Genomic DNA, 57,671 nt, shown 5'->3' on the forward strand with positions numbered 1-57,671 from the left:
CGCCTCGGCGGCACCTACACCGGCAAGATCATGAATCTGTCGCAGTTCTACCACATGCTTGATCTGGTCAGTGGTTGGAACAATGCTTACGGCCCCAAAGGATTTGCCCAACACCAGTTCCTGGTACCGCCGGATGCCCTCGACGAGTTCAAGGACATCATCCGGTGGATCCAGACCAGCGGGCACTACTCGGCACTGAACGTGTTCAAGCTGTTCGGCCCCGGCAACAAGGCCCCGCTGAGCTTCCCGATGGCCGGCTGGAACGTGGCGATGGACTTCCCGATGAAGCCCGGCGTCAACGAGTTCCTCAACGAGCTGGACGACCGCGCGATGGAGTTCGGCGGGCGGGTCTACACCGCCAAGGACTCGCGGGTGAGCGCCGAGAAGTTCCACCGGATGTACCCCCGCGTCGACGAGTGGATCGCGGTGCGCCGCAAGGCCGATCCGGACGGCGTGTTCGCCTCCGACATGGCCCGCCGACTCGAACTGCTGTAGAAAGGCACACCCCGCAACCATGATCGACGCCACCGGCAACCCCCAGACCATCCTGCTACTCGGCGGAACCTCCGAGATCGGCCTGGCCATCTGCAAGCGGTATCTGCGCAATGCGAACGCCCGGATCATCCTGGCCGACCTGCCCAACGCCCCCAAGCGTGAATCGGCAATCGCCGAACTGCAGGCCGCCGGCGCCAAGTCCGTCGAGTACCTGGACTTCGACGCCCTGGACACCGACAGCCACCCGGCTGTGATCGAAAAGGCTTGGGCACAAGACGATGTCGACGTCGCGATAGTCGCGTTCGGCATTCTCGGTGACGCCGAGGAGCTGTGGCAGAACCAGGCCAAGGCGGTGTTGAGCGCACGGATCAACTACACCGCCGCGGTGTCGGTGGGCGTGCTGATCGGCGAGAAGATGCGGGCGCAAGGTTTCGGCCAGATCATCGCCATGTCGTCGGTGGCCGGCGAGCGGGTGCGTCGGTCCAACTTCGTCTACGGCTCTACCAAAGCCGGCCTCGACGGCTTCTATCTCGGCCTCGGTGAGGCGTTGCGGGAGTTCGGTGTCCACGTCCTGGTGATCCGGCCCGGACAGGTCCGCACCACCACCACGCTGGAACACTGGAAGGCCACCGGGGCCAAGGAGGCACCGTTCACGGTCAATGCCGAGGACGTCGCCGAACTGGCCGTGACATCGGCCGCCAAGGGTAAGGACCTGGTCTGGGCCCCCGGACAGTACCGGGTGCTGATGTCGGTGCTGCGGCACATCCCGCGGCCCGTCTTCCGCAAGCTGCCGATCTAGTAGCCCGCGTGCGCAACGCGTTGGCCACCATCGGCCAGATGATCGCGGCCGCCGTTGTGGCCGTGGTGGTTTCGGTGGTAGCGCTGATCGCAATATCGCGCGTCCAGTGGCCGGCCTTCCCGTCGTCGAACCAGCTGCACGCCCTGACCACTGTCGGCCAGGTCGGCTGTTTGGTCCTGCTGCTGGCCACCGCGGTCCTGTGGCGCCGGGGACATCGGTGGATCGCCCGGCTGACCGCCGCGGCGTGTCTGTCGGCGTTCACCGTCGTCACGCTCGGTATGCCGCTCGGTGCGACTCGCCTCTACCTGTTCGGCATCTCGGTCGATCAGCAGTTCCGCACCGAGTACCTCACCCGGCTCACCGCGAGCCCGGCGCTGCACGACATGACGTACACCGGTCTGCCGCCGTTCTACCCGGCCGGCTGGTTCTGGCTCGGCGGCCGGGCAGCCGCCCTCACCGGCACACCGGGCTGGGAGATGTACAAGCCGTGGGCCATCACCTCCATCGGCATCGCGGTCGTCCTGGCGATGGCGCTGTGGTCGGCGCTGGTGCGCTTCGAATACGCGCTCGTCGTCACCACTGCCACCGCGGCCGTCACGCTGGCCTACGGTTCGCCGGAACCGTATGCGGCGATCATCACCGTGCTGATCCCGCCGGTGCTGGTGCTGGCGTGGTCGGGGCTTCTCGGTAAAGCGCGCGGCGGCGGGTGGGCCGCCATCGTCGGCGTCGGCATCTTCCTCGGCGTGGCCGCCACGTTCTACTCCCTGCTTCTGGGCTACACCGCATTCACCGTGGCCGTGATGGCCGTCCTGGTGGCCGCTGCGCGACGCAGCATCGACCCGCTGCTGCGGCTGCTCGTCATCGGTGTGATCGCGGTGACGATCGCGTTGATCACCTGGCTGCCGTTCCTGGCGCGCGCCGCACGCGAACCGATGGCGGGCACCGGCAGCGCCCAGCACTACCTGCCAGCCGACGGCGCGGTGCTGACATTCCCGATGCTGCAGTTCTCGCTGCTCGGCGCGCTGTGCATGCTGGGCACGCTGTGGCTGGTGTGGCGGGCACGCTCGTCCACCAGAGCCGCGGCGCTCAGCGTCGGGGTGCTCACGATCTACGCCTGGTCCCTGCTGTCGATGCTCACCACGCTGGCCGGCACCACACTGCTTTCGTTCCGCTTGCAGCCGACGCTGACCGTGCTGCTGTCGGCGGCGGGAGCCTTCGGTTTCATCGAGGTCACCCTGGCGCTCGCGGCGCGCTGGAGCCCGCGCATGGTGCCGGTCGGGGCGGTCATCGGTCTCATCGGCGCCATCGGTTTCAGCCAGGACATCCCTGACGTGCTGCGCCCCGACCTGACCGTGGCCTACACCGACACCGACGGCTACGGTCAGCGCGCCGACCGCCGCCCGCCCGGCGCCGAGAAGTACTACCCCGAACTCGACACCGCGATCCGCCAGGTCACCGGGAAGCCGCCGGAAGACACCGTCGTACTGACCGCCGACTACAGCTTCCTGTCGTACTACCCGTACTACGGCTTCCAGGGCCTGACCTCGCACTACGCCAACCCGTTGGCCCAGTTCGACAAGCGGGCAGCGGCCATCGAGTCCTGGGCCGACCTGAAGAACGCCGACCAACTCGTCAAGGCGCTCGACGCGCTGCCCTGGCCGCCGCCGACCGTGTTCGTGATGCGCCGGGGCGGCCCGGCTGGTTCGTCGGACACCTACACCCTGCGATTGGCCGAGGACGTCTACCCCAACCAGCCCAACGTGCGCCGCTACACCGTCGAACTGGACGGCAACCTGTTCACCGCGCCGCACTTCACCGTCAAGACCATCGGCCCGTTCGTACTGGCCGTCCGGAATCCATGACGACGCAGTCCTCGACCCGCCAATTACCATCTAGCTCCGTGGACGAGATGCGGGCGAATTACCGGACCGCCCGCATCGTCGCCATCGTCGCGGGTCTGCTCGGCGCCGCACTGGCCATCATCACGCCCTTGCTGCCGGTCACCCAGACCACCGCGACGCTGACGTGGCCCCAGAACGGCGTGCTCGACAGCGTCACCGCACCGCTGATCAGCTATGTGGCAACCGACCTGACCATCGACGTGCCGTGCTCCGCCGCGGCCGGGCTCAACGCGCCGGGCAAGACGGTGCTGCTGTCCACCGTGCCCAAGCAGGCGCCCAAGGCGGTGGACCGGGGCCTGTTGATCCAGCGCGCCAACGACGACCTGGTGGTCGTGGTGCGCAACACCCCCGTCGTCGTCGCGCCACTGGCCCAGGTGCTCAGCCCCGCCTGCCAGAAGCTCACCTTCACCGCCCACGCCGACAAGGTCACGGCCGAGTTCGTCGGCCTCACCCAGGGCCCCGACAGCGACGACCCCGGCGCCCGGCTGAAGGGTGAACGCGGCGGCTACGACTTCCGCCCGCAGATCGTCGGGGTCTTCACCGACCTGACCGGTCCCGCGCCGCCCGGCATGAGCCTGTCGGCAACCATCGACACCCGCTACAGCAGCACTCCCACCGCGGTGAAGATGGTCACGATGGCGCTCGGCGTGCTGCTGACCATCGCGGCCCTGGTCGCGCTGCACATCCTCGACACCGCCGACGGCGTTCGGCACCGGCGCTTCCTGCCGCCGCGCTGGTGGTCGCTGAGCGCGCTGGACGGTGTGGTGCTGGCTGTGTTGGTGTGGTGGCACTTCGTCGGGGCCAACACCTCCGACGACGGCTACATCCTGACCATGGCCCGGGTGTCCGAGCACGCCGGCTACATGGCCAACTACTACCGCTGGTTCGGCACCCCGGAGTCGCCGTTCGGCTGGTACTACGACCTGCTGGCGTTGTGGGCGCACGTCACCACCGCCAGTGTCTGGATGCGCCTCCCCACGCTGATGATGGCCCTGGCGTGCTGGTGGATCATCAGCCGCGAGGTGATTCCCCGCCTCGGGCACGCGGTCAAGACCAGCCGCGCGGCCGCCTGGACCGCCGCCGGCATGTTCCTGGTGTTCTGGCTGCCACTCAACAACGGGCTGCGCCCGGAGCCGATCATCGCGATCGGCATCCTGCTGACCTGGATCTCGGTCGAGCGCGGGGTCGCCACCAGCCGGCTGTTACCGGTTGCGGTCGCCTGCATCGTCGGCGCGCTGACCCTGTTCTCGGGCCCCACCGGCATCGCCTCGATCGGCGCCCTGCTGGTGGCGATCGGACCGCTGCGCACCATCCTGCACCGCCGTTCCCGCCAGTTCGGCCTACTGCCGCTGCTGGCGCCGATCCTGGCGGCGGCGACGGTGACGATCATCCTGATCTTCCGGGACCAGACACTTGTCGGCGAGGTCCAGGCCAACATGCTCAAGTCGGCCGTCGGCCCGAGCCTGAGCTGGTTCGACGAACACATCCGCTACGAGCGGTTGTTCATGGCCAGCCCGGACGGATCGATCGCCCGCCGCTTCGCGGTGCTGGCCCTGCTGGTGGCGCTGGCCATGTCGGTGGCGATGATGTTGCGCCGCGGGCACATTCCGGGCACCGCAGGCGGGCCCAGTCGCCGGATCATCGGCATCACGATCATCTCGTTCCTGGCGATGATGTTCACCCCCACCAAGTGGACGCACCACTTCGGCGTGTTCGCCGGGCTGGCCGGCTCACTCGGGGCGCTAGCCGCGGTCGCCGTCACCGCGCACGTGCTGCGCTCCCGGCGTAACCGAGCGGTCTTCGGCGCGCTCGTCCTGTTCGTCACCGCGCTGTCGTTCGCCAGCGTCAATGGCTGGTGGTATGTCTCCAACTTCGGGGTGCCCTGGTCGAACCAATTCCCCGAGTGGCACTTCGGCTTCACCACGATGTTGCTCGGGTTGACCGTGCTGGCCTTGTTGCTGGCGGCGTGGTTCCACTTCTCCGGTCGCGACGAGGGGCCGCGCGATCAGCGTCGGCTCTGGTCGAGTGTGATCGGCTCGCCACTGGCCGTGGTCGCCTGGTCATTGGTGATCTTCGAGGTGTTGTCGCTGACACTGGGGATGACCGAGCAGTGGCCGGCTTGGTCGGTCGGCCGCTCGAACCTGCAGGCGCTGACCGGAAAGACCTGCGGGCTGGCCGACGACGTGCTGGTCGAGGAGGACCCGAACCAGGGGTTGCTCAGCCCGATCGGCGTGCCGGTCGGGACTGCACTGGCCGCAGTGACCGCGCAGGGCTTCACCCCCGGCGGGGTGCCGGCCGACATCTCGGCCGACCCGGTGATGGAACCGCCCGGGGGCGGCAGCCTGGCCGGCAACGACGACGGCGTGGTCACCAGCAGCGAGGCCGGCACCGAAGGCGGCACGACCGCCGCCGCCGGTGTGAACGGCTCGCGAGCCCGGTTGCCCTACGGCCTCGACCCGGCCCGGACCCCGGTGATGGGCAGCTGGCGGGCCGGCGTCCAGCAGCCCGCACTGCTGCGCTCGGCGTGGTATCGGCTGCCGGCCGACTGGACGTCGTCACCGCTGCTGGTGCTCTCGGCTGCGGGCCGCTTCGACCCCGACGAGATCCAGGTGCAATGGGCCACCGACCAGCAGGCGGCCGCCGGCAAACCCGGCGGGGCGCTGGGCTTCGCCGACATCGGCGCCGCGCCGGCGTGGCGCAACGTCCGGGCGCCGCTGGCCGCCATCCCGCGCAACGCCACCCAGATCCGCATCGTCGCCACCGACGACGATCTGGCCCCACAGCATTGGATCGCCGTCACGCCGCCGCGCATCCCGAAGCTGCGCACCCTGCAGGACGTCGTCGGCTCGCAGGATCCGGTGCTGCTGGACTGGCTGGTCGGCCTGGCGTTCCCGTGCCAGCGGCCGTTCAGCCATCAGTACGGCGTGATCGAGCCGCCGAAGTGGCGGATCCTGCCGGACCGGTTCGGCGCCGAGGCCAACTCGCCGGTGATGGACAACATCGGCGGCGGCCCGCTGGGCATCAGCGAACTGCTCTACCGCGCGGTCACGGTGCCGACCTACCTCAAGGACGACTGGTTCCGCGACTGGGGTGCGCTGCAACGGCTCAACCCGTTCTATCCCGCTGCCCAGCCCGCTCGGCTGGATCTCGGCACGGCCACGCGCAGCGGGCTATGGAGCCCGGCGCCGCTGCGCCCCACGTGACAATCCCCGGAATCCCGTCGAGATTCGCGCAACCGCCCGCAGGCCTTCCGAGCCGACTCAACTTCGTCGCCTAACATCGAGCCTCGTGCCCAGCGACAGACCCGAGGAATTCCGGATCGCGCGGATCGTCGCCGCCGTCGCAGGCATCCTCGGTGTGCTGCTCTGCGGAGTGGTGCCGCTACTGCCGGTCAAGCAGACGACCGCCACGATCCTGTGGCCGCAAGCACCGGGCGCCGACGGCATGGTCAGCGACATCACCGCACCGCTGGTCTCCGGCGCGCCGCAGAGCCTCGACGTCTCCATCCCCTGCCGGGCCATCGCGACACTGCCCGCCGACGGCGGCCTGGTGTTCTCCACGATCCCGCCGAACGGTATCGACGCCAGCCGCAACGGGCTGTTCGTCCGCGCCAACGCCGCCACCGTCGTCGTCGCCTTCCGCGACACCGTGGCCGCCTTCGCACCGCGGCCGGCGGTCACCGCCGGTGCGTGCAGCGACCTGCACATCTGGGCCGGTCCGGGTGGTGTGGGCGCCGACTTCACCGGAATCCCCGGCGCGACGGGCACCCTGGCACCCGAGAAGAAACCCCAAGTGGCCGGCATCTTCACCGACCTGCGGGTACCCGCACAACCCGGTCTGTCGGCACGGGTGGACATCGACACCCGGTTCATCACCACACCGACCGCGCTGAAGACCGCCGTGATGGCGCTGGGCATCGTCTGTGTGCTGGCGTCGCTGGCCGCCCTGGCGGTGCTTGACCGGCGCTCCGGCCGGCGGGTGCCGGACCGCTGGCGGCGCCTGCTGCGGGTCGACGTGTCGCACTGGCTGGCCGACCTCGGTGTGGTCGTCGGCCTGCTGGTCTGGCATGTGGTCGGCGCCATCTCCTCCGACGACGGCTACAACCTGACCATCGCACGGGTGGCCGGGGACGCCGGCTACACCGCCAACTACTTCCGGTTCTTCGGCACGACCGAGGCGCCGTTCGACTGGTATCAGTCGGTGCTCACCCACCTCGCCGCGATCAGCACGGCCGGGGTGTGGATGCGGCTGCCCGCCACCCTCGCCGGGATCGGGACCTGGCTGATCCTGAGCCGCTGTGTCCTGCCCCGCCTCGGCCGGCGCCTGTCCCTGAACCGGGTGACCGTATGGACCGCCGGGGCGGTGTTCCTGGCGGCCTGGCTTCCGTTCAACAACGGCCTGCGTCCCGAGCCGCTGATCGCCTTCGGCGCGCTGGCCGCGTGGATCCTGGTGGAGAACGCGATCGCCACCCGCCGGCTGCTGCCGGCCGCCATCGCCATCATCGTCGCCGTGTTCAGCGTGACCCTGGCCCCGCAGGGCCTGATCGCCATCGCACCGCTACTGGTGGGGGCGCGCGCCGTTGCGCAGATGATCCGGTCCCGCCGCACCGCCGACGGGCTGCTGGCACCGCTGGCCGCGCTGGCCGCGGCGCTGTCGGTGATCTTCGTCGTCGTGTTCCGCGACCAGACGCTGGCGACCGTGGCCGAGTCAGCCCGCATCAAGTACGTCGTCGGACCGACGATCGCCTGGTATCAGGACTTCCTGCGCTACTACTTCCTGACCGTCGAGGACAACGTCGAAAGCTCGCTGACCCGCCGGTTCGCCGTCCTGGTCATGCTGCTGTGCCTGTTCGGGATGCTCGCGGTGCTGCTGCGGCGCGGGCGGGTCCCCGGTGCTGCCAACGGTCCGGTGTGGCGGCTGATCGGCAGCACCGCGATCGGGCTGCTGCTGCTGATGTTCACCCCCACCAAGTGGGCGGTCCAGTTCGGTGCCTTCGCCGGGCTGGCCGGAGCACTCGGTGCCGTCACCGCCTTCGCCTTCGCCCGGGTGGGCCTGCACAGCAGGCGAAACCTCGCGCTCTATGTCACCGCGCTGCTGTTCGTCCTGGCGTGGGCGACATCGGGGATCAACGGCTGGTTCTACGTCGGCAACTACGGGGTGCCGTGGTTCGACCGTCAGCCGGTGATCGCCCACCAGCCGGTGACGACGATGTTCCTGGCGCTGGCCATCGCGACCGGTCTGCTGGCCGGCTGGCTGCACTTCCGAATGGACTACACCGGGCACACCGAGGTCAAGAACACCGCCCGCAACCGGGTGCTGGCCTCCACCCCGCTGCTGGTGTTCGCCGTCGTCATGGTGCTGCTCGAAGTGGGCTCGATGACCAAGGCCTTCGTCCAGCGCTACCCGGTGTACACCACCGCCGAGGCGAACGTGTCAGCCCTGAAGTCCGGCTTGTCGGCGAACAGCTGCGCCATGGCCGACTCCGTACTGGTCGAGCCGGACCCGAATGCCGGGATGCTGCAACCGGTTCCGGGCCAGAAGTGGGGCCAGTACGGACCACTGGGCGGGGAGAACCCGATCGGGTTCACCCCCAACGGGATCAGCGACACCCTCGAGCCCGCCGAACCGTTCGTCGCCAACCCGGGCACCGTCAACTCCGACGGCTCGCCCAACAAGCCCAACGCCGGCATCGCCTTCGCGGCCGGCACCGGCGGTGGTTACGGCCCGGTCGGGGTCAACGGGTCCCGGGTGTTCCTGCCGTTCGGGCTCAACCCAGCGACCACCCCGGTGATGGGCAGCTTCAACGAGAACACCGTCGCCGCCAAGGCCACCTCGGCCTGGTACCAGCTGCCCCCACGTACCCCGGACCGGCCGCTGGTCACCGTGGCCGCCGCCGGCGCGATCTGGTTCTACGACGAGGAAGGCCAGTTCAACTACGGCCAGTCGCTGAAGCTGCAGTGGGGTGTGCGACGCCCCGACGGCAGCTTCCAGGCCCTGAACTCGGTGCAGCCGATCGACGTCATAGCCCAGAAGGCTTGGCGCAACCTGCGATTCCCACTCGCTTGGGCGCCGCCGGAAGCGAACGTGGCGCGCATCGTCGCCGACGACCCGAACCTGAGCACCGACCAGTGGTTCGGCTTCACGCCACCGCGGGTGCCGGTGCTGGAAACCGCGCAGCAGTTCCTCGGCTCGCAGACTCCGGTGATGATGGACATCGCCACCGCAGCGAATTTCCCGTGCCAGCGCCCGTTCTCGGAGCACCTCGGCGTCGCCGAGCTGCCGGAGTACCGGATCCTGCCGAACCTCAAGCAGGTGGTGGTGTCGAGCAATATGTGGCTGTCGGCCCGCGCCGGCGGTCCGTTCCTATTCATCCAGGGACTGTTGACCACCTCGACGGTGCCCACCTATCTGAGCGGCGACTGGTACCGCGACTGGGGTGCCATCGAGCGCTACATCCGGCTGGTGCCGCCCTCGCAGGCGCCGAACGCCGTCATCGACCAGGGCACCAAGACCGTATTCGGTTGGAGCCGTAGCGGACCGATCAGGGCCTTGCCATGAAAGGGGCCATGAGCGACGTGACCGTCACCCGGTGGGTGGCCACAGTGGCCGGACTGATCGGCTTCGTGCTGTCGGTGCTCACCCCACTGTTGCCGGTGGTGCAGACCACCGCGACGCTGAACTGGCCCCAGGCAGGACAACTGAACAGCGTGACGGCCCCGCTGATCTCGCAGGCGCCGGTGTCGCTCACCGCCACGGTGCCCTGTGAGCTCATCCGGTCACTGCCGCCGCAGGGCGGCACGGTGTTCGGGTTGGCGCCGAAGAAAGGCAAAGAGGCGGCGCTGAATTCGCTGTTCGTCAACGTTACGAGCCAGCGGGTCGACATCACCGACCGCAACGTCGTCGTCGCCAGTGTGCCGCGGGCCCGGATGGCCGGCTGCTCGCGTATCGAGATCACGTCGAACACCGACGGCACGTTCGCCACCTTTGTCGGGCTGACCGGCGGGCAGGAGCAGCGCAGCGGTTTCGCCGACCCGAACCTGCGGCCCGCGATCGTCGGGGTATTCACCGACCTGACCGGCCCGGCGCCGCCCGGGTTGAGCGTGTCGGCGACCATCGACACCCGCTTCTCCAGCAAGCCGACCGCGCTGAAGCTGGCTGCGATGCTGCTGGCCATGCTCGCCACCGTCGTCGCGGTGGTCGCACTGTGGCGCCTGGACCGCCTCGACGGCCACCGCATGCATTCCTGGATCCCGCAGCGCTGGCGCCGATTCACCGCGGTCGACGTCACCGTGGTGGCGGGCTTCCTCGTGTGGCACGTCATCGGAGCGAACTCATCCGACGACGGCTACATCCTGCAGATGGCGCGCGTCGCCGACCATGCCGGCTACATGTCGAACTACTTCCGGTGGTTCGGCAGCCCCGAGGATCCGTTCGGCTGGTTCTACAACGTGCTGGCATTGATGACCCACGTCAGCGATGCCAGCATCTGGATGCGCCTGCCGGACCTGATCTGCGCGCTGGTCTGCTGGCTGCTGCTGTCCCGCGAGGTGCTCCCCCGGCTCGGGCCCGCCGTCGAATCCAGCCGCCCCGCCCTGTGGGCCGCCGGCCTGGTGCTGATGGCGGCGTGGATGCCGTTCAACAACGGCCTGCGCCCCGAAGGCCAGATCGCCACCGGCGCACTGATCACCTACGTGCTGATCGAGCGGGCCATCATCTCCGGGCGGCTCACGCCGGCCGCACTGGCCATCATCAGCGCCGCGTTCACCCTCGGCATCCAGCCGACCGGGCTGATCGCGGTGGCCGCCCTGATCGCCGGTGGTCGCCCGATCCTGCGAATCCTGGTCCGCCGCCGGGCGATCGTCGGCACCTGGCCGCTGATCCTCCCGCTGTTGGCCGCGGGCACCATCATCCTGACCGTCGTCTTCGCCGACCAGACGCTGGCAACCGTGTTGGAAGCCACCAGGATTCGCACCGATATCGGGCCCAGTCAGCCCTGGTACACCGAGAACCTGCGCTACTACTACCTGATCCTGCCGACCGTCGACGGCTCGCTGTCGCGGCGGTTCGGATTCCTGATCACCGCGCTGTCGCTGTTCACCTCGATGTTCATCATGTTGCGCCGCAAGCGGGTTGCGGGTGTGGCCCGGGGCCCAGCCTGGCGACTGATGGGTGTCATCTTCGCGACGATGTTCTTCCTGATGTTCACCCCCACCAAGTGGGTGCACCACTTCGGCCTGTTCGCCGCGGTAGGCGCCGCCATGGCCGCACTGGCTACGGTGCTGGCCTCGCCCGCGGTGCTGCGCTGGTCGCGTAACCGGATGACCGTGGTCACCGCGGTTCTGTTCGTGCTGTCCCTGGTGTTCGCCACCACCAACGGCTGGTGGTACGTCTCGAGCTACGGCGTGCCGTTCAACAATGCGATGCCCCGCATCGCCGGAATCACGGTCAGCACAGTCTTCTTCGCGCTGTTCGCGATATCCGGCATCTACACGGTGTGGCTGCACTTCAGCACCCGCGACCGCGGGGAGGGTCGCATCGCACGGGCCGTCACCGCGGCGCCGATCCCACTGGCCGCCGGCCTCATGGTGGTGGTGTTCGTCGGGTCGATGACGGCCGGCATCGTGCGCCAGTACCCCACCTACTCCAATGCCTGGGCCAACCTGCGGTCCTTCTCCGGCGGGTGCGGCCTGGCCGATGACGTCATGGTCGAACCCGACGCGAATGCCGGATTCCTGACTCCTCTGCCTGGCGACTACGGCCCGCTCGGACCGCTCGGAGGCACTGCGCCCGTCGGCTACAGCCCGAACGGTGTGCCGGAACACATTGTCGCCGAGGCTATCCGGATGACCAACCCGCAACCGGGAACCGACTACGACTGGGACCAGCCGATCAAGCTGGCCAACCCCGGCGTCAACGGATCCACGGTGCCGCTGCCCTACGGCCTCGACCCGAATCGGGTCGCCTTGGCCGGCAGCTATGCCGTCGGCCCGCAGCAGGTGGCCATCCTCAACTCGGCCTGGTACCAGCTGCCACCCGACGACGGCGGCCATCCCCTGGTGGTCGTCACTGCCGCGGGCACCATCGCCGGACGCAGCGTCCTCGACGGCTACACCGACGGCCAGACCGTGGAACTGGAGTACGCCAAGCCCGGCCCCGACGGCGCGCCGGTACCCGCCGGCCGGGTCAGCCCCTACGACCTCGGCCCCGCCCCGTCGTGGCGCAACCTGCGCTTCGCCCGCTCGGAGATGCCGGCCGACGCCACCTTCGTCCGGATCGTGGCCGAAGACCGGTCCCTGTCGCAGGGCGACTGGGTCGCTGTCACCCCACCCCGGGTGCCCGAACTGCGCTCGGTGCAGGAGTACGTCGGTTCCAGCCAGCCGGTTCTGATGGACTGGGCCGTCGGGCTCGCCTTCCCCTGCCAGCAGCCGATGCTGCACGCCAACGGCGTCACCGAGGTACCCAAGTTCCGCATCACCCCGGACTACGCCGCGAAGCGGGACAGCACCGACACCTGGGAGGACGGCCGCAACGGCGGACTGCTGGGCATCACCGATCTGCTGCTGCGCCAGGAAGTCATGGCGACCTACCTGTCCCACGACTGGGGCCGGGACTGGGGCTCGCTGCGCAAGTTCGACACCATCGTCGACGCGCAGCCCGCCCACATCGACCTGGGCACCGCCACCCGCAGTGGGCTGTGGAAGTCCGGTCCGATCCGGATCAAGCCGTAGCCGTGGCCGACGACGCGGGCATCGTCGACCCCTTGATGCACGGCCTGCGCTCCAAGGGCCTCAAGCAGGGCTCGGTATCCCTAGTCGGCGCGGTGGCCATCGGTCTGGCGGCAACCGCGCCGGCATACTCGCTGACCGGCGCGCTCGGCCACGGCGCGGCCAAGTCGGGCTACCAGCTGCCGATCGTCTTCATCATCGCCGTCATTCCGATGTACTTCGTCGCGTTGGCCTACAAGCACCTCACCGACGCCGCACCGGATTCGGGCACCGTGTTCACCTGGGGCTCTAAGGCGATCTCCCCGCACATCGGCTGGATGGGCGGCTTCGCACTGATGCTGTCATCCATCCTGGCCGGCGTCGGCGCCGCCGGAATCCTGACCAATGCGGCCACGGTGTGGCTCGGCATGGACGACTCCCCGGTCTGGTTCGACCTCGTGGTTGCAACGGTTTTCATCCTGGCGACGACCTGGCTGGTAGCCCGCGGTGCCGAGGAGTCGTCGCGCACCACCCTGCTCCTCACCATCGTCCAGTACGGCGGTCTGGCCCTGTTCGCGGTCATCATGGGAACCGCCGTGTTCCGCGGGCAGCAGAGCGCGACGGCGGAGTCATTCTCGTGGGAGTGGTTCAACCCGTTGGCCATTCACGACTTCAGCGGCCTGCTCGGCGGATTTCTGGTGGCCATCTTCATCTTCTGGGGATTCGACGCCTCCCTGGCGATGTCGGAGGAGACCTCCGGCACATCCGCGCAAGCCGGACGCAGTGGTGTGACCGCGATCCTGATCACGGTGGCCACCTATGTGTTGTTCAGCGTCGCCGCACTGGCATTCGCCGGCATCGACGAGAACAGTGCGACCAGTCTGACCAATTCGGACAACATCGACGACGTATTCACCACGCTCGCCGGTGCGTCGATCGGTGAGCGCGGGGCGCTGATCGCAGCGCTGGTGGTCGGGCTCTCGGCGTTCTCCGCGACGATGTCCACCGTGATGCCCACCGCACGCGGGCTGCTGTCGATGGCCACCTACAAAGCACTTCCGGACCGGTTCGCCTCGGTGGACGCCGTCAGCCAGACCCCGAAGTTCGCCACCTGGGTGATCGGCCTGACCAGCCTGGCGATCTATTGCACCCTGGACCTGATCAGCGACAGCGTCGTGGAGGACTCGGTCTACAGCGTGGGCATCGCGATCATGACGTACTACTCCGTGGTGGCGATCTCGGCGGTGGTGTACTTCTGGCGCACCGCATTTCGTTCCTGGCGCACCGCGATGGGCCAGGTTGTCCTGCCCGCGATCGGTGCGCTGGTCCTCATTCCGGTGGGCATCATCGAGGCCTACCAGATGGCCGACCCGGACACCGGCTCGGGCGGATCGCTCCTCGGAGTCGGCACCGCGTTCGTAGTCGGCGTGCTGGGCCTGGGCGCCGGCGTCGTGCTCATGATCGTGTGGAACCTGCGATCTCCGGCCTTCTTCCGCGGCGAATCCCTGCCCAGGGAGCGCACCTAACCGACTCGGTAGGACAATGCCTCAGCAAAGATCCGTGCGCTAAAGGCGTTGAGACCGAACCGTTTTCGGTCTGTTATCGGACCCCCAGTGTGCGCCAACGCCGGTCACAGCCAGCACAAATCAACGGTTCGTAGCGTTGTTGACGAACGAAGGTCCCATAGGACGGGACGCACGCAGCAAGCGAAACGGAGACGACGATGAACCTCAGACGTATGGTGTACGGCGCGACAGTGGCGGCGGGTGTCGGTGCCGCCGGGCTGTTCGGGCTGGGAATCGGCAACGCGAACGCCAATCCCGGGCAACCATGTGGGGGACCGAACGCTCCGACGTGCCAGCAGGGCCCCAACAACGGCCCCAACAACGGTCCCAACAACGGCCCCAACAACGGCCCGGTCGACTGGCAGAACCGCGGCATGAACCAGGGCCGTCAGGACCACCAGCCGTTCAACTACAACGGGCAGTGGGTGCAGCCCATGCCGGCCGGCAACGGTCACGGCTGGGGCTTCTGGTTCCTGGGCCAGTGGATCCCGCTGTAAATGGCGGCTAACCAGGTGTGGCGGCGGTCGGTTGCTGATCGGCACGCAGCTGCTCGGGCTGCAGCGACCAGACGGTCGTCTGCGCCGCGGGCATGGCGTGCGCGCAGTAGGCCGGCGCACCGGTTTCGCTGACCGCCGCCGCACCCAGCACCGCACAGTTGGCGCCGATCACCACCACCGGAAGGTCCATTCGGCCCGCCACAGCGGGCGGTGGCGGGGCCGAGTGCGGCCCCGCCGCGGTGGCATGCACACCGCGGTGGCCCAACAGCAGGAAAACACCGGCTGCGGCCCCGCCGATGACCACCAGAGCACCGAGGATCGCCGGGACGAGCAAGCGGCGGCGCGACCTCACAGACTCGGGCTTGGCGTGACGGGCCCGCATCGGCGCCTTCGCCACTCCTGCCGCCACCGGAGCCGCCGCAGTGACCCCGACGTCACGCGCGGCGACGCCAAGGCCGCGCTCCAGCGCCCGCGCGAAATCGACGCAACGCTCGTAACGGCCGCGCGCATCCTTGGCCAGCGCCTTCGTGAAAACCGGTGCCAAGCAGGCCAATTCGGGACGCTTCGCCCCGATGGCGGGCGGCTCCGAACTCAGGTGCTGGCTGATCACGATGGCGGGGTTGGTGTGCTGAAACGGTGGCATGCCGGTCAACAGGTGATAGGCGGTCGCCGCGAGCGCGTACTGATCGGCGTGCCCGTCGATGTCCTCACCCTTGAGTTGCTCGGGTGCGGCGTAGGCGACCGTGCCGACCGTCATGTTGGTCCCGGTCAACCCGCTGGACTGACCCATCCAGCGGGCGATGCCGAAGTCGGCGAGCATGACCCGTTCGTCGCCGGTTCCGGGGTGCCCCAGCAGGATGTTCGCCGGTTTGATGTCACGGTGCATCAAGCCTCGCCCGTGGGCATAGTCCAGCGCTTCGGCGATGCCGGACACGATCCGCACCACTTCGTCGGGAGGCATTCCGTAGGGGTAGTGCTCGGCGAGCAGATTGGACGCGTCGGTGCCGTCGATGTACTCCATCGCGATCCACAGCTTGTCGTCGAACTCGCCGCGGTCATAGATGGTCACGATGTGCGGATGGGACAGGGTCGCCACGATGTCGGCTTCCAGTCCGAACCGCTGCCGGTATTCGTCGTCACCACTGACCGCGGCACCGAGCACCTTCAACGCGTCGAGCCGGGGCAAGCGGGGATGCTGGACGAGGTAGACCTCGCCCATGCCACCCGCCCCGAGCGTCCGCAAAATGGTGTAACCAGCGACAACCTGGCCGTCAGCTAACGGCATTGGGGCATCTTAAGGGTCGAAGGTGTCGATATCGAGCCGAAGGGCCCCGGCCGGGATCAGTTCATGTTCCAGGGTTCGCCGTAGGTGGTGACGCTGTCGCCGGCCTTAGAGATCAGCCGGGCGAACGGGCGCAGCAGCACGCCGCCGGCCGCACCGGTAACGGTGCCGTGGGCGTTGGCCACCGCCACCGAGCCGTTGGGGCCCGAGACGTCGACGGAGAAGGTGGCGACTTCCTGGATGCCGGGGCCGTTGCCCAGGTCGGCGCTGATCGACACACCCGGGAACAGGTTCGGGGTGATGACCGAGCCCAGCGGGTTGAAGCCCGTCGGGGAGATGTCGGCGTCGTCGAGCAGGATGTTGGGGGTGGTGTAGCTGAAGTTGATGCCCACACCCAGCGACCACGGGAAGCCGACCTGGTAGCCCAGCTCCAACGTGCCCGCGAACTCGTCGGCACCCGGGCCGACGACGCTGTAGACGGCCTTGCCGGAGTGGAACCACTCGCGAGTCAGCCGGTTGCGGTCCAGCGGGAACACCCCGTTGAGGAAGGTGTCCCACTGCTGAATCGTCATCGTGCGGCCACCGCCGTCGACCAAACTCAGCTCATTATCCAAACCTGCGTGCGAGGTACCTGTCCCGACGAACAACGCCGCGACTGCAGCGATCATCGCCACCAGCAACCGACCGATAACCTTCATGTTCTCCCTAGCTGAATAGTTTCTGGCAATGAGCTGTGAGCATTGGTACCCGGACATTGCCACATCGGCAACCGTCGCGGTAGGCCTACCTCAGCGCTAGGACGTCGCGGATGCGGGCGGCCAGGCGTGGCGAAAGTGGTTGCCAACTGGGGATTTACCCAGGGCTCAGACACGACGGGCAACCGCCCTGTGAGCCCGGTCACCTTCGGTGCGCGACCAGAATCGCGCTGATCCGATAACTCCTATGTGGCGGGGACGACGTCCTTCAACACGGCCAGCGCACCCGCGGCCAGAGCGGCGAGTTCGTCGGCCTCCGCGGATGTCAAGGCGGAGGCGATGATCTCCGCCATCCGCCTGTTGGTCAGCACCTCAGCCTCGTCGTAGCGGTCCTTGGCGTCGTCGGCGGAATCCGGATACGGCGGCTGCCAGCCCATGAACGCGGCGTAACCCGGCCCCTTGTTGAGCAGATGCGCCTCGACCGGGCTGAGCCCGGACAGCGCCAAGGCGGCGAAGTGCACCGCGGCGCGCAACTCCCGCAGCACGAACATCACCTGGAACGCGCGGGCCTCGGCATCGTCGGCCAACGGCATGGCGCGCCAGCCGGCATACAGCGGAAGACCGGCCTCGGGCGCCGCGGCGATCACCTTCTCGCCGAGCTCGGCGATGCGCCCGACACCGTCCGCGCCGGCCAGGTAGGTCCGTCCAAACTCGGCGGCCTGATCCCAGTAGATGCCGGCGCTGGTGGCCGCGTCGTGTACCGCGACGCCGTTCGTCCAACAGGCCTGGACGACGTTCGGCTCGAACACCGCGAACACCGCATTCACCGTCGTTGCGTTGGTGTCGCCCAGCACGCCGCCCCGGCCGGCGAAGTACGCCGCGAACGGATCCGGGTAACCGGCGGCGAGGCCCTTGCGGGAGGTCTCCGGACAGAGCATGAAAATGGAGACCGCCTCGCCGATGCCAGCCCCGGCGGTGCGGACCGCGTCGATGTCGGTATCACTCATGTGCGTGCTCCTCTGCTGGCCCGGTCGCGGCCGAGTTTACGGACACCCACACCGCGAATTCGTAGCATCGCCAAAGCGGCCGCTCACGTCGCGTCCGTTGACTGGTGACATGGCATTCACGGCGGGCAACCCAGCACAGAGCAGTCCGGTAATCGTGGTCCTGGGCGCCGGGACCGACCGCGGCTTCACGTTGGCATCGGCCCTGTTGTACGCCGGCTACCGCGTCGTGGCCAGTGACAAGCACGCCGGTGCCCTGGTCCGAATCGCCCACGGCCACAGCAGCGACCGCGTGCTGCTGGTGGCCGCCGAGGCCTCCGATCCGAGGCAGCTCGAGCGCCTCGTCGACCGTGCCCGCGAGCACTTCGACCTAAACTTGGCCCACCAACGGGCGGCTTGAGCGAGGAGACGACACCGGTGCGCCGACTCTGGCTGCTGCTCGGCTCGCTGGCCATCCTTGCCGCGAGCCCCGCCTGCTCGGCGCACCACGTGCCCCCCGAGGTGGCCCCGCCCGCCACCCCTCCGATGGGCTGGAACTCGTGGAACTCCGGCATCCCGCTGACCGAACAGACCGTCGAGCAGACCATCGACGCGATGGTCTCCTCCGGGATGCGCGACGCCGGCTACCGCTACGTGAATCTCGACGCCGGCTGGGCCGCCGCCGATCGGGACGCCGACGGCAATCTCCAGGCGGATCCGGACCGCTTCCCCGGTGGCATCGCCGCCGTCGCGCGGTACGCCCACGACCACGGGATGCTGCTGGGGCTCTACGCCAGTCCGAGCTACGAACTGTGCGGGATCGGCGAGCCGAACGCCAGCGCCGGCCACGAGTCAGCTGACGCGGCGACGTTCGCCGGATGGGGTGTCGACTATCTGAAATACGATTGGTGCAGTACCGATTCGGACCGATCCCATGAGATCGCCCGCTTCACCGCAATGCGGGACGCGCTGCGGGCAACGGGCAGGCCCATCTTCTACAGCATCAACCCGAACACCTCGGACAATCCTGGAGCTGGGGCGGGCTACGACTGGTCGCCGATCGCCGACATGGCGCGCAACACCGTCGACCTGGTTCCCCTGTGGCACAACGAGTTTGCGTCGATCCAGGCCGCTTTTGGGGTGCGCGAGCAGCTGGACGCGGCCACCCCGCTGGCGTCGCGCAGCCGGCCCGGCTACTTCAACGATCCCGACATGCTGGTCGCCGGGATCTCCTGGCCCGCCTTCCTTGCCGGACACCCGAGCATGGCCGATTCGCTGGGGGGTGACCAGCGCCCCAGCATGACCGTCGACGAGCAGCGCACCCACGTCTCACTGTGGGCGATGATGGCCGCACCGCTGTTGGCGGGCAACGATGTTCGGTCGATGTCGGCACAAACCCGCGACATCCTGATCAACCCCGAGATCGTCGCGATCGACCAGGATCCGCTGATCCGCCAGGCCCGGCCGCTCGCCGGTGATCCCAGAGTGATGGTCAAACCCCTGGCCGACGGCGCGGTGGCGGTCGCGCTGGTCAATCCGGATTCACAGCCCACCGCGATCGCCACCACGGCGACGGCGGTGGGTCTGCCCGCCGCGCGGTGTTACGCCGTGCGCGACGTGTGGACCCACACCGACACCACTTCCACCGGCGAGCTGATCGCAGGGCGGGTGGCGCCGCACGGGGCGGCGGTGCTGCGGGTGGAGGCCCGCTGCTAGCCGACCGGCCCGACGGTCGGCCACGCTCACCGGGCCGAATTACACAGGTGTGAGTAACCCTGGGGATAACTGGGTCAGGCCGAGGCGAGGATGCCTTTCAACACCTCCAGGTCGTCCGCTGCCAGCGGCAGCAGCGGCAGCCGCGGCTCTCCGACGCCGCGACCGAGCAGCTCCAGCCCGGCCTTCACCGTGGTGGGCAGACCCCCGCTCACGATGAAGCGCAGCAGCGGGGCGAGATCCTCGTAGATCAGCCGGGCGCGCTGCAGGTCGCCGCCCCGCACAGCCTGGTAGAGGTCGAGGCACGGCTGGGGCCGCAGGTTCGGCGCCGCGGTGCACCATCCCGCCGCACCGGCGGTGAGCGCATCGAGGACCAGCGGATTGCTGCCGTTGTAGAACGGCAGCGCACCGCCGGACAGCTCGTGGATGCGCAACATCCGCCCGAGGTCACCCGTCGACTCCTTGACCATGGTCAGGTTCTCGATGTCGGCGAACATCTGCACGAGCAACTCCGGGCGCATGTCGATGCCGCTGGTGGCGGGATTGTTGTAGGCCATGACCGGGATCCCGACCGCTGCGCCGATCGTGGCGTAGTGCCTGCTGATCTCGCGCTCGGACAGCGTCCAATACGAGACCGGCAGAATCATCACCGCGTCGGCACCGGCCGCTTCGGCATGACGGGCCCGCCGGACGGTGTTGGCCGTCGTGAGATCCGACGCGCCGACGATCACCGGAATCCGCCGGTCGACGACACCGACGGTGGTGTCGACGACGGAATCGAATTCCGCTTCGGTGAGGTAGGCCGTTTCACCGGTGCTGCCGAGCGGGGCGATGGCATGCACACCGCTGTCGACAAGCGCGTCGACGAGTGCGGCGAGTTTGCCGGTGTCCACCGTGGCGCCGTCGGCGGTGAACGGAGTGACTGGGTAGGCGATGATCCCGTGGATGTCGGGTGCAGTGGTCATGATGTGGGGAGTTCCTTCCAGGATGCGGGTTTGGGTTTAGGAGGTCAGCGCGTCGGGGTGACGCCGCAGCGCCTTGCGGGCGTAGTAGGCGAAGTTGGCCTGGCTGCGCTTGGGGGTCAGCGTCCAGTCATGGGCCTCGCGCGCCAGTCGGGGCGGCAGTTCGGCGATGGTGCCGGCCGACATCGCCAACAGCTGCAGCCTGGCCGCACGTTCGATGAGCATCGCCAGCGAGCACGCCTCCTCGATGGAAGCGCCCGCCACGACATGGCCGTGATGGGCGAGCAGCACAGCCTTCTTGTCGCCGAGCGCGGCGGTGATGATCTCCCCCTCCTCGTTGCCCACCGGAACCCCGGGCCAGTCCGGCAGAAAGGCGCAGTCGTCGTAGAGGGGCGCAATATCCATGTGCGACACGGCAAGTGGGACCTCCAGCATCGACAGCGCCGCGACATGGAGCGGGTGGGTGTGCACGATACAGCTCACGTCGGACCGCGCACGGTAGATCCACGAGTGAAAGCGATTGGCCGGGTTGGCCATTCCTTCACCCGCTAGGACGCGCAGATCCTCGTCCACGAGGAGCAGGTTGTCTTCGGTGATCTCGTCGAAGGCCAGCCCGAGTCGCTGGGTGTAGTAGGTTCCGGGCTCGTCAGCTCGCGCCGTGATCTGTCCGGCAAGCCCGGAGTCATGCCCGGCGTCGAACAGAGCGCGGCACGTCAGGGCGAGCTTCTGCCTGGTCGTCAGCTCAGAATCCTTGACGTGCTGCGACAGCGCATTGAGCGCACGGCGCATCAGCTCGGGCTTGGAATCATTGAGAGTGGTAGTCACGATCACATTCCTTTCGCGGCGATAAACACCCTGTGCACGATATGACACTTTGTGTCCTAGCGTCAATCACGTAAACTGGTCGCCGAAAGGTGGTGTGGCCATGGCGCAATTGGTGCGGGCTGTCCGGCAGCGCCGGGGGCTCACCCTGGACGAGCTCGCGTCGGCGACCGGATTGACGAAGAGCTACCTGTCCAAAGTGGAACGGGGGCAGAGCACGCCGTCCATCGCCGCCGCCATGAAAGTAGCCAGGGCACTAGATGTCGATGTGGCACAGCTGTTCTCCGACGACCCCCGAGCCGCTGCCCTGACGATCGAACGCGCCACGGAGCGTACTTCGGCCAGACACCACCCAGTTGCATCGGGAATGCTCGGCAAGGCCATGTCACCGTTCGTGGTGCGGCCGGGACGACAGTTCGGTACCCACGTGCATTTCGATCACCCCGGCCAGGAGTTTCTCTTCGTCCACGCCGGCACGATCGAACTCAAGTACGGTGACGACATCACCACCTTGCACACCGGCGACTGCGCGTACTTCGACGCCGCACAACCGCACAAACTCCGGCAGGTCGGCGACACTGCGGCCGAGGCCATCGTGGTGACCTACGACGAGCCTGGCCGCAAAAAGGTGACCGGCGCTTAGATCGGGATGAGGCCGTGCTTACGCTGCACGCGCTGGATTTGCTTGTCCCGAAGGATCCGCATGGCGCTGCGCAGCTTGAGCCGCGTCTCGTGCGGCTCGATCACCGCGTCGACATAACCACGCTCGGCCGCGACGTAGGGCGTCGCCATATCGCGGTTGTAGCCCTCGATGAACTGGCGACGGATCTCCTGCACCTCGGGGGCGTTTGGGTCGGGGAACCGCTTGACGATCAACTGGGCCGCGCCCTCGGCGCCGATGACGGCGATGCGGGCTGTGGGCCACAGGAAGTTGAAGTCAGAGGTCAGCTGCTTGGAGCCCATCACCGCGTACGCACCGCCGTAGGACTTGCGGATGGTGATCGTCACCTTCGGCACGTCGGCCTCGACGACGGAGTACAGGAACCGGCCGCCGCGCTTGATGATCCCGTTCTTTTCCTGCTCGACGCCGGGAAGGAAGCCCGGAGTGTCGACCACGAACACCAGGGGCACGTTGAACGAATCGCAGAACCGGACGAAGCGGGCCGCCTTGTCGGAGGCCTCGTTGTCGATGGCGCCGGACATGTGCATCGGCTGGTTGGCGATCACCCCGACCGGGCGGCCGTCGACCCGGGCATACCCGGTGATGATCGCCTGGCCGGCCTGCGCGGCGACCTCGAGGAAGTCGCCGTCGTCAAAGATCCGCAACAGGATCTCGTGCATGTCGTAGGCGATGTTGTCGGCATCGGGGACGATGCTGTCCAGTTCCAGATCATGCGGCGTGATCTCGGGCTCGAGGCCGGGGTTGATGATCGGGGGATCGTCGAAAGTGTTGGCGGGCAAGAACTCCAGGTAATCGCGAACGTAGGCGAAGGCGTCCTTCTCGGAGTCGACCACCTGGTGGATGTTGCCGTACTTGGCCTGGGCGTCGGCGCCGCCGAGCTCGTCGAGGCTGACCTCTTCGCCGGTGACGTCCTTGATCACATCGGGTCCGGTGACGAACATGTACCCCTGGTCGCGCACGGCGACGATCAGGTCGGTCTGGATCGGCGAGTAGACCGCGCCGCCGGCGCACTTGCCCAGGATGATCGAGATCTGGGGAACCAAACCACTCAACAGCTCGTGGCGTCGACCCAGCTCGGCGTACCAGGCCAGCGAGGTGGCCAGGTCCTGAATGCGGGCACCGCCGGAGTCGTTGATGCCGATGATCGGGCAGCCGACCATGGCCACCCACTCCATCAGCCGAGACACCTTGCGGCCGAACATCTCTCCCACCGAGCCGCCGAACACCGTCTGGTCGTGGCTGAACACCCCGACCGGGCGGCCGTTGATGGTGCCGTGCCCGGTGACCACGCCGTCGCCGAAGAGTGCGTTGGGGTCCCCCGGGGTGCGGGCCAACGCGCCGATCTCGAAGAACGTGCCCGGGTCGAGCAGCGAATGGATGCGTGCCCGCGGGCTCGGGATCCCCTTGGCGTCGCGCTTGGCCGCGGCCTTCGCACCGCCGGGCTCCTTGGCCAGCTCCAGCTTTTCGCGGAGCGCGGCAAGCTTCTCGGCAGTGGTACTGGCAGTCACTTGGCCTCGTTCCCCTCGGCGGTGTGGTGGATCGCTTCGTTCTCGATACGGCTGATGGCCTCGCTCATGTGGGCACCGACCTTGGCGATGTACGGCTCGTCGATCGCCTGGATGTGCTCACCGCCGATCGGCACCACCTCGAGGTCCTCGACGAATTCGCCCCAGCCACCGTCTGGTTGGCGGATGGCATAGCGCGGCTCGAAGAAGATGGCGTCGTCGTGGTAGCGATCGGCCATGTACAGGGTGACGTGCCCGTCGTAGGGCAGGATCTCCGCAGTCTCGAGCAGACGGTTGTCCAGGTAGGACGTGCGCTGATGCTCGATGACACCACCGGGGATCTCGACGCCGGCTTCCTTGATCGCGTCGAGGATGAACCTGACCTGACCCTCGTCGTCGAGCTCCTCGAGCTGCTCGTACGGGATCGGCGGGATCTCCACATTGAAGGTGCGCTGGGCGAACAGGGCATAGCGATCCCACCTCGCCCGGGTCTCTTCCTGAGTCTGGGGGATCTCCTCGCCCGGGCGCACCATGTCGATCAGGCCGACGAACCGAACGTCGGCGCCGGCGCGCTTCAGCCCGATCGCGCAGGCGTAGGCCAGGGCACCGCCCAGCGACCAGCCCACCAGGATGTAGGGGCCGTCGCCCTGGATCTCCATGAGCTTCGGCAGGTACGCCGCGGCTCTGTCCTCGACGGAGCCCTCGACGCGCTCGAGGCCGTACATCGGGGTGTCGGCGGGAAGGCGCTTGAGTAGCGGCTCGTAGACGACGGTCGACCCGCCGGCGGGGTGGAACACGAACACCGGGACCCGCGTCGACCCTTCGGGCCTGGCCCGGATGGTGCGTACGAAGCCGTCGAGTTCACCGGCCTCGAGGAACTCCCGCACTGTGGTGGCGAGTTGCTCGATGGTCTTGGCGGACCTGACGTCGTCGACGGTGATGGTGCCCTCGGCACGCTCGGAGAGCCGCTCGGCCAGCTTCGCCGCCGTTGCGTCGTCGACTGCGGGCAGCTCGTTGAAGATGCCGCCGGGCGACTTGCCGGTCACGATCGCCCACGTCGCGAACGTGACGCGCTCGGCCGCTTCGCGCGGGGGGACATCGGCGCCCAACGCTTCGGTGACGGCCTCCTGGGTCAGGACCTTGGCAGCCGCTGCGGCAGCAGCAGATTTGGCCGGAGCTGCGGCAGCAGCAGATTTGGCCGGAGCTGCCGGGCCCGCCGGGTTGGTGGGCGGCGGCGGGATATTGGGGCCGGCCGGGTTGGTGGGCGGCGCCGGGATGCTGGACCCCGGCTCCGCTTCCGCATCGCGGTCGGCGACGATCGGGTGTCCTGCCTCGGCCAACTTTGCCTCGAGCTCGGCGACCGTGGTGGCACCACCCATGAGCTCGGCCTGTTCGGCGGCGATCTGCTCGGCGGTCTTGCCCTTCTGCGTATCGGCGAGCTCGTCGACCTCGTCGCGGTGCTCGATGGCGTACTCGATCAGCTTCTCGACGGCGTAGAGGTTGGCGTCGCGGACCGCGGTCAGCTGGATCGGCGGCAGGTCGAAGTCGTACTCGACCCGGTTCTTGATCCGCACCGCCATCAACGAGTCCAGGCCCAGCTCGATGAGCGGCACCTCCCACGGCAGGTCCTCGGGCTCGTAGCCCATCGCCCCACCGACGATCGCGGCGAGCCGATCATGGACGGTCTCACCGGATTCCGGCGACCACTTGGCGAACCCAGCGGCCAGCCCCGCACCTGCGGTGAGGTTGTCCGACAGGATCTCGGCGTCCTCGGCCGGTGCCGCGTCGACCGTCTCGGTCACCGGGGTGGCAACGGCGACCCCGGTCGCGACGGCCGCCGGAAGGGCGGACAACGCACCCGAGCGGGTGACGATGGCGTCGTAAACCAGGGTGAACGACTGATCGATACGAGCATGCACCTGCACCGACGCACCGCCCGGATGGCGGGTCAGCGTCGTCACCAGCCGGGCACCGTCACCGGGTATCGCGCGCTGCTCGGAGGCGGTCAACGCGGCATCCGGAAGAACCTGCGCGGCAGCGGCTTTCACCAAGGCCGCCAGGTCGGCCTGGCCCTGCGGAGCATACTCCCAGATGTGCCTGCCGTCCGGGGTCGCGACGTGGGTTCCGGGGATCATGGTCGCGCTGTCAGCGGCGAACTGCGCGTTGAGCCAGTGTTCCTTGCGCCGGAACCGGGTCGGTGGGATGTCGGCGTACTCGGCCGGCCGCGAACCCGAATCGAACAGCGTCCGGACATCCAGATCGTGGCCGTAGACGTAGAGCTGAGCCATCGCCGCCAGCATGGACTCGACCTCGTCCTGCTTACGGGCGAGCGTGGCGATCAGCTGCGCGTCGTGCAGTCCGGCCGAGGCCGTGGTCAGCCCAACCTGCATGAGCGCCACCGGATTCGGTGCCAGCTCCAGGAACGTGGTGTGTCCGTTGTCGACGGCGTTGCGGATGCCCTGGGTGAAGTAGACGCTGTGCCGCAGCCCCTTCTTCCAGTACTCCACATCGTGGATCGGCTCGCCGCCGGGGCGGATGTAGCTGCCCTCGTGGACCGTCGAGAAGTAGCCGGTGTGCAGCGGGTGGGCCTCGATGCCCTGGATCTCGGCCGACAGCTCACCGAGCAGGGGATCCATCTGCTGAGTGTGGCTGGCACCCTTGGTCTGCAGCTTGCGGGCGAACTTGCCCTCCGACTCGGCACGGGCGACGATCGCGTCGATCTGCTCGGGCGGACCGCCGATGACGGTCTGGGTGGGGGCGGCGTAGACGCACACCTCCAGATCGGGGTAGTCGGAGAAGACGGTCTTGATCTCCTCGGCCGAGTACTCCACCAGCGCCATCAGCCGGATGTACTCGCCGAACAGCATCGCCTCGCCCTCACCCATGAGGTGCGCACGCGAACAGATGGTCCGGGTGGCATCGGCCAGCGACAGGCCGCCGGAGAAGTAGGCGGCGGCCGCCTCGCCCAGCGACTGACCCACTACCGCACCGGGTTTCGCGCCGTGATGCTTGAGCAGCTCACCGAGCGCGATCTGGATGGCGAAGATCACCGTCTGGACAACTTCGATGGGGTATTCGCAGGTCTCGTTGGTGTAGTCGATCGCGTCGTCGAGGATCAGCTCGACGACCGAATAGCCACGCTCGTCCTGGATCAGCGAGTCGACCTTGTTGATCCACTCGGCGAACACAGGGTTGCGGACATAGAGTTCCTTGCCCATCTTGCGGTGCTGCGCACCGAATCCGGCGAGCACCCACACCGGTCCGTTGGTGACCGGACCGTCGGCGCTGTAGACCAGCGGGCTCTGCTTGCCTTCGGCGATCGCACGAAGGCCCTTGACCGCCTCGTCGTGGTCGTGCGCCATCACCACGGCGCGCGAGCGCCCGTGGTTGCGCCGCGACAGCGAGCGCCCGATTGACTCCAGGGACGCCGCCCGACCCTTGGGGCTGTCGATCCAGTCGGCCAGCTCCGCGGCCGTCGCACGCTTGCGCGAGGTCAGGAATCCGGAAACCGCAAGGGGCACAACAGGAGCCGGCTTGTCAGCGACGGCTTCCCATTCGGCGCGGGCCGCTTCGATCAGCTCCAGCGCCTGATCGGTCAGACCGAGTGGCTCGTACTCGGCGTCCTCGGCTGCGGCCGAGCTGTACTCGTCGTCGTAAGACGCTGTTCGCCCGAGAGGCTCATCGACGAACTCGCCGTACTCGTCCATCCGAATCCCGCCGACGTAGACCGCGTCGGCGTCGGCGGCGGTTTTCTCGTCGACCAATTCCGCGGCGGGTTCCGGCTCCACGAGGTCGGCGGGCAGTACCTCACGCACCACCAAGTGGGCGTTGGCCCCACCGAAGCCGAAGCCGGACACACCGGCGATCGCGTGACCGCTGTAGCGCGGCCAATCGGTGACCTTCTCGACCACCCGCAGCCGGACCGCCTCGAAATCGATGTACGGGTTCGGACCGGCATAGTTGATCGACGGCGGAATCTTGTTGTTTTTCAACGACAATGCGACTTTGGCCAGGCTGGCCGCACCGGCGGCCGACTCCAGATGGCCGACATTGGACTTCACCGCACCGAGCAGCGCCGGCTGCTCGGCGGCGCGGCCTCTGCCGACAACCCGGCCCAGCGCGTCGGCCTCCATCGGATCACCCAGGATGGTGCCGGTGCCGTGCGCCTCGATGTAGTCGACGCTGCGCGGGCTGATGCCGGCATCCTTGTACGCCTTGCGCAGCACGTCGGCCTGGGCGTCCGGATTCGGCGCGAGCATGCCGTTGGACCGGCCGTCGTGGTTGATCGCGCTGCCGGCGATCACCGCGAGGATCTCGTCGCCGTCGCGGCGGGCGTCGGACAGCCGCTTGAGCAGCAGCATGCCGCCGCCCTCGGAGCGCGAATAGCCGTTGGCGTCCGACGAGAACGACTTGATCCGACCATCGGGCGCAAGCACGCCGCCGACCTCGTCGAAACCGATCGTCACCAGCGGAGTGATCATCGCGTTGACGCCACCGACCACCGCCATGTCGGCCTCGCCGGATCGCAACGCCTGCACCCCCTGGTGGGCGGCGACCAGCGAGCTGGAGCAGGCCGTGTCGATGGCCATTGAGGGGCCGCGGAAATCGTAGAAGTACGACACCCGGTTGGCGATGATCGAACTCGTCGTGCCGGTGATGGCGTACGGGTGCGCGGTGGTCGGATCGGCCACCGCCAGGAACTGGTAGTCGTTGTTCGAGGCTCCGATGTACACGGCGACGTTGCTGCCGCGCAGGCTCGAGGCGGGGATGTGGGCGTTCTCCAACGCCTCCCAGGTGAGTTCGAGCGCCATCCGCTGCTGCGGGTCGATATTGTCGGCTTCCATCTTCGACAGTGCGAAGAACTCGGCGTCGAAGCCCTTGATGTCGCTGAGATAGCCACCGCGGGTGGCCGCCTTCGCCACCCGCGCGGCGATGCGCGGCTCGGCGAGGAACTCCGACCAGCGTCCCTCCGGCAGGTCGGTGATCGCGTCGCGGCCCTCCAACAGCGCCTGCCACATCTCGCCGGGGGTATTCATGTCGCCGGGGAACCGGGTGGCGACGCCGACGATCGCGATGTCCTCGACATCGGCGGTGCGCGACCAGTCCTCGCCCTCGTCGTAGGGCTCCGCTTCGGGCTCGCCTTCGACGATCACCGTCGCCAGCGACTCGATGGTCGGGTGGCGGAAGGCCACGGTGGCGGTCAGCGTGACACCGGTGAGGTCCTCGATGTCGCTGGCCATGGCCACCGCATCGCGCGAGGACAGCCCCAGCTCCACCATGGCGGTGGACTCATCGATCGAATCCGGCGACTGGCCGGTGGCATTGGCGACCCAGTTGCGCAGCCACTCGCGCATCTCCCCCACCGTCATGTCGGTGCGGGCGGGGGTCAGTTCCGCCTCGGGCGCGAGGGTGATGTCCTCGGGCAGCTCTGAGTTTTCGGGCGGTTGTGATTCAGACATCAGGCCTCACCTCGCGCAAAGGGGCTGACCAGCCACGCGTGTTCCGCGTACCCGGTCACCCCCTTGTCCACTGCGAACTTCCTTCGATCGTTATTCCGATTCGTCGGGGAAGGCATTGGCCACCTTCCCGCTGCGCAGACTGCCGTCCAGGTACGCCGAGCGGCAGGCGCGGCGGCCGATCTTGCCGCTGGAGGTCCGCGGGATCGCGCCCGCCGGCGTGAGCAGCACGTCGCGGACGGTGACGCCATGGCGCACCGCGATGGCGGCGCGGATGTCGTCGGTGATCGGCCCCATCTCCATCTTGTGCGAGCCCGGGGCCCGCTCGGCGACGATGACCAGCTGCTCGGAGCTGTCGTCAGGGTTGCGCTTGAGCCCGGCGTGGGCGTTGTCGAAGACGTCGTCGGGCAGCTGGTTGGCCGGCACCGAGAACGCCGCGACGAAACCGGTGCGCACCGCCTTGGTGGCCTCCTGCGCCGAGTACTCCAGGTCCTGCGGGTAGTGGTTGCGACCGTCGACGATCACCAGGTCCTTGACGCGGCCCGTGATGTAGAGATCGCCCTCGTGGAACGCACCCAGATCGCCGGTGCGCACCCAGGTCGCCTCGTCTGCGGCACCCTCGGCGTGCGAGGGGCTGGTCCGCGACTTGAGGATGTTCTTGAACGTCTCCTGCGTCGCTTCGGCTTTGTTCCAGTAGCCGGTGCCCATATTCTGGCCGCTGATCCAGATCTCGCCGATCTGTCCGTCGGGCAGCTCGCTGGCGGCGTCGTTGTCGACGATCACCGCCCACTCCGCGACGCCCACCTTGCCGGCGGAGGCCTGCGCCACAGCCTTCGGTGAGTCATCGGCTACCAACACGAACCGCCCGGCGTTGAGTTCGTCACGGTCGACCGAGACGATCTTCGGCTCCTCGGACGACGGCGTCGTCGACACGAACAGGGTGGCCTCGGCCAGACCGTAGGACGGCTTGATCGCCTTGGGCTGGAAGCCGAACGGGCCGAACGCCTCGTTGAAGCGCCGCACGGTGGCGGCGGAGATCGGCTCGCTGCCGTTGAGGATCGCCTTGACCTTGGACAGGTCCAGCGGCTCCTCGTCGTCGCGGGGCACACCGCGCGCGGCGGCGTGGTCGAAGGCGAAGTTCGGCGCCACCGAGATGGTGCCGCCGGTGTCGCCCTCGCGGTAGGCCAGCTCCCGGATCCACCGGCCGGGCCGCCGGACGAACGCGGCGGGGGTCATGAAGGTGAAGTAGTGGCCGATCATGGCCGGTAGCAGCGCCGTCACCAGTCCCATGTCGTGGAAGAACGGCAGCCACGAGACGCCTCGGTCGCCTTCTTCGCCCTCCAGCGCCTCGATCACCTGCACGACGTTGGTGGCCAGGTTGAGGTGGGTGATCTGCACACCGGTCGGAATCCGGGTGGATCCCGAGGTGTACTGCAGGTAGGCGATGGTGTTCTCGTCGACCGCGTCGAAGGGCTGCCAGGTCGCGCCGACCTCGTCGGGCACGGCGTCGATGGCGATGACGCGGGGGCGTTCCTTGGCCGGCCGGGTGCGGAAGAACTTGCGGACGCCCTCGGCGGCGTCGGTGGTGGTCAGGATCGCCGAGGCACCGCAGTCGTCGAGGACGGCGTGCAGGCGGCCGACGTGGCCGGGCTCCGACGGGTCGAACAGCGGGACCGCGATACGCCCGGAGTACAGGGTGGCGAAAAACGCGACCAGGTATTCGAGGTTCTGCGGGCACAGGATGGCCACCCGGTCGCCGGGCTGGGTGACCTGCTGCAGGCGAGCGGCCACCGCGCGGTTGCGGGCACCGAAATCGGCCCAGCGCAGCTCCTTGACCTCGCCGTCACGTTCGACCGAGAAGTCCAGGAAGCGGTAGGCGAGCTTGTCACCACGAACCTTCGCCCAGCGCTCGACGTGCTTGACCACACTGGCACCTTCGGGGAAGGTGATCCGACCGTTCTTGATGAACGGGTTGTGGAACGGCATACGACTCTCCTGTCGGAACACATCTGTGTCGGGTCCTGCGGTGGCCGCGCGTGACGTTCGCGCCACCGGTCACCCTGCGTCGCGGACCCCAAACCTCACAGATGGTACAGAGATCGTCGCGGTCCTCGCCGAGTCTGATACCTCCGGCCCGACGATTGACGCTTGCTGCTCTTATTTTCTTCTTAATGTTAGGCGTAGTAGCGGCGGCGGCCAAATCGCCGCGCAGTGCCGCTACGTCATCCGTGTTTGGGTGTCGGAGCGTTCGCGATGAGGTCGCGTGCCCAGTTCAGTGTCCACTGCGTGGCGGTTTGGCCGTCGAGGTTCCAGAACTCCGGTGTGTTGTAGAGCGCGTGGACCGGCTGGCCCGCCCCACCGGCCAGCACGTCGAGGGTCGTCGGCAGGTTCGTGATGTTGAAGGCCTGCTCCGGAGCCGCGCAGATCAGGTCACCGGGTCCACAGATCTCGTTGGTGCGGTTGTTCAGCGCCCCGAAGCCGCCCGGCCGCTCCCCGGTCATCGTCAGGCCCAGCGCCGACAGGGTCGGCACCTCGTCGAGGGTGATCTCGGCGCCCTGGCCCGGTGGGTTGGGCCCGATGTCCTGGCCCACACCGGTCTGGCGGCGACCGTCGGCGATCAGCGTCACACCGAGGACCAGGTCCTCGTCGACGGGTCCGCGGCCGTTGCCGATATCGCTGGCGATGTCACCGCCGATGACGGCGCCCTGGGAGAAGCCGACGATCACGTAACTGGTCAGTGGGCAGCGGCTGTTCATGTCGGTCATCGCCTTGACCGCGGCCCGGGTGCCTTCGGCTCGGCTGTCGTTGTAAGACATCTGTTTGTCGGCCGCCAACGGATTGTGGAACTGGGCGGTGTAGGGAACCGTGTAGATCTCCACCCGGTCGGCACCGAACTGGTCGCGCAGCGGCCCGGTGACGTTGCGCAGCAGCGCGATCGGGAACTGCGTCGGGTTCAGCGGATCGTCGGTCGGCGAGGACTCCCAGGTGCCGGGGATGGCCACCAGCTGGACGTCCGGGCAGCTGGCGTCCTGGAATTCGGGCCGCGGCTTCTTGCCGCCGGGCGTGCTGGTCGGCGGGATCGCCGTCGGAGGGATCGCTGTCGGCGGGGATTCCGGTCGCCGCACGACGATGACGATGATCGCGACGACCAGGGCGACAGCGACCGCCATCGCACCGGCCGCGATCAGGGCGAGGATGCGGTGGCGCCTACGCCGGGCAGTTGTCCGGGAGTTTCGAGCCATCGAGAGGGGCTTATCTTCCTGTCAGATCTTCGGTGCTAGCAGAGCCGCTGGGTGGCCAGTCGGATGTAATCGGCGGTGGCCTCGCTGACCCGCAGATCGGATGTCTGCACGTCGGACTTCGACGACGCCGCAGTGGGAACATCGGCGACGTCACTGCGCACCATCGGCGCGATGTAGTCCCACACCGCCTGGTCGCTCTGGCCGGCGGCGTGCGCCTGGCACACGTGTGAGCCGATGCTGAGAGCTTCCAGCTCGCTGGAGGCGTGCACACCGGCTGCCGAGAGCGCGTCGAGGAAGCCGCGCTGGGCCGGGGTGACCTTGAGCGTGGTGGCGGTCAAGTCGGCGTCCGCCGGTACCGGGGCGTGCGCGGCAGTCGGCGACTGCCCGGACGCGGGCGTGGTCACCAGGTCTTCCCCGGTGCTGCAGCCGACAACAAGCCAGGCCGCCGGACCGAGGACTCCAGCCACCAGCAGGACATGCCGGGCAGCACCGGTGAGCCGTCGCGTGTCACCGGCAGCTTCACCGACGAGACGGGCTTCCGAGCGCTGCACGCCTCCACGTTACCGGCTGCCCCGACTCCGCCCAGAGCTCGCCGAGATTGCGGATGCCTAACGGTTCGTCGGCAAGTTGTGACCTATTTGATAGCAGCCGCAACGTCGTTGGCCATCGCACCCAGCTGAGCCGACCAGTTGCCCCAGTCGTGGTTGCCACCCGTCGGGAAGTCGAAATGGCCGTTGCGGCCGCCCAGCGAGCGGTAATGGGCGTAAAAGGTGCGGTTGCTGCCCTGAGCCTGGTCGCAGTAGCCGATCATCGCCGGGACGTCACTGCAGGTCAGCGTCTGGGGGCTGAAGATCCACAGCCGGGTGTTGTTGTCGACGAGCAGCTGGGCGTGCACGTCGGGGTCGTGCCACTTCCAGCGGCCGAGCTGCGCGGCACCCCACATCGCCTGGGTGTTGACGCCACCGAACTCGTTCATGCCCGCGGTGATCGCGCCATTGAGGAAGGTGTTCGACGGGGTCAGGAAGCCCGACATCGACCCGGCGTACCGGTACCGATCGGGGTGAAACGTCGCTTCCATCAGGGCGCCGGTTCCGCCCTGGGCGGCGCCGACGATGGCATGCCCACCGGGTGCCAGGCCCTTGTTGGCGGCCAGCCAGTTGGGCAGCTCGTCGGACAGGAAGGTCTCCCACTGGCGGGTGCCGTCGGCCTCCCAGTTGGTGTACATCGTGAATGCCCCGCTGGCCGGCGCGACCACCGAGATTCCCTTACCCGCCAGGGTGTTCATCGCGTTGCCAGCGGTGACCCAGTTGCTGACGCCGTCGCCGGCGTTGAACGCGTCGAGGAGTACCACCGCGTGCGGACCGCCGGCCAGGAACGCCACCGGGATATCGCGGCCCATCGCCGGCGACGGCACCATCAGGTACTCGACGTCGGCGGCCTTGGCCGTCGGGGCGGCAGCGCCCCACAGGCCCAGCGCCAGAACCGCAGCGCACATGGCCCGGAACAGACCCGACAAACTCCTCATGGTCACCTCACGTCTCGCATCGTCGCCGACAAACAGCCCCGTCCAACCCGAAGCGTAGTGAACCACGTGCGACCCGACCGGCGTTTGGCCGGCAGACGCCGACGGCGACGACCCCGCGGGGGGCCGTCGCCGTCGGTCATGCCTTATTCGACGATTCAGGCGGTCGGCGTCGCGCCGAGCACGCGCTGGATGTCGGGCTTCATCTGCTGGAGCTGCTGGCCCCAGTAGTTCCACTGGTGGGTGCCGTTGGCCGGGAAGTTGAACACCCCGTTGGTGCCACCGTCAGCCAGGTAGGTGTCGCGGAAGGTCTTGTTGGTCCGCAGCGTGAAACCTTCCAGGAACTTCGCGTTGAACAGGTTGCCCGAGCTGGTGCCGGCATCGAGGTCCGACGGCTTGCCGTCGCCGCAGTAGATCCAGATGCGCGTGTTGTTGTCGATCAGCTTCTTGATGTTGACCAACGGGTCGTTGCGCTTCCATGCGTTGTTCGGGTCACCGGTCGAGCCCCACATGTCGTCGGCCTTGAAGCCGCCGGCGTCACCCATCGAGATGTTGACCAGGAAGGGCCACCAGCCCTCGGACAGGTTCAGGAAGCCTGACAGTGCGGCCGCGTACGGGAACTGCTCGGGGTGGTAGATCGCCAGGGTCAGTGCGGCCGAGCCGGCCATCGACAGGCCGACCGCAGCGCTGCCGGTCGGCTTGACCTGCCGGTTGGCGGCCAACCAGGTGGGCAGCTCCTGGGTCAGGAAGGTCTCCCACTTGTAGGTCTGGCAACCGGCCTTGCCACACGCCGGCTTGTACCAGTCGGAGTAGAAGCTCGACTGGCCACCGACGGGCATGATCACCGACAGGCCCGAGTTGTAGTACCACTCGAAGGCGGGGGTGTTGATGTCCCAGCCATTGAAGTCGTCCTGGGCGCGCAGACCGTCGAGCAGGTAGACCGCCGGAGAGTCCGGGCCACCGCTCTGGAACTGGACACGAATGTCTCGTCCCATGCCTGCTGACGGCACATCGAGGTACTCCACCGGAAGACCCGGCTTGGAGAATGCTCCCGCCGTTGCGGAGCCGCCGACGACGCCGATCAGGCCCGGTAGCACGGCGGCAGCCGCGGCTGCGACCGTCAGCCGGCGTAGCCACGCGCCGCGCAACTTCTCAACGAACTTCATGCAACTTTTCCCATCTTTTCGTGTGTGCCGCACCGCATGCGTTCCACGCAGCCGTGCCCTGGTAGTCAACCACATGTGTTGTGATCGTTCCTCTTCTGAGATCTGGCCGTGACGGTCTCATCACCGGCTGATTGTGGCGATGAGGTCGGGTTTCAGCGCTGCCAACTGGGCTCCCCAATAGGGCCATGAGTGGTTGCCCGTCGGCGGGAAATTGAAGGTGGCATTGGCGCCTCCGGCGGCGGTATAGGCGGCCTGGAAGTCCTTGTTGCTCTTGATCGCCATCGACTCCAGGCTGGTGGCGCTCAGCGCGACACCGGGGTCGGCGCCCTGGTCGAGGTCGGTCTGTCCGCCCGGCGCACAGTAGATCCACAGCCGGGTGCCGTTGCGGGCGATCAGAGCTGCCTGCTTGACCGGATCGTTGCGCTGCCAGGCCGAGTCCCACGGGGCGCCCCACATGTCGTCGACGTTGTAGCCGCCGGCGTCGAGCATGGCCACCCGGATGGCCTGCTGCATGAGCAGTGCCGAGGGGTTGAGGAACCCCGACAGCGACGCGGCGTAGACGAACTGCTGCGGGTGGTAGGCCGACAGGATCAACGCGGCGCCCCCGGACATCGACAGGCCGACGACGCCGTTACCGGCGGTGGAGACCTGTTTGTTGGCGGCCAGCCACTGCGGCAGCTCGCTGGTGAGGAATGTCTCCCACTTGTAGGTATAGGGCTGCTTGTTGAAGCTGGAGGGCTTGTACCAGTCGGAGTAGAAACTGGATTGCCCGCCGACGGGCATCACCACCGAGACACCGGAGCCGTAGAACCACTCGAAAGCCGGGGTGTTGATGTCCCAGCCGCTGTAGTCGTCCTGGGCGCGCAGACCGTCGAGGAGGTACACGGCCTTGGTGGGCGCCGGGGCGGGCGCGGCCGGGTCTGCTCCGGGGTCCGATGTCGCCGGCCCAGCGGCTCCGGTCTGAAACTGCACGCGGATATTGCGGCTCATCGCCGCCGAGTACACGTCGAGGTACTCCACGGGCAGGCCGTCGCGCGAGAACGCCTTGGCCGTGGGGGTCTGATGGGTCACTCCGACCAGACCTGTCAGCATCAGCAGAACGGCGACACTCACTGCACGAAACATTCGGTTACTCAACTCATCCGTTCCGCGGCATGGCGCTACCGCCGTCAGCCGATATTGGTCCTACCAAGCACTGGTCTTCCGAGCACTGGTCGTGCCAAGCGCTCCCACACCTGACTTGTGTATCGCCGCGAACTGACCGCTGCGTTACCGGCCGGCACCCAGCTGGCGAACACTCCCCCGAGCTGCTAGGGCCCCGTGGCCGGTAAGCCAGTGTACGGGGTCCCCGCCAACGGGGGCTCATCGAGCTGGCAGCGCCGCAGCTCGTACTGCGGCACGCGGTCGATCCGGTAGCGGGTGAAATCCAACGCGTGCACCACATTTGACAAGAACCGGCGGATTCCCAGTGGCTTGCGGATCGAGTTCAGCATGGCTTCGGTCTCGGGGCAGGTCAGCGCCACACCGGCCTCTTTGATCCAGCCCTCGTCCAGGTAGGGCGGCACCCACGGATGCTCCTTGAGCCACGGCCCCTCGGCGACGGCCCAATCGGGGAAGAGATTCTTGTCATGGCCGATCCGGGCGTCGTCCAGACGTGCCGTGTGCGCAGCGAGCGGATTGGCCAGCCCGATCTGGTCGATCACCCTGGTGTTGAGTCCGACATTCATGCCCAGCATGCCGAGGTTGGTGAAAAAGACTGTGTGCGGTGCGATTTCGCGACGCCAAGTGTCCATCGACACACCAGGGGGCGGTGGCGGCGGCGGGTAGGCCGGCACGACGTCCCATTGGTCGTAGTTGCCCGAGGGCAACAGGAGCGCTCCGTCTGGGGTGTTGTTGATGGCGGTCAACACCGCGCGCATACGCGGGTAGTCGAGATAGTCCGCGGCGGTCAGCGGATGCGCGTGACCCGTTGCCTGCGAATAGAACCGGCGTTCGTCGACGATGCCGGAGTAGGTGACCCTGGTGGCATCCGAGCCCAGGCCGGGCGAGTTCGCCGCCCACAGCGACCAGCCCGCGAGGGCCAGCCACAGCACGGCGGCTGCACCGGCGAGTGCGAGGCTTTTCTCGACGCCCTTTTCCCGCAGCGTCGCGAGCGATAAATGGACGGTTTCGGGCAAGGCGATGGGGATGACCGAGATCGGGGCCAGCATGCAGAACACCGGGGTCAGCAGGACCCGGCCGTGCATGAAGTCACCGCCCTGGCGGATCCAGTACAGCGCCTGGACCAGTCCGCTCACGACGATGAAAACAACCACGGCCGAGGGAGTTTGGATGCGGCGGGCCAGTCGGCGACCGCTCGGCGCCGGGGCGTCTTGCCGGGACCGAGCGACCACCAGTACCGCACCCAGTGCGATCAGCAACAGCAGCGGTACCCACAGCGCGTACGGCGCGTTGAAGTTCGTCAGGTAGATCAGGCCCTGGCCCCACTTGTCGCCGGTGGCGTCCTTGGCCAGCGCGGTCTGGGGGAATAGCAGCCCGTAATAGCCCATCCGGAAGATCTGGTAGCCCACCGGCAGCAGCCCGCCGGCCACCACGATCAGCAGCCGGTTGCGCCAGCCGGGCGATGCGATCAACAGCATCACCAACGCCAGTCCGCCGATGAGGGCCAACTCAGGGCGGACCAGCACGCTCAAGCCGGCGACAAAGGCCAGCGCGGCGGTGAAGGCCGCCCCGCCGCGCCCGCTCCGCTGGCCCTGCGACCAGGCCACCATCATCCACCACAACAACCCGATCCAGGCCATCACCAGGCCGTTCTCCAGCCCGGAGGTGGCGAAGTCGCGGGCGGGTGGAATGGCTATGTAGACCAGCGCCCCGGCGGGCAGCAGCAGCGCGGGACGGCCACGCAGACCTGCCGCGAACAGCCGACCAGTGCCCAACATCACCATCACCATGCCGGCCACGGACAGCGTCAGCGCCAATGTCAGGGCCACGTACTCCAGGCGCACCGGCCCGCCGACAAGCCCGCCGACGTACATCAGATAGGTCCACAGCGCGGAGGTGTTGGACTCGACCCGTTCCCCGGCGTTGAAGACCGGTCCGTTGCCGGCCAGCAGATTGCGCACCGTGCGCAGCACGATCAGGCCGTCGTCGGCGATCCAGCGCCGTTGCCAGGCTCCCCAGCCGAACAACGCCGCGACCACCACCACGCTGCACCAGAGACTGATGCGGGCAGAGAGGCTTTTCCTAACCGAATACGACGGCGGCACCGATGGTCCCGATCCACGCCAGCAGAAGCAGCTGCAGCACCCGGTCCTTGAGGGCGATGTCCTCGGGCTCACCGGCCATGCCGCCGTCGACGTCCACGGCGTACCGCAAGATCGCGATGGTGATCGGGACGATCGTGACCGCGTACCACGACGCGTTCGTCCCGTCGCGCTCGAAGGCCCACAGGCTGTAACAGACCACCATCGCGGTGGCTGCCACCGTCCAGACGAAGCGGAGATAGGAGGCCGTATAGCTTTCGAGCGACTTGCGAATCTTGGCGCCGGTTCGTTCAGCGAGCTGCAGTTCGGCGTAGCGCTTGCCGGCCACCATGAACAGCGATCCGAACGTCATCACCAGCAGGAACCACTGCGACAACGGGATACCGGCGGCTGCGCCGCCGGCAATCGCCCGGATCAAGTACGCCGATGACACGATGCAAATGTCCAGCACCGCTTGATGCTTGAGCCCGAAGCAATATGCGAGCTGCATGACGATGTACACGGCGATGACGATCACCAGATTCACCGAGGCCAGCAGCGAGAGCGCAAGTGCGCTGAGGCCCAGGACCACAGCCAGCGTGTAGGCCAATGATGGTGGAACCACACCCGCGGCGATCGGGCGAAACCGCTTGGTCGGATGCTGACGGTCGGCCTCGACGTCACGGGAATCGTTCACCAGGTATATGCACGAGGCCGCCAGCGAGAATGCGGCGAACGCGATCAAGATCTTGAACGCGACCTCGTCGTAGCGGTACTCCACGTCGCCACCGAGCGCCGCGATCGGGGCCAGCAACACCAGCAGGTTCTTGACCCACTGGCGCGGGCGGATGGCCTTGACGATGCCGCTGAACAGGTTGCTGGGCGGGCCGGCCACCGCGGCCGCTTCCTCACTCATGAGCGTTCACTCACGGGTCTCCTTCTGCGGCGAGGCGACAAGAGCGGCCGCCCGCGCGACGACGGCGCCGACAGCTGCCCCGGCGAGCACGTCGGTCGGATAGTGCACACCGAGTACCAGCCGTGACAGGGCCATCGCGGGCACCACCACGAGCGGCAGCGGCGAGCGCGTGGCCCGGCACAGCAGCATAGCCGCGGCAGTTGTGGAGGTGGCATGCGCCGAGGGGAAACTCAACGCGCTGGGCGTTTCGACGTTGACGGTGACCGACGGATGGTGGGGGCGGCGGCGGCGTACCACCAGCTTGATGGCGATCGCGGCGGCGTGCGCCGCGACGGCGCCGGCGCCGACCAGCACCCAGTCGCGGCGCCGTTTCGGGAACGCCAGCGCACCGAGCGCGGACAGCGCCACCCACCCCTGGGCGTGCTCGCCGAAGTGGGACATCGCCCGGGCCACCCCGATGACCTCGGCCGTGCCGAGCGTCGACTGGACGGCGACCAGCGCGGCGACCTCGCCGCTGGCGGGCGGTACCGCCTCGACGTCAGGCATGGGTCGAGGAGTTCTCGAGCAGCACCGATTCCCACTTCTCCTTGCTCGACAATGCCGGCAACGCGTCGCGGTACACCTTGCGCATGCGGTTGAACTTGCGGGCCAGCAGCGCCTGGCGGCGCGCCGAGGCGCGCAGCAGCGCGAACATCTTGGCCCGGTCGCGCTGGCGGTAGACCACTCCGCGGCCGTCTGCGGTGGTGACGGTGACACCGTCGACCCGCGACAGCGAGAACCACCGGGCATCCTGGGTCGCGACGTTGATCTGCGGGCGTTCGTGGTGCACCGGGTCGTGCGGCGTGAGCTGATGAGCCAGGCCGCGGGCCAGCCGCACCGAGATCGACAACGGGTTGGTCGGGATGCTGACCCGCTTGCGCCACCGTTTGTCCGACGGGGTGGGCAACGCGGTCGCGCTGGGCAGGATCACGGCATCGGGATACTGCTGGCGCATCGCGCGGACCTCGGGCAGCGCGGACTCCAGGATGGAGAAGATGTGTTCCGGGCCCTCCAGGAAATCGTCCATCGCCTTGTTCTGAATCGCGACAGTCGAATACTCAAGGCACAGAAGATGTTTGATCGTTGCCTTCATGTGGCTGGCGATCAGGCCCCGAACGTTTCCGTCCCAGTGCAGGGCGGCCACCACCAACCGGTTGCGCAGGTGGAAGTAGGCCTGCCAGTCGATGGCATCGTCCTTGTCGCTCCAGGCCATGTGCCAGATCGCCGCGCCGGGCAGCGTGACGGTGGGATAGCCGTGCTCACCGGCACGCAGTCCGTAGTCGGCGTCGTCCCACTTGATGAACAGCGGCAGCGGCTGGCCCAGCTCCTCGGCGACCGACCGCGGGATCATGCACATCCACCAGCCGTTGTAGTCGACGTCGATGCGCCGGTGCAGCAGCCTGCTGCGTTCTTCCTCTTCGTCGTTGAGCGAGTACTTGGCGAAGTTGTGGTCGTATTCGGTGTTGACCGCGTTGGTCCACATGAAATTCGCCGAATCGACCATCTCGCCCATGACGTGCAGATGCGACGGCTCCTGCAGGTTCAGCATCTGACCGCCGATCAGCGTCGGCGTCTTGGCGAACCTGTTGAGCGCCAACGCCCGTAGCACCGAGTCGGGTTCGATGCGAATATCGTCGTCCATGAACAGGATCTGTTCGCAGTCGGTGTTCTTCAACGCTTCGTACATCACCCGGCTGTAACCGCCCGATCCGCCGAGGTTGGGCTGGTTGTGGATCGTGAGCCGATCACCCAGCCGTTCGGCCGCGGCGGCGAAGTCGGGGTGCGCGCTGGCCTTGGCGGTGCCCTGGTCGGTGACGATCACAGCGGTGATGACCTTGTCCACCAAGGGATCCGACGTCAGAGCGGCGAGTGCGTTGACGCAGTCGGCAGGCCGGTTGAACGTCGGGATACCGACAGCGACACTCGCCCGTCCGGGTGCGGGCACGGGGGCATACCAGCCCGCGCTGTGCACGGTGACGTTGGTGTCGGTGGTGATGTCGAACCAGATCCAACCGCCGTCTTCGAAGGGGTCCAAACCGATCTCGAACTCGGCGGCGCTCGGCGTCGTCGCATCCGGGCTGCTGACCTGGGTGCCACCCACGGTGATACGAGCCCCCGTCGCCTTGGACCGGTAGACGTCGACCCGGGCCGAACCGGTCAGTTCGACCCGCAGCACCACCGACTCCAGGATTGACCAGCGCCGCCAATAGCTCGCCGGAAAGGCGTTGAAGTAGGTGGCGAAGGAGACCTCGGACTCCGCGCCGATCTCCAGGGTGGTCCGCGACGGTGCGTGCGCCCGGCGCGCATTGGTATCGGATTCTTCGATGTAGAGCTTGCGCACGTCCAACGGCTCGCCGGGGCGCGGGAGGATCACCCGGGAGAGAAGACTGACCGCTTTGGATTCACCGGCCGCGATGGGGCCGGTGGGAATTTCACTCATACTGTGCCGCTTTCGTTCTCGTCCTGGCCCAATGGCGCGCCGTCACGCAGGTGTGGCGACAGGACGTTGTCGTACATGCTGAGCGCGCTCGCGATCGCCATGTGCATGTCCAGGTACTGGTATGTGCCCAGCCTGCCACCGAAGAGGACTTTCGACGCGGAGGTCTCCTCTCGCGCCTTGGCCCGATATGCGGCCAGCAGCGCGCGGTCGGCTTCGGTGTTGATCGGGTAGTACGGCTCGTCGTCGTCATCGGCGAAGCGGGAGTACTCCCGCATGATGACGGTCTTGTCGTCCGGGTAGTCGCGTTCGGGGTGGAAGTGCCGGAACTCGTGGATCCGGGTGTAGGGCACGTCGAGGTCGTTGTAGTTCATCACCGGTGTGCCCTGGAAGTCACCGCAGCCGCCGAGCACTTCCAACTCGAAGTCGAGGGTGCGCCACCCGAGCCGGCCCTCGGCGTAGTCGAAGTAGCGGTCCAGCGGGCCGGTGTAGACCACCGGCGCGTCGGGGTTGGCCGCCCGCAGTTCGTCGCGCACGTCGAACCAGTCGGTGTCCAGGCACACCTCGATGCGTTCGTCGGTGGCCATGTTCTCGAGCCAGCGGGTGTAACCGTCGACCGGCAGGCCTTCGTAGGTGTCGTTGAAGTAGCGGTTGTCGAAGGTGTAGCGGACCGGGAGCCGGTTGATGACCGCGGCCGGGAGTTCGACCGGATCGGTCTGCCACTGCTTGGCGGTGTATCCCTTGACGAACGCCTCGTAGAGCGGGCGCCCGATCAGCGAGATGGCTTTCTCCTCGAGGTTCTGCGCGTCCGCGGTGGCGATCTCGGCGGCCTGCTCGGCGATCAGCGCGCGCGCCTCGGCGGGGCTGTAGTACCGGCCGAAGAACTGCGCCACCAGCCCCAACCCCATCGGGAACTGATAGGCCTGCCCGTTGTGCATCGCGAACACCCGGTGTTGGTAACCGGTGAACTCGGTGAACTGGCGGACGTAGTCCCACACCCTCTTGTTGGAGGTGTGGAACAGGTGCGCGCCGTACTTGTGGATCTCGATGCCGGTCTGCGGCTCGGGTTCGGAGTACGCATTGCCGCCGATGTGCGACCGTCGCTCGATGACCAGCACGCGCTTGCCAAGCTGGGTGGCGACGCGCTCGGCGATCGTCAGGCCGAAGAAGCCGGAGCCGACGACGAAGAGGTCGTAGGGGCCGGTGAGAGAGCCGACGTGGGGCGAAGCGACCGGGGAGTCATAAGAGGTCATCGGCGCCTAGGTTATCCGACCGCCGCACTGTGACCCGCATCGCAAGCCTGGGGGCGGGCGGGAATTCACGTGCGCTCCTTCGGGAATCAAGGTCGCAATTGGCTCACGATTCCGCATCGTCACTCTAGACACACCAGTCACAGCCGTACCATCGAACACGTTAGCTTCGGGCTCGGCGCACGGCCGTTTTCGGGGCTTGCCACGTAATTCCAGACACGAACGTTGTCTAGATATTGAGGAGACTTCCGTGCCGAACCGACGTCGACGCAAGCTCTCGACAGCCATGAGCGCAGTCGCCGCCCTGGCCGTCGCAAGTCCGATCGCCGCTGTGGGTGTCGTCGAGCTGACGGCCACCCCGCAAAAGACGCCCGAACACCGCGAGTTCGTCCGCGCAGCCGTCGTGACCGACCTGCCCAACGAACTGATGTCCGCACTGCAGCAGGGCTTGTCGCAGTTCGGGATCAACCTGCCGCCGTTACCGACCGGGCTGAGCCCTGCCGGCGCGCAACCGGTGCAGGCGGGCCCGACGCTGACCACACCGAGCCTGACCACGCCGAGCCTGACCACACCCGGCCTCACCACGCCGAGCCTGACCACACCCGGCCTGACCACACCGAGCCTGACCACACCCGGCCTCACCACGCCGTCGCTGACGACGCCCGGGCTGACCACGCCCAGTGTCAGCACGCCCGGGTTGACCACCCCGTCGCTGACGACGCCCGGCCTGACCACGCCGTCGGCGGCCTCGCTGACCGACCCGGGGCTGACCAATCCGGCGCTGACCACCCCGCAGCTGGGTACGGGCACGCCGTCGCTGACCAATCCCGCCCTGACCAGCCCGTCGGCGACAGGCCTCGGCCTGTCCAACGAGCAGCCGATCAGCGCACCGCTGGGCCCGGTCAACGGCACCTATCCGATCCTCGGTGGCGATCCGGGCCTCGGCCTGGGCACCGCGGCGCCGGCCAGCTCGGGCGGACTCATCAGTGACCTGAGCAGCGCCGCCAACCAACTCGGCGTCGGGCAGGCCATCGACCTGCTCAAGGGCGTGGTCATGCCGTCGATCACCCAGGCAGTCCAGGGTGCCTCGTCGGCGGCCGCCGCCCCGGCCGGATAAGACCTGCGTCAGAACGGCACCGCAGGGTGGGGCCGGCCGGAAGGTCTGTGCACCCGGAGAGGCCCCTGCGGTGCCGTTGCAGGACTCAGTTGTCACTTTCTTCACACTGGCCCGTGTCGAAACACTTGTATCAGTGGACACATACGTAACATCGCGGTGTGCCGTCCCGTCGACCTGCGCCGACGCTTCTGTTGACCGCTATCGCGGCAACTGTCGTCATCGCGCCTTGGGCGATCACCGGTGTCCCCGGCTCACCGCCCAAAGACGCCCCCACCGCGGCGGATACGGTGCTGACCCAGCAGCCGCTGACCGGTGTGGGCGGCGGCGTGACGGTCCGCGAGATCAGCCAGTCCACCCCGTTCTCGTTGGTGGCACTCACCGGCAGTGACCTGACCGGCACGACAGCTCGGGTACGCGCCAAGCGCCCGGACGGAACATGGGGTCCCTGGTACAAGGCCGAGACACTGGAATCGAACGCCGACGACAGCCAGCACGGCGGACCTCGCGGCACCGATCCGGTCTTCGTCGGCACCACCACCGACGTCCAGATCGCCGTCACCCGGCCACCCGGCGCACCCGTCACCAGCGCCCCGCCGGAGACCGGTCTCGATGCCGGCAAGGAACTCGGCTACGTGCCCGCGACCGCCGAACATTCGTTCGCCCAGAACATCTCGGCGGTGTTGATCACCCCGCCCAAGGCTCCAGTCGACGCGCAGTGGACCCCGCCGACGGCCATCCTGGGACCGGGGCAGCCCCCGAACATCATCAGCCGCGCACAATGGGGCGCCGACGACCACATGCGGTGCGGAAACACGGAGTACGGCAACGGTATTCGCGCTGCAGTGGTGCACCATACCGCGGGCAGCAACGACTATTCACCGGAAGATTCCGCGGAGATCGTCCGGTCGATCTACGCCTACCACACCCGGACCCTGGGCTGGTGCGACATCGCCTACAACGCCCTGGTCGACAAGTACGGTCAGGTCTTCGAAGGCCGTGCCGGCGGCATCACCAAAGACGTACTCGGCTCTCACACCGGCGGATTCAATCGGGACGTCTGGGGCGTGTCGATGATCGGCGACTTCGAGGACGTGCCGCCCACCGACATCCTGATCCGCACCGTCGGGCGGCTGCTCGGCTGGCGGTTGGGGCTCGACCACGTCAACCCCGTCGGGACGGTGAACCTGACCTCGGCAGGCGGCAACTACACGTTCTTCCCCGCCGGCGCGACACCCACCTTGCCGACCATCTTCGCGCACCGTGACGTCGGCAACACCGCGTGTCCGGGCAACGCCGGCTACGCGGCGCTCGCCCAGATTCGCGACATCGCCGCTCGATTCAACCGTCCTCCCGATCTCGTCGACTCGCTGCGCGGTGGAGCGATCTTCGCCAAGTGGGAGTCGATGGGTGGTCGGGACGGGCCGCTGGGCGCGCCGACTTCACCGGAGGCCGCCGCCGACGGCGACGCCCGATACGTCACGTTCGAACACGGCGCCATCTACTGGTCGCCGGTCAGCGACGCCCAGCCACTGACGGGTGCGATCTACGAGGCATGGGCCTCGCTGGGCTATGAGCGCGGTGCACTCGGCCTGCCGACGAGCGGGGAGATTCAGGAACCCGAGTGGATCGTGCAGAACTTCCAGCACGGCACACTCAACTTCGACCGGCAGACACACAACGTGCTGCGGGTGGTCGACGGGTTGACTCTGGTCATGCCGCCGCCGCCGGCCGACGGGCCGCCCGTGCAGCTAGAGAGGTTCAGCCGCATCGAGAAGCCGGTGGCGGAGCCGGCGAGCTAACCAGCGAGCCGGCCGAAGCGCCTCACAGCCACCAGCGTTCGAGAACGCGCGCCAGCCCGTCGTCGGTGTTGGGCGCCGTCACCTCGTTCGCGGCGGCGATGGCCTCGGGATGGGCGTTGCCCATCGCCACACCGTGGCCGGCCCACAACAGCATCGGGACGTCATTGGGCATATCCCCGAAGGTGATGACGTCCTCGGCGGCAATCTCCAGCGGCCGCGTCACCTCTTCGATGCCGGTGGCCTTGCTGGTGCCGATCGGGTTGATCTCGATCAGACCGTTGTTGGTGGAGTAGGTGATGTCGCCTTGCACCCCAATATGTTTGGCCAGGATCTCGGCCATATCCGAACTGCGCGCGCCGGCCTTGCGGATCAACAACTTCACTGCCGGAGCGCTGAGTAGATCCTCCATCGACACCTCGGTGTTGTCCGGGTTGAGCCAGGCGTGCTCGTAGCCCGGCGAGCTGACAAACTGCGGGGTCGCCGAATCGTGCGCGGTGCGGCCGACCCGCTCTACCGCCAGGCCGACCCCCGGGATGGCCCTGGCGGCGATCTCGGCCAACTCCGCCAGCACGTCGACGGGCAGGGTGCGCGCGGAGATGATGCGGTCCTGAGCCGAGTCGTAGACGACCGCCCCATTGGCGCACACCGCCATTGGAGCGAAACCGAGCTGCTCGACCACGGGCGGGATCCAGCGCGGCGGGCGACCGGTCGCCAGCACGAATTGGACGCCTGCGGCGACGGCGGCCTGCACCGCCTCCCGCGTGCGCGGCGTGACGCGCTCGTCGGCGTCGAGCAGCGTGCCGTCGACATCGGTGGCGATCAACAGCGGCAACATCAGCGACGCTCCGTGGCGCGCCGCGCCCGCTCGGCTTCGTCGAGCTTGCCGGCCTCCTCCAGGGTCGGCGCCGCGCCGCCGAGCTCGCGCGGAACCCAGAACTCTCCGGGCGGATGGGGATAGGCCATCTGCACCTCGTGCAGCACCCTGCTCATCTGCCTCCTCAATACGTTGTCGAGTTCGGCCGCCGTCCCCTTCGGCGCCAGCGGCGTGCCGAACCGGACAGTGAACGGAATCTTGTTGCGGCCCAGACGCTTCGGATGATCCTTGGTCCACACCCGGTGGGCGCCCCACACGATGCAGGTGACGATGGGGACCTGCGCCTCCAACGCCATGCGGGCAGCCCCGCTCTTGAAGTCTTTCAGAACGAACGCCCGGCTGATGGTCGCCTCCGGGTAGACGCCCACCAGCTCGCCGGCGCGAAGCTGACGAACAGCCTCGGTGTAGGCACCGGCTCCAGCGCGCCGGTCCACCGGGATGGTCCCGGTGCGGCCGATCAGGAAGTTCACGATCGGCACCTCCTGCATCTCGGCCTTGATCATGAAGCGGATGCGCCGCTTACGCTTGCGGGTGCCCAGGGCCGCGGGCAGGAAGTCGATATAACTGGTGTGATTGATGGCGATGACAGCACCACCGTGCGGGGGGATGTTCTCGAGGCCTTCATAGGTGATCCTCGTCCCCGCCGCTCGGACCGCGGCCGTCGCGGCGATCTCGAGAGTGCGGAAAACGGGTTCCATGACCCGCTACCCCGGTGTTCCCGTCTCACCCTGGCGCTTGGCCAGCTTGGCTGCGCGCTCGGCTGCCTCGAGGGCCGCCGCCTCTGCCAGCGTCGGCGCACTACCGCCCAGGCGGTGCGGTACCCAGAACGCACCCTTGGGATACGGCCCGTACGCGTCCTGAACCTGCTCGAGCAGATGCTGCATGCGCGAGTGCAGCAGCGCCGTCAGCTCGGACGCGGGCAGCGTCGGCTCGATGGGCTCGCCCACCGCGATCGAGATCGGCACCTTGGGCCGCCACATCTTGCGCGGGTGGCCCTTGGTCCAGATGCGCTGAGCGCCCCACACGATGTGGGGAATGATCGGCACGTCGGCGGCAATCGCCATTCGGGCCGCGCCGGACTTGAACTCCTTGAGCTCGAAGCTGCGACTGATGGTGGCCTCCGGGTACACCCCGACCAGTTCACCGGCTTTGAGCGCCAGGCAGGCGGCGTCAAACGAGGCCGCGCCACTGTCCCGGTCCACCGGGATGTGGCGCAGGCTGCGCATGACGGGTCCGGTGACCTTGTGATCGAACACCTCTTGCTTGGCCATGAACCGCACTTTGCGGCCGCTGCCCTGCAGATAGGCGGGTAAACCGGCGAAGGTGAAGTCGAAATAGCTGGTGTGATTGATCGCCACGACGGCGCCGCCAGTGGCGGGCAGGTTCTCCACACCGGTCACGGTGAACTTCAGTCCCTGCGCCCGCCACACAAGACGGGCGAGCTGGATGACTGTTCCGTACACCGGTTCCACAGCGGTCAGCCTAATCCGGTGCCGGTGGGCCGCGCACCCGCCCTAGGGCCGCGTTGATCAGCGCCGACGTTGCGCGGCGCGGTCTCTGCGGCGCCGGCGGTTAAGCTCGTAGCAGGGTGCAGCGACCACAAAAAGATCACGAAAGACCATTGGAAAGGGGATTCGTGCAGGTCACCAGCATCGGCCACGCCGGCTTTCGGATCGACACCGAGGCGGGCAGCATCGTGTGCGACCCGTGGCTGAACCCGGCCTACTTCGCGTCATGGTTCGTCTTTCCCGACAACAGTGGCCTGGACTGGGCCGCCATCGGCGACTGCGACTACCTCTACATCTCGCACCTACACAAAGACCACTTCGATCCGAAGCTGCTCACCGAGCACTTCAACAAGGACGCAGTGGTGCTGCTGCCCGACTTCCCGGTGCCCGATCTGCGCCGCGAACTGGAGAAGCTCGGCTTCCACCGATTCCTCGAGACGACCGACTCGGTCAAGCACCGGGTCAGCGGGCCCAAAGGCGAGCTGGACGTCATGATCATCGCGCTGCGCGCACCCGCCGACGGGCCGATCGGCGATTCCGGGCTGGTGGTGTCCGACGGCACCACCACGGTGTTCAACATGAACGACTCCCGCCCGCTGGCCGTGGACCTATTGGCCGCCGAGTTCGGGCACATCGACGTGCACATGCTGCAGTATTCCGGGGCGATCTGGTATCCGATGGTCTACGACATGCCTGAGCGTGCCAAGCAGTCGTTCGGCAGTCAGAAGCGCCAGCGCGGGATGGACCGTTGCCGGCAGTACATCTCCGACGTCGGGGCCACCTGGGTGATTCCGTCGGCCGGGCCGCCGTGCTTTCTCGACCCGGCGTTGCGCGACCTCAACGACGACCACGGGGATCCGGCCAACATCTTCCCGGACCAGATGGTCTTCCTCGAGCAGATGCGCATGCACGGCAACGACGGCGGCCTGTTGATGATCCCGGGGTCGGTCGCAGAATTCACTGGTGGACAGCTCGATTCGCTTGCCCACCCGATGCCCACCGTCGAGGTCGAGGCCATCTTCACCACCGGCAAGAGCGACTACATCGCCGCCTACGCCGAGCGGATGGCACCAGTGCTGGCCGCCGAGAAGGCCAGCTGGGCGTCAGCGACCGGAGAGTCGCTGCTGGAACCGCTGCGCGCCAAGTTCGAGCCGATCATGCTGCAGAGCGACCAGATCTGCGACGGCATCGGTTACCCGGTGGAACTGCGGCTGGGCAACGAGACCGTGGTGCTCGACTTTCCGAAACGCACTGTGCGAGAACCTATTGCCGACGAGAAGTTCCGCTACGGCTTCGAGATTGCACCGGAGTTGGTGCGCACGGTGTTGCGCGACGACGAGCCGGATTGGGTGAACACCATCTTCTTGTCCACCCGGTTCCGGGCCTGGCGGGTGGGCGGCTACAACGAGTACCTGTACACCTTCTTCAAGTGCCTGACCGACGAGCGGATCGCCTACGCCGACGGCTGGTTCGCCGAAACCCACGACGACACCACCGACATCACGCTGGACGGCTGGAACATTCAGCGCCGGTGCCCGCATCTGAAGGCTGATCTGTCAAAGTTCGGTGTGGTGGAGGGATCGACGCTGACGTGCAACCTGCACGGGTGGCAGTGGAATCTGGAGACCGGAAAATGCCTGACCACCAAGGGGCACGAGATCAGGTGTTCACGAACGTGAGCAGCCCGCCGCAGCAGTACTACGACGACGGCCTGGTTCAACTGGACCGACACGCTCTGACGCTGCGGCGCTACCACTTCCCGTCGGGGACCTCGAAAATCATTCCATTGCAGTCGATCCGGGGCTACAAGACCGAGCCATTGGGGATGTTCCTGCAGCGCTTCAGGCTATGGGGCAGCTCAGATCTGCGGCGCTGGCTGCCGCTGGACATCTACCGGCCCATCAAATCGACATTGGTGACCCTCGACGTACCGGGTACGCACCCCAGCCCGGCGTTCACGCCGGTGAAGCCGCGGGAGTTCGTGGCGGTGTTGGACGAACTGCTGGGGTAGGGCTCAACGCCAGTGGGTCGAAGCGTTGTGCAGCTGCGGCCGCTTACCCGTTTCCTTGCTCGGTGTGCATCACTAGCGCCATACACGGGCCTCATCGGTCACGAGAGAGACGACAACCGCAACGCTCACATCAAGACTAGATAGGAACTCCACGATCGGAACCTGGTTGAAGAAACAATCGGTCGTCCTGTTCGTGTCGCCGACATGACTCGACAAAGTCGACGGCCGCGTTGACGTCGGTCAGGAAGGTGTCGTATTCGGCATCGGAGATCTTGTAGGCCTCGATGTAGTCGACCATCTGGTTGCTGACCGGTATCGACGCGAAGTGTGTCCCCGATTCCCTTTCGATACCAAGCCAGAATCTATGTTCCCTTGATAGATAGGTATTTTCGAATTTCATAGCGACTCCTCTATTCGGAATTCGTCGAAAGATCGGTGATGATTAGTTCGCCTGGCGGGACTCTGGCACCATCGATGACGGCCTCAGGCATCCCTTCAGGCAAGAAGCCACCTGGAATCCATCTGTCATTAGCGCCCGCCTCGTTTCCCGACGGCATTCTCAGTTCGTAGATGCAGGGGTCGGGGATATCGACCCTGACAATGGCGTATGTCGAGAAGTAGCCTTCAGGAAGGCCGAGAGCTTGCTCCAAACGGCTCCGATCCCCACCTGTCGACTCCATCAGACTATCCAATTCGCTTCGCGGAAACACGAAAGTAGTTCCATCTCGCTGCCCGATACCGAAGGCCTCAAGATTATCTGCAGTTGTGAATCGCGAAGCACCCTCATCGAACCGTTGCAGGTGTTCCTCAATGTATGCCGGTGGCAAGTATTCAGCCGGGTCTGGCCTACTGCCTTTGTCCATCGACAGAATTTCGTCACGTTGTTGGTCATTCAATACTTGATCACGCATATGGCCGGAACCAGCGGTGTGGTCCGCGAGCTCGTCTTGCGAACCGTTCGCATGCTCGCCGGTGGCATCGTCGTGTCCAACGCTCTCCCATTGAGCGCCGTCCTTCTCGACGACCGAAGCTCCACGACCCGGGCTGTCGACCGGCTCCTCGGCAGATGACAGCGTGTGATCGTGAGCGACCGGAGCCTGCCCCCCACCCGTCAAGACGTCGACTGGCTGCGAGGGCACAGCTCGTTGTGCCTCTCTGGGCACGGGCGCCTGGGACAAGGGCTCGTAGGACGACAGGTGTGCGGGCGGGTCTGCTCGCAGAGTTGACGTAAGTGCCGGTGCACGTACCACCGGATCGGGCGCGCCGTGGACCTCAGCCGACGCCGCCGTACTCGCCGGGGATCCCCCGGCAAGACCGTTTCGCGTCACTGCCGCAGCGTCGGGGACCGGTTTTACTATCGGCGCAGGCGGTGCCTCAGCAGAAGAAGGCGCGGATACCGGATGTCCGCCGGCCGGCGGGTCGACCGTGCCCGGCTTGCCGTCAACGTCGCGCAGTCCCTGAGTGATCTGCGGGGTCTGCTTGGAGACGTCCCCAAACATCGCTCCCGGCCGGCCAACGTCACCAACCTGGTCCATCGCTCGGTAGACGCCGACCGAGCCGCTGCCTGCATCGAACGTCCTACCCGATCTCGCTGCAGCAGAGGCGATCTCACCCGCTTCCCCCGCTTTTCCCGCTGCGATCGGCAGCGTCAGAATGTCGAGGATGTTCTGGCTGGCGCCCAGCATCGGGCGGTCCTTGCTCCATTCGTCGGCGCGAACCAAACCCTTCATCATCGATTCGAACCGCTGAGGATCGGACTGCGCCATGGCTGCCAACGACGCAGGGTTGGTCACCGCATTCGCTAGGTCAGCCATGCCCTTCCAGGTGTCGAGAGCGCCCTGCGGGTCATAGGCGAATCGCAGCGGATTGAGATCCTCAATGCCCTCGGCGTTGCTGACCAGCCACCTGAAAGCACCCTCGGTCGAGTCCAGGGAGGAGTTGAATGCGGTCGAAAGCACCTGCCCGACATGATCGCCGAAGAACTCCGTGAACTCGCGGTTGGCTGCCTTCTCCAGATCCCGCACCCAGCTGTCGACATTCTGTTCAGCCTGTTGAATGCCAGCACGCTTCGCGGCCGCCTCGTTCTTGAGGTGGTTCATCACCGTCTTGATGTCGGCGGCGATCTTGTGCAGTTCATCCTCGCCGTGCCCCTTGAAGAACTCGAAGAACGTGCCGACGATGCCGCCTACCGACCCGAGCTTGTGTAGCAGTTCGCGGATGGCGTTCTGGGTCTTCTCCACATCGGCAGCGAAGCCGTCTAGCTGAGTGGCCAACTGCTGGCAACTGCCGCCCAACGTGGCGAAGACCGCGCCGATATCCCGAATCGGAGCCTTGATGAGCTCGCTCTCCGGCATTTGCTGGGCACCGATCGCGTTGTAGGGCCCCGCCATGCCGCCGGACACCCCATACAAGGACGCGCCGAACGTCCGCCAGGCCGCCGCGGCGGTCCGCATGGCCGCGGGGCTTCCGTTAGGCCAGAGATCACCGACCAGAAACTCGACGACCTTCCACATCGCCGGCTCCGCCACGCCCGCCCCTTCGGCGCTCGGCGCTCCGGCGGCAGACACCGGCGCCGGACACGGCGGCGACGGCAGCGGCTGGGCACGCCCCGAGATGTCGGAAACCGCTTCTGCTCGCGAATAATTGACCGCGCTGACCTGGATGCCGTACCCCGTCTTCCGGCATGCGTCGATACCGGCCGCCACGGCCTTCAACAGGTCACGGCCGGTGTTCTCGTACTGCCTACCGAACATCACACCGGAAGCGTCTTGCCCGGTGTTGGCATTGAATGCACCGGTTAACGTCGATACGGCCGTACTCAGGCCGTCGCCGACGGCCGCCACCGGCACTCCAGCAACCGATAGCACCGTGGGGTCCACGGCTAGCGGCGGCACGGGCGTCCTCGGTCAGACATCACCCACAATTGTGGCAATCAGCCGGGCCCACCGGTAGTCAGCCAGCTACCGAGATCGACGAAATGGCGCGATCTTCTCGCACTTTCGCGCCCGTTCGTCGGTTTGGGCGCAACAGCGCACAAGGAAAGGGGCTAGGGCTCCCAGACCAGTTGGCGCAGTTCGGAGGCCGCGTCGCCCTCGGTGTCGTAGACCCGCACGATCGCCTCGTCGCCGGGCTGCAGGTAGGTCGACTCGCCCAGTTCGGTGTAGCGGGTCGCCCCGATGCCGATCAGGACTTTGTCGGGCCGACCGGACGCCACCATCAGCGCGCCGACATCCTCCAAAGGCGTGTCCGGCGAACCCTTCTGGTTGGCCAGCCGCTCGACGATCCAATCCAGCAACACCTCGCCGTAGTAGGAGTAGCCCAGCAGCGGGCTGTCCACGCCGTACTCGTGGTGCACACCGTCGGCGGTACGCAGGTGGCACAGCAGGCGCAGCGTGGCCGTCGGGCCGTCCGGGGTCAGGTCGCTGATGTCGAAGAACTCGTGGGCGACGCCCTTGGACGCCGGACCCCAGTTCTTCTTGTAGCTGATCTTCGGCGCATTCGGCCGGCGGATCGAGCAGTCGTTGAACGCGCCAAGAGCGAACGGCCGCAACGTGACAACGGTGTCGCCGTCCCACACCACCTCACAGGCCAGACCGACCTCCGGTTCGATCTGCAGGTTCAGCGGTCCGTCGGCCTCCGTCGTCTTCGGCACCATCAACGAGTCATGCGACAGCGGAAACTCGCCGAGGAAGCTGTCGTAACCCGGTGCGTACCAAGGGAAGATCCCCTTGGGCGCCCCCTCCTTGGCCACCACCGTCGCGAAGTCGACGGCCTCGCCGGCCTGGTCGAGGTGACCGGCGAAATTGCCAGCGACACCAAAGCCGAACCAGCCACGCATCTCGTCCAGGTCGAGTTCGATCACGGTTGCAGGACCTCCGTCCCCACGTAGGGCACCAGAGCCTCGGGCACACGCACGCTGCCGTCGGGCTGCTGATGGTTCTCCAGAATCGCCACCAGCCACCGGGTGGTGGCCAGCGTGCCGTTGAGCGTCGCCGCGATCTGCGGCTTGCCGTTCTCGTCGCGGTAGCGGGTGCACAACCGGCGCGCCTGGAACGTCGTGCAATTCGACGTCGAGGTCAGCTCCCGATAGGCCCGTTGAGTCGGCACCCACGCCTCACAGTCGAACTTGCGTGCCGCCGACGACCCGAGGTCCCCGGCGGCAACGTCGATGACCCGGTAGGGCACGTCGATGAGTTCGAGCATCTGGCGCTGCCAGCCCAGCAGCCGCTGGTGCTCGGCCTCGGTGTCCTCGGGGCGGCAGTAGACGAAGGCTTCGACCTTGTCGAACTGGTGCACCCGGATGATGCCGCGGGTGTCCTTGCCGTAGCTGCCCGCCTCACGCCGGAAGCACGACGACCACCCGGCATACCGCAGCGGACCGCCCGACAGGTCGAGGATCTCGCCGGAGTGATACCCGGCCAGCGGCACCTCGGAGGTGCCGACCAGGTACAGGTCGTCGTCGGCGAGGTGGTAGATCTCGTCGGCGTGGGCACCGAGGAAGCCGGTGCCGGCCATCACCTCGGGGCGCACCAACACCGGCGGGATCATCAAGGTGAACCCGTTGTCGGTAGCCAGCCGCACGGCCAGCTGCAGCAGACCCAACTGCAGCAGTGCGCCGCGTCCGGTCAGGAAGTAGAACCGCGATCCCGACACCTTGGCGCCGCGTTCCATGTCGATGAGCCCGAGGGCTTCGCCGAGTTCCAGGTGGTCCTTGGCGTCGGCGATCTCGCGCTGTTCGCCCACCACGTCGAGCACGACGAAGTCGTCCTCGCCGCCGGCCGGCACGCCGTCGATGATGACGTTTTGAATGGCCATGTGCGCAGCGGTGAACGCCGCCTCGGCCTGTGCCTGATCCGTTTCGGCCGTCTTTACTTGGGCGGCAAGCATTTTGGCGCGGTCGAGAAGTGCGGGCCGTTCGTCGGGGGACGCCGAACCGACCTTCTTGCTCGCGGCCTTCTGCTCGGCGCGCAGAGAGTCAGCTGTCGAAATCGCCGCCCGGCGGGCGGTATCGGCGGCCAGCAGGGCGTCGACGAGGCCCGGGTCCTCTCCGCGGCTGCGCTGGGACCGCCGTACCGCATCGGGGTCGTCGCGCAGCAATTTCAGGTCGATCACGCCCTGAACCCTAACTTTTGCCGCGGAACGGCGCGTCAGCCCCTCCTCCGGAGCGCCACAGCACAACCACATAACATTACAACTGAATCACTTGTCACATGTCTTGGCGCGCCTGCCACAATGGACGCGATGTTGCAGTTATCTGAGCGTGAGGACGTGACGCCCGAGCAATCCGCCGCGGGTGCTCCCAAGCGCACGTTCCTCGGCACCCTGCAAGCGACGTCGACTCGACGTGCGCTGCTGCTGACCGCGCTCGGCGGGCTGCTCATCGCGGGCGTCATCACCGCCCTGCCCGTCGGACTCAACAGCCGCCTGGCCGGCTATGCCGGCTCCGATCCTCTGCTGGGCGCCAAGGGCACGGCCGCGTTCGCCAAGGCCACCGCGGGCAGCTGCCTGAACTGGCCGGACAAGACACCGGACTCAGCCACGATCGTCGACTGCAAGGACGATCACCGCTTCGAGGTGGCCGAATCGGTGGATATGCGCGCCTACCCCGGCACCGAGTACGGGCCGAACGCCGCACCCCCGTCTCCAGCGCGGATCCAGCAGATCAGCCTCGAGCAGTGCCAGCCGGCCGTCGAGCGTTACCTGGGCACCAAGTACGACCCGAACAGCAAGTTCACTATCAGCATGCTGTGGTCCGGGGACAAGGCCTGGAAGCAGGACGGTGAACGCCGCATGCTGTGCGGCCTGCAACTTCCCGGCCCCAACAACCAGCAGATCGCCGTCAAGGGCCGCGTCGCCGACATCGACCAATCCAAGGTCTGGCCGGCCGGCACCTGCCTGGGCATCGACCCGTCGACCAACCAGCCCAACGACGTCCCGGTGGACTGCGGCGCGCCGCATGCCATGGAAGTCACCGGCGCGGTCAACCTGGCCGAGAAGTTCCAGGGCACACTGCCCTCGGATGCCGATCAGGATGCGTTCATCAAGGACGCCTGCACCCGGATGACCGACGCATACCTGGCGCCCCTGCAGTTGCGCACCACCACCTTGACGCTGATCTACAGCACGATCGCCCTGCCCAGCTGGACCGCCGGCAGCCACCAGGTGGCCTGCAGCATCGGGGCCACCCTCGGGAACGGCGGCTGGGCCACCCTGATCAATCCGGCCAAGGGCGCGTTGCTGATCAATGGCATGCCCCCGGTGCCGCCACCAGACATTCCCTCTGAGCGGCTCAACATGCCGCAGATTCCGCTGGTGCCCGACATCCCGGCCACCACCTACTCGCCGTCGCCGAGCGACACTTCCAGCGACAGCCACACCCAGCAGCCCACGCAGCATCTGCCGCAGCAATCCACGGCACCGACCACCCAGTCCGCGACGCCGACCCAGACCTCCACGGCGGCGCCGACCACGGCCGCCCCGCCGCCGCCGGAGGGCAACGTCCTCAACGGCGAGTTCGTGCCGGCCCAACCACCAGCCCCGGCCGACGCCCCGCCGATGGAAAGCCCGGCCCCCGCTGGACCGGTCCCCGCCGGGCCCCCACCCGGCCCGGCCGACACGGCCACTGTGCTCCCGCCGGCTTAGTGCCTGTCTCGATGAGCCCGCAGCGGTTCGAGGAACTGGTCGGTGACGCCCTCGACCTCATTCCGCCGGGACTGGCCGCCGCGATCGACAACGTGGTGGTGCTGGTCGCCGACCACCACCCCGAAGATCCCGATCTGCTCGGGCTCTACGAGGGGATCGCGTTGACCGAACGGGATTCGAGCTACGCCGGAGCTTTACCGGATACCGTCACCGTCTATCGCCAGCCGCTGCTGGATATGTGCGAAACCGAAGCCGAGGTGGTCGAAGAAGTGGCGATCACCGTGATCCACGAGATTGCCCACCATTTCGGCATCGACGACGATCGTCTCCACGAATTAGGTTGGGGCTGAACCAGATCAGCGCGGCGGGTCACCCTGCCAGCTGAAGCTGTTGACGTACTTGCCCATGTCCTGGGCGATCTGGACGTTGGCGCCCGACGGCAGGCCAGGCCCGAAGTCGGGACCGAACGCGTGATACGGCCCTACCGCGCCGGCTACCAGCGCCAGGTCGTTCTTGATGGCCACCAGCAGAACCGTCCTGATTCGGGTGTAGCTGTTGGAGGTGCCCGCCGGCCAGGTGTCGGCCACCTCGCCGTAGCCACGCTGGTAGCCGACCATCGCATTGGGGATCTCGTAGGCGATCTTGGCGTCGGGGAACTTGAACTTGAGCAGATCACGCGCGACATCTCGCGGGCTGCGACCCCGGGCCGGCTCGGAGAACAGTTGAAGGACACCGGTGTCACCACCGGTGAACTTGGCGGTCACACCGTTGCCGGCCATGGACACCTCGTAAGCCGATCCCGGCGCCGGGTAGGACACCGAGAATGAGCCGTCGGCCGCGGTGAA

The 57,671-nt window shown here is 67.2% G+C and carries 43 protein-coding genes (2 of these 43 cut by a window edge); 17 read left to right on the forward strand and 26 right to left on the reverse strand.

Annotation, left to right across the window (positions count from 1 at the left end; translation table 11 throughout):
* The 8 genes from ACXDF8_RS00575 to ACXDF8_RS00610 all read left to right on the forward strand — a co-directional run.
* Positions 1-495, forward strand: partial view of a decaprenylphosphoryl-beta-D-ribose oxidase gene (locus tag ACXDF8_RS00575; protein WP_457221300.1) — the 3' portion only. It extends 906 nt beyond the left edge of the window; 495 of the gene's 1,401 nt are visible here — the last part of the coding sequence; its start codon lies beyond the left edge, outside the window; its stop codon occupies positions 493-495.
* Positions 496-514: 19 nt separating this feature from the next.
* A complete protein-coding gene (locus tag ACXDF8_RS00580; RefSeq protein ID WP_457221301.1) occupies positions 515-1,294 on the forward strand; it encodes a decaprenylphospho-beta-D-erythro-pentofuranosid-2-ulose 2-reductase in 780 nt (259 codons plus the stop codon).
* 8 nt (positions 1,295-1,302) lie between these two features.
* Positions 1,303-3,156: a galactan 5-O-arabinofuranosyltransferase gene (locus ACXDF8_RS00585; protein WP_457221302.1), complete on the forward strand. Its 1,854-nt coding sequence runs from the start codon at positions 1,303-1,305 to the stop codon at positions 3,154-3,156.
* On the forward strand, positions 3,153-6,398 hold the full coding sequence (locus ACXDF8_RS00590) for an arabinosyltransferase domain-containing protein (RefSeq protein ID WP_457221303.1): 3,246 nt from the start codon (positions 3,153-3,155) through the stop codon (positions 6,396-6,398). Before ACXDF8_RS00585 ends, ACXDF8_RS00590 begins: the two co-directional genes overlap by 4 nt.
* A gap of 85 nt (positions 6,399-6,483) precedes the next feature.
* Positions 6,484-9,753 carry an arabinosyltransferase domain-containing protein gene (locus tag ACXDF8_RS00595; RefSeq protein WP_457221304.1) on the forward strand — a complete coding sequence of 1,090 codons (3,270 nt, stop codon included), beginning with the start codon at positions 6,484-6,486 and terminating at the stop codon, positions 9,751-9,753.
* Positions 9,754-9,761: 8 nt separating this feature from the next.
* Complete coding sequence (locus tag ACXDF8_RS00600) at positions 9,762-12,923, forward strand: arabinosyltransferase domain-containing protein (RefSeq protein ID WP_457221305.1); 3,162 nt, start codon at positions 9,762-9,764, stop codon at positions 12,921-12,923.
* A gap of 2 nt (positions 12,924-12,925) precedes the next feature.
* On the forward strand, positions 12,926-14,425 hold the full coding sequence (locus ACXDF8_RS00605) for an APC family permease (protein WP_457221306.1): 1,500 nt from the start codon (positions 12,926-12,928) through the stop codon (positions 14,423-14,425).
* A gap of 197 nt (positions 14,426-14,622) precedes the next feature.
* On the forward strand, positions 14,623-14,961 hold the full coding sequence (locus ACXDF8_RS00610; RefSeq protein ID WP_457221307.1) for a hypothetical protein: 339 nt from the start codon (positions 14,623-14,625) through the stop codon (positions 14,959-14,961).
* Positions 14,962-14,968: 7 nt separating this feature from the next.
* On the opposite strand, the gene ACXDF8_RS00615 is transcribed toward ACXDF8_RS00610, so the two are convergent.
* The 3 genes from ACXDF8_RS00615 to ACXDF8_RS00625 all read right to left on the reverse strand — a co-directional run bounded on the left by ACXDF8_RS00615 (position 14,969) and on the right by ACXDF8_RS00625 (position 17,945).
* The gene (locus tag ACXDF8_RS00615) at positions 14,969-16,246 is read right to left on the reverse strand and encodes a serine/threonine-protein kinase (protein ID WP_457221308.1); all 1,278 of its coding nucleotides are present in this window, start codon (positions 16,244-16,246) and stop codon (positions 14,969-14,971) included.
* Positions 16,247-16,302: 56 nt separating this feature from the next.
* Positions 16,303-16,941: a porin MspA gene (locus ACXDF8_RS00620; protein ID WP_457221309.1), complete on the reverse strand. Its 639-nt coding sequence runs from the start codon at positions 16,939-16,941 to the stop codon at positions 16,303-16,305.
* 242 nt (positions 16,942-17,183) lie between these two features.
* Positions 17,184-17,945, reverse strand: a complete 762-nt coding sequence (locus ACXDF8_RS00625) for an SCO6745 family protein (protein WP_457221310.1) — start codon at positions 17,943-17,945, stop codon at positions 17,184-17,186.
* 109 nt (positions 17,946-18,054) lie between these two features.
* Between ACXDF8_RS00625 and ACXDF8_RS00630 the strand changes: the two genes are divergently transcribed.
* Positions 18,055-18,342: an SDR family oxidoreductase gene (locus ACXDF8_RS00630; RefSeq protein WP_457221311.1), complete on the forward strand. Its 288-nt coding sequence runs from the start codon at positions 18,055-18,057 to the stop codon at positions 18,340-18,342.
* Positions 18,339-19,637, forward strand: a complete 1,299-nt coding sequence (locus tag ACXDF8_RS00635; RefSeq protein ID WP_457221312.1) for a glycoside hydrolase family 27 protein — start codon at positions 18,339-18,341, stop codon at positions 19,635-19,637. The genes ACXDF8_RS00630 and ACXDF8_RS00635 overlap by 4 nt, the downstream gene beginning before the upstream one ends.
* Before the next feature lie 74 nt (positions 19,638-19,711).
* Here the strand turns inward: ACXDF8_RS00635 and ACXDF8_RS00640 are convergent, their stop codons facing one another.
* A complete protein-coding gene (locus ACXDF8_RS00640; RefSeq protein WP_457221313.1) occupies positions 19,712-20,599 on the reverse strand; it encodes a dihydrodipicolinate synthase family protein in 888 nt (295 codons plus the stop codon).
* Between the two features lie 36 nt (positions 20,600-20,635).
* Positions 20,636-21,421 carry an aldolase gene (locus ACXDF8_RS00645; protein WP_457221314.1) on the reverse strand — a complete coding sequence of 262 codons (786 nt, stop codon included), beginning with the start codon at positions 21,419-21,421 and terminating at the stop codon, positions 20,636-20,638.
* Between the two features lie 100 nt (positions 21,422-21,521).
* On the opposite strand from ACXDF8_RS00645, the gene ACXDF8_RS00650 reads away from it, so the two are divergent.
* Positions 21,522-22,061, forward strand: coding sequence for a helix-turn-helix domain-containing protein (locus ACXDF8_RS00650; protein WP_457221315.1), 540 nt, complete (start codon positions 21,522-21,524; stop codon positions 22,059-22,061).
* Here ACXDF8_RS00650 and ACXDF8_RS00655 read toward each other — a convergent pair.
* The 13 genes from ACXDF8_RS00655 to glf form a co-directional block, all read right to left on the reverse strand.
* Entirely contained in the window at positions 22,058-23,608 is a 1,551-nt protein-coding gene (locus ACXDF8_RS00655; RefSeq protein ID WP_457221316.1) for an acyl-CoA carboxylase subunit beta, read from the reverse strand. The genes ACXDF8_RS00650 and ACXDF8_RS00655 overlap by 4 nt on opposite strands.
* The gene (pks13, locus tag ACXDF8_RS00660; RefSeq protein ID WP_457221317.1) at positions 23,605-29,064 is read right to left on the reverse strand and encodes a polyketide synthase Pks13; all 5,460 of its coding nucleotides are present in this window, start codon (positions 29,062-29,064) and stop codon (positions 23,605-23,607) included. Before pks13 ends, ACXDF8_RS00655 begins: the two co-directional genes overlap by 4 nt.
* Before the next feature lie 90 nt (positions 29,065-29,154).
* Entirely contained in the window at positions 29,155-31,047 is a 1,893-nt protein-coding gene (gene fadD32, locus ACXDF8_RS00665) for a long-chain-fatty-acid--AMP ligase FadD32 (protein WP_457221318.1), read from the reverse strand.
* A 236-nt stretch (positions 31,048-31,283) separates the two neighbouring features.
* A complete protein-coding gene (culp6, locus tag ACXDF8_RS00670) occupies positions 31,284-32,303 on the reverse strand; it encodes a carboxylesterase Culp6 (RefSeq protein ID WP_457221319.1) in 1,020 nt (339 codons plus the stop codon).
* Positions 32,304-32,338: 35 nt separating this feature from the next.
* Positions 32,339-32,854, reverse strand: coding sequence for a DUF732 domain-containing protein (locus ACXDF8_RS00675; protein WP_457221320.1), 516 nt, complete (start codon positions 32,852-32,854; stop codon positions 32,339-32,341).
* A gap of 83 nt (positions 32,855-32,937) precedes the next feature.
* Entirely contained in the window at positions 32,938-33,828 is an 891-nt protein-coding gene (locus tag ACXDF8_RS00680; protein ID WP_457221321.1) for an alpha/beta hydrolase-fold protein, read from the reverse strand.
* 155 nt (positions 33,829-33,983) lie between these two features.
* Positions 33,984-34,991, reverse strand: a complete 1,008-nt coding sequence (locus tag ACXDF8_RS00685) for an esterase family protein (protein WP_457221322.1) — start codon at positions 34,989-34,991, stop codon at positions 33,984-33,986.
* A 120-nt stretch (positions 34,992-35,111) separates the two neighbouring features.
* Positions 35,112-36,083, reverse strand: coding sequence for an alpha/beta hydrolase (locus ACXDF8_RS00690; protein ID WP_457221689.1), 972 nt, complete (start codon positions 36,081-36,083; stop codon positions 35,112-35,114).
* A gap of 218 nt (positions 36,084-36,301) precedes the next feature.
* Positions 36,302-38,257, reverse strand: a complete 1,956-nt coding sequence (gene zomB / locus ACXDF8_RS00695) for a terminal beta-(1->2)-arabinofuranosyltransferase (RefSeq protein WP_457221323.1) — start codon at positions 38,255-38,257, stop codon at positions 36,302-36,304.
* Complete coding sequence (locus ACXDF8_RS00700; protein WP_457221324.1) at positions 38,235-39,149, reverse strand: decaprenyl-phosphate phosphoribosyltransferase; 915 nt, start codon at positions 39,147-39,149, stop codon at positions 38,235-38,237. The genes zomB and ACXDF8_RS00700 overlap by 23 nt, the downstream gene beginning before the upstream one ends.
* Positions 39,150-39,155: 6 nt before the next feature.
* Complete coding sequence (locus ACXDF8_RS00705; RefSeq protein WP_457221325.1) at positions 39,156-39,695, reverse strand: phosphatase PAP2 family protein; 540 nt, start codon at positions 39,693-39,695, stop codon at positions 39,156-39,158.
* The gene (locus tag ACXDF8_RS00710; RefSeq protein WP_457221326.1) at positions 39,688-41,628 is read right to left on the reverse strand and encodes a glycosyltransferase; all 1,941 of its coding nucleotides are present in this window, start codon (positions 41,626-41,628) and stop codon (positions 39,688-39,690) included. Before ACXDF8_RS00710 ends, ACXDF8_RS00705 begins: the two co-directional genes overlap by 8 nt.
* The gene (glf, locus tag ACXDF8_RS00715) at positions 41,625-42,878 is read right to left on the reverse strand and encodes a UDP-galactopyranose mutase (protein ID WP_457221327.1); all 1,254 of its coding nucleotides are present in this window, start codon (positions 42,876-42,878) and stop codon (positions 41,625-41,627) included. Before glf ends, ACXDF8_RS00710 begins: the two co-directional genes overlap by 4 nt.
* 247 nt (positions 42,879-43,125) lie before the next feature.
* Between glf and ACXDF8_RS00720 the strand changes: the two genes are divergently transcribed.
* Complete coding sequence (locus ACXDF8_RS00720) at positions 43,126-43,992, forward strand: hypothetical protein (RefSeq protein WP_457221328.1); 867 nt, start codon at positions 43,126-43,128, stop codon at positions 43,990-43,992.
* 158 nt (positions 43,993-44,150) lie between these two features.
* Complete coding sequence (locus tag ACXDF8_RS00725) at positions 44,151-45,791, forward strand: N-acetylmuramoyl-L-alanine amidase (protein ID WP_457221329.1); 1,641 nt, start codon at positions 44,151-44,153, stop codon at positions 45,789-45,791.
* Between the two features lie 22 nt (positions 45,792-45,813).
* Here ACXDF8_RS00725 and ACXDF8_RS00730 read toward each other — a convergent pair whose 3' ends face one another.
* From ACXDF8_RS00730 to ACXDF8_RS00740, 3 genes are read right to left on the reverse strand one after another with little or no spacing between them, the layout of a single operon-like run.
* Positions 45,814-46,626: an HAD family hydrolase gene (locus ACXDF8_RS00730; protein ID WP_457221330.1), complete on the reverse strand. Its 813-nt coding sequence runs from the start codon at positions 46,624-46,626 to the stop codon at positions 45,814-45,816.
* Positions 46,626-47,363, reverse strand: coding sequence for a lysophospholipid acyltransferase family protein (locus tag ACXDF8_RS00735; protein WP_457221331.1), 738 nt, complete (start codon positions 47,361-47,363; stop codon positions 46,626-46,628). Before ACXDF8_RS00735 ends, ACXDF8_RS00730 begins: the two co-directional genes overlap by 1 nt.
* A gap of 6 nt (positions 47,364-47,369) precedes the next feature.
* On the reverse strand, positions 47,370-48,137 hold the full coding sequence (locus ACXDF8_RS00740; RefSeq protein ID WP_457221332.1) for a lysophospholipid acyltransferase family protein: 768 nt from the start codon (positions 48,135-48,137) through the stop codon (positions 47,370-47,372).
* Positions 48,138-48,301: 164 nt separating this feature from the next.
* Between ACXDF8_RS00740 and ACXDF8_RS00745 the strand changes: the two genes are divergently transcribed.
* Entirely contained in the window at positions 48,302-49,852 is a 1,551-nt protein-coding gene (locus ACXDF8_RS00745; RefSeq protein ID WP_457221333.1) for a Rieske 2Fe-2S domain-containing protein, read from the forward strand.
* Complete coding sequence (locus ACXDF8_RS00750; protein WP_457221334.1) at positions 49,849-50,184, forward strand: hypothetical protein; 336 nt, start codon at positions 49,849-49,851, stop codon at positions 50,182-50,184. Before ACXDF8_RS00745 ends, ACXDF8_RS00750 begins: the two co-directional genes overlap by 4 nt.
* Positions 50,185-50,320: 136 nt before the next feature.
* Here ACXDF8_RS00750 and ACXDF8_RS00755 read toward each other — a convergent pair whose 3' ends face one another.
* From ACXDF8_RS00755 to serS, 4 genes are all read right to left on the reverse strand, one after another.
* On the reverse strand, positions 50,321-50,584 hold the full coding sequence (locus ACXDF8_RS00755) for a hypothetical protein (RefSeq protein ID WP_457221335.1): 264 nt from the start codon (positions 50,582-50,584) through the stop codon (positions 50,321-50,323).
* Between the two features lie 10 nt (positions 50,585-50,594).
* Positions 50,595-53,027: a WXG100-like domain-containing protein gene (locus tag ACXDF8_RS00760; protein WP_457221336.1), complete on the reverse strand. Its 2,433-nt coding sequence runs from the start codon at positions 53,025-53,027 to the stop codon at positions 50,595-50,597.
* 203 nt (positions 53,028-53,230) lie between these two features.
* Entirely contained in the window at positions 53,231-54,046 is an 816-nt protein-coding gene (locus tag ACXDF8_RS00765; RefSeq protein WP_457221337.1) for a DUF5718 family protein, read from the reverse strand.
* Positions 54,043-55,296, reverse strand: coding sequence for a serine--tRNA ligase (gene serS / locus ACXDF8_RS00770; RefSeq protein WP_457221338.1), 1,254 nt, complete (start codon positions 55,294-55,296; stop codon positions 54,043-54,045). Before serS ends, ACXDF8_RS00765 begins: the two co-directional genes overlap by 4 nt.
* Before the next feature lie 120 nt (positions 55,297-55,416).
* Here serS and ACXDF8_RS00775 point away from each other — a divergent pair, with 120 nt between their 5' ends.
* Together ACXDF8_RS00775 and ACXDF8_RS00780 are read left to right on the forward strand one after the other, a co-directional pair.
* The gene (locus tag ACXDF8_RS00775) at positions 55,417-56,826 is read left to right on the forward strand and encodes a septum formation family protein (protein ID WP_457221339.1); all 1,410 of its coding nucleotides are present in this window, start codon (positions 55,417-55,419) and stop codon (positions 56,824-56,826) included.
* The gene (locus tag ACXDF8_RS00780) at positions 56,826-57,176 is read left to right on the forward strand and encodes a metallopeptidase family protein (RefSeq protein ID WP_457221340.1); all 351 of its coding nucleotides are present in this window, start codon (positions 56,826-56,828) and stop codon (positions 57,174-57,176) included. Before ACXDF8_RS00775 ends, ACXDF8_RS00780 begins: the two co-directional genes overlap by 1 nt.
* A 6-nt stretch (positions 57,177-57,182) precedes the next feature.
* Here the strand turns inward: ACXDF8_RS00780 and ACXDF8_RS00785 are convergent, their stop codons facing one another.
* On the reverse strand, positions 57,183-57,671 hold the 3' portion of the coding sequence (locus ACXDF8_RS00785; protein WP_457221341.1) for a hypothetical protein. 246 nt of this gene lie beyond the right edge of the window; the window shows 489 of its 735 coding nt (coding positions 247-735); its start codon lies beyond the right edge, outside the window; the stop codon is at positions 57,183-57,185.

Source organism: Mycolicibacterium sp. CBM1 (assembly GCF_054073305.1).

Coding starts and splice junctions, on each gene's coding strand:
- ACXDF8_RS00580 (WP_457221301.1), top strand. CDS start 515: ATGATCGACGCCACCGGCAACCCCCAGACCATCCTGCTACTCGGCGGA.
- ACXDF8_RS00590 (WP_457221303.1), top strand. CDS start 3,153: ATGACGACGCAGTCCTCGACCCGCCAATTACCATCTAGCTCCGTGGAC.
- ACXDF8_RS00600 (WP_457221305.1), top strand. CDS start 9,762: ATGAGCGACGTGACCGTCACCCGGTGGGTGGCCACAGTGGCCGGACTG.
- ACXDF8_RS00610 (WP_457221307.1), top strand. CDS start 14,623: ATGAACCTCAGACGTATGGTGTACGGCGCGACAGTGGCGGCGGGTGTC.
- ACXDF8_RS00615 (WP_457221308.1), bottom strand. CDS start 16,246: ATGCCGTTAGCTGACGGCCAGGTTGTCGCTGGTTACACCATTTTGCGG.
- ACXDF8_RS00620 (WP_457221309.1), bottom strand. CDS start 16,941: ATGAAGGTTATCGGTCGGTTGCTGGTGGCGATGATCGCTGCAGTCGCG.
- ACXDF8_RS00625 (WP_457221310.1), bottom strand. CDS start 17,945: ATGAGTGATACCGACATCGACGCGGTCCGCACCGCCGGGGCTGGCATC.
- ACXDF8_RS00630 (WP_457221311.1), top strand. CDS start 18,055: ATGGCATTCACGGCGGGCAACCCAGCACAGAGCAGTCCGGTAATCGTG.
- ACXDF8_RS00640 (WP_457221313.1), bottom strand. CDS start 20,599: ATGACCACTGCACCCGACATCCACGGGATCATCGCCTACCCAGTCACT.
- ACXDF8_RS00650 (WP_457221315.1), top strand. CDS start 21,522: ATGGCGCAATTGGTGCGGGCTGTCCGGCAGCGCCGGGGGCTCACCCTG.
- pks13 (WP_457221317.1), bottom strand. CDS start 29,064: ATGTCTGAATCACAACCGCCCGAAAACTCAGAGCTGCCCGAGGACATC.
- fadD32 (WP_457221318.1), bottom strand. CDS start 31,047: ATGCCGTTCCACAACCCGTTCATCAAGAACGGTCGGATCACCTTCCCC.
- culp6 (WP_457221319.1), bottom strand. CDS start 32,303: ATGGCTCGAAACTCCCGGACAACTGCCCGGCGTAGGCGCCACCGCATC.
- ACXDF8_RS00680 (WP_457221321.1), bottom strand. CDS start 33,828: ATGAGGAGTTTGTCGGGTCTGTTCCGGGCCATGTGCGCTGCGGTTCTG.
- ACXDF8_RS00685 (WP_457221322.1), bottom strand. CDS start 34,991: ATGAAGTTCGTTGAGAAGTTGCGCGGCGCGTGGCTACGCCGGCTGACG.
- ACXDF8_RS00690 (WP_457221689.1), bottom strand. CDS start 36,083: ATGCTGACAGGTCTGGTCGGAGTGACCCATCAGACCCCCACGGCCAAG.
- ACXDF8_RS00700 (WP_457221324.1), bottom strand. CDS start 39,149: ATGAGTGAGGAAGCGGCCGCGGTGGCCGGCCCGCCCAGCAACCTGTTC.
- ACXDF8_RS00705 (WP_457221325.1), bottom strand. CDS start 39,695: ATGCCTGACGTCGAGGCGGTACCGCCCGCCAGCGGCGAGGTCGCCGCG.
- ACXDF8_RS00710 (WP_457221326.1), bottom strand. CDS start 41,628: ATGAGTGAAATTCCCACCGGCCCCATCGCGGCCGGTGAATCCAAAGCG.
- glf (WP_457221327.1), bottom strand. CDS start 42,878: ATGACCTCTTATGACTCCCCGGTCGCTTCGCCCCACGTCGGCTCTCTC.
- ACXDF8_RS00730 (WP_457221330.1), bottom strand. CDS start 46,626: ATGTTGCCGCTGTTGATCGCCACCGATGTCGACGGCACGCTGCTCGAC.
- ACXDF8_RS00735 (WP_457221331.1), bottom strand. CDS start 47,363: ATGGAACCCGTTTTCCGCACTCTCGAGATCGCCGCGACGGCCGCGGTC.
- ACXDF8_RS00755 (WP_457221335.1), bottom strand. CDS start 50,584: ATGAAATTCGAAAATACCTATCTATCAAGGGAACATAGATTCTGGCTT.
- ACXDF8_RS00775 (WP_457221339.1), top strand. CDS start 55,417: ATGGACGCGATGTTGCAGTTATCTGAGCGTGAGGACGTGACGCCCGAG.